This window comes from Nitrososphaera sp. (assembly GCF_013388945.1).
Taxonomy (GTDB): Archaea; Thermoproteota; Nitrososphaeria; order Nitrososphaerales; family Nitrososphaeraceae; genus Nitrososphaera.
Genome location: NZ_JACAEH010000002.1, coordinates 1 through 56,440, shown reverse-complemented (window position 1 = coordinate 56,440; position 56,440 = coordinate 1). Strand labels below are relative to the sequence as shown.

The 56,440-nt window shown below is 53.3% G+C and carries 61 protein-coding genes, 1 tRNA gene and 1 pseudogene (1 of these 63 cut by a window edge); 33 read left to right on the top strand and 30 right to left on the bottom strand.

All coding sequences use genetic code 11. The features are described 5' to 3' along the window. The 4 genes in view from pdxS to HXY31_RS00745 are tightly spaced (at most 49 nt apart) and all read left to right on the top strand, a layout consistent with a single transcriptional unit that may run on beyond the window. A protein-coding gene (gene pdxS, locus HXY31_RS00760) for a pyridoxal 5'-phosphate synthase lyase subunit PdxS (protein WP_292638487.1) crosses the window boundary here: on the top strand, nt 1-784 show its 3' portion. The gene continues 182 nt to the left of window position 1, outside the view; 784 of the gene's 966 nt are visible here — the last part of the coding sequence; its start codon lies beyond the left edge, outside the window; the stop codon is at nt 782-784. Continuing rightward, nucleotides 781-1,413 carry a pyridoxal 5'-phosphate synthase glutaminase subunit PdxT gene (pdxT, locus tag HXY31_RS00755; RefSeq protein ID WP_292638485.1) on the top strand — a complete coding sequence of 211 codons (633 nt, stop codon included), beginning with the start codon at nt 781-783 and terminating at the stop codon, nt 1,411-1,413. Before pdxS ends, pdxT begins: the two co-directional genes overlap by 4 nt. Nucleotides 1,414-1,462: 49 nt before the next feature. Further along, entirely contained in the window at nt 1,463-2,767 is a 1,305-nt protein-coding gene (locus tag HXY31_RS00750) for a sodium-dependent transporter (protein ID WP_292638482.1), read from the top strand. A gap of 36 nt (nt 2,768-2,803) precedes the next feature. Further along, nucleotides 2,804-3,226, top strand: a complete 423-nt coding sequence (locus HXY31_RS00745; RefSeq protein ID WP_292638479.1) for a hypothetical protein — start codon at nt 2,804-2,806, stop codon at nt 3,224-3,226. Nucleotides 3,227-3,263: 37 nt separating this feature from the next. On the opposite strand, the gene HXY31_RS00740 is transcribed toward HXY31_RS00745, so the two are convergent. The 8 genes from HXY31_RS00740 to HXY31_RS12305 all read right to left on the bottom strand — a co-directional run bounded on the left by HXY31_RS00740 (nt 3,264) and on the right by HXY31_RS12305 (nt 10,318). Next, nucleotides 3,264-4,037 carry an FprA family A-type flavoprotein gene (locus tag HXY31_RS00740; protein WP_292638476.1) on the bottom strand — a complete coding sequence of 258 codons (774 nt, stop codon included), beginning with the start codon at nt 4,035-4,037 and terminating at the stop codon, nt 3,264-3,266. A gap of 200 nt (nt 4,038-4,237) precedes the next feature. Then, nucleotides 4,238-4,750 carry an HNH endonuclease signature motif containing protein gene (locus HXY31_RS00735; protein WP_292638473.1) on the bottom strand — a complete coding sequence of 171 codons (513 nt, stop codon included), beginning with the start codon at nt 4,748-4,750 and terminating at the stop codon, nt 4,238-4,240. A gap of 409 nt (nt 4,751-5,159) precedes the next feature. Next, nucleotides 5,160-6,338 (bottom strand): HEPN domain-containing protein, encoded by a 1,179-nt coding sequence (locus HXY31_RS00730; RefSeq protein ID WP_292638470.1) that lies wholly within the window; start codon nt 6,336-6,338, stop codon nt 5,160-5,162. 91 nt (nt 6,339-6,429) lie between these two features. Then, nucleotides 6,430-7,467, bottom strand: coding sequence for a hypothetical protein (locus HXY31_RS00725; RefSeq protein ID WP_292638468.1), 1,038 nt, complete (start codon nt 7,465-7,467; stop codon nt 6,430-6,432). A gap of 71 nt (nt 7,468-7,538) precedes the next feature. Continuing rightward, on the bottom strand, nt 7,539-9,029 hold the full coding sequence (locus HXY31_RS00720) for a ThiF family adenylyltransferase (protein WP_292638466.1): 1,491 nt from the start codon (nt 9,027-9,029) through the stop codon (nt 7,539-7,541). A gap of 41 nt (nt 9,030-9,070) precedes the next feature. Continuing rightward, the gene (locus HXY31_RS00715; RefSeq protein ID WP_292638464.1) at nt 9,071-9,577 is read right to left on the bottom strand and encodes a hypothetical protein; all 507 of its coding nucleotides are present in this window, start codon (nt 9,575-9,577) and stop codon (nt 9,071-9,073) included. Continuing rightward, entirely contained in the window at nt 9,555-10,004 is a 450-nt protein-coding gene (locus HXY31_RS00710; protein ID WP_292638462.1) for a hypothetical protein, read from the bottom strand. Before HXY31_RS00710 ends, HXY31_RS00715 begins: the two co-directional genes overlap by 23 nt. Nucleotides 10,005-10,030: 26 nt before the next feature. Then, nucleotides 10,031-10,318, bottom strand: a complete 288-nt coding sequence (locus HXY31_RS12305) for a DUF2604 domain-containing protein (protein WP_366933051.1) — start codon at nt 10,316-10,318, stop codon at nt 10,031-10,033. 139 nt (nt 10,319-10,457) lie between these two features. On the opposite strand from HXY31_RS12305, the gene HXY31_RS00705 reads away from it, so the two are divergent. The 3 genes and pseudogenes from HXY31_RS00705 (at nt 10,458) to HXY31_RS00700 (ending at nt 11,855) form a co-directional block, all read left to right on the top strand. Then, nucleotides 10,458-10,814, top strand: coding sequence for a hypothetical protein (locus HXY31_RS00705; protein ID WP_292638459.1), 357 nt, complete (start codon nt 10,458-10,460; stop codon nt 10,812-10,814). 70 nt (nt 10,815-10,884) lie between these two features. Further along, nucleotides 10,885-10,983, top strand: a pseudogene (locus HXY31_RS12300) (GIY-YIG nuclease family protein); the annotation flags it as partial. A gap of 203 nt (nt 10,984-11,186) precedes the next feature. Continuing rightward, complete coding sequence (locus HXY31_RS00700; protein WP_292638456.1) at nt 11,187-11,855, top strand: hypothetical protein; 669 nt, start codon at nt 11,187-11,189, stop codon at nt 11,853-11,855. A gap of 6 nt (nt 11,856-11,861) precedes the next feature. On the opposite strand, the gene HXY31_RS00695 is transcribed toward HXY31_RS00700, so the two are convergent. Both HXY31_RS00695 and HXY31_RS00690 read right to left on the bottom strand, forming a co-directional pair. After that, the gene (locus tag HXY31_RS00695) at nt 11,862-12,764 is read right to left on the bottom strand and encodes a hypothetical protein (RefSeq protein ID WP_292638453.1); all 903 of its coding nucleotides are present in this window, start codon (nt 12,762-12,764) and stop codon (nt 11,862-11,864) included. A 75-nt stretch (nt 12,765-12,839) separates the two neighbouring features. Beyond that, on the bottom strand, nt 12,840-12,980 hold the full coding sequence (locus tag HXY31_RS00690) for a ribbon-helix-helix domain-containing protein (RefSeq protein ID WP_292638450.1): 141 nt from the start codon (nt 12,978-12,980) through the stop codon (nt 12,840-12,842). A 78-nt stretch (nt 12,981-13,058) separates the two neighbouring features. On the opposite strand from HXY31_RS00690, the gene HXY31_RS00685 reads away from it, so the two are divergent. Next, on the top strand, nt 13,059-14,153 hold the full coding sequence (locus HXY31_RS00685; RefSeq protein WP_292638448.1) for a hypothetical protein: 1,095 nt from the start codon (nt 13,059-13,061) through the stop codon (nt 14,151-14,153). A gap of 18 nt (nt 14,154-14,171) precedes the next feature. On the opposite strand, the gene HXY31_RS00680 is transcribed toward HXY31_RS00685, so the two are convergent. After that, complete coding sequence (locus tag HXY31_RS00680; protein ID WP_292638445.1) at nt 14,172-14,558, bottom strand: dual specificity protein phosphatase; 387 nt, start codon at nt 14,556-14,558, stop codon at nt 14,172-14,174. A gap of 101 nt (nt 14,559-14,659) precedes the next feature. Continuing rightward, entirely contained in the window at nt 14,660-15,469 is an 810-nt protein-coding gene (locus HXY31_RS00675; RefSeq protein ID WP_292638444.1) for a hypothetical protein, read from the bottom strand. Nucleotides 15,470-15,591: 122 nt separating this feature from the next. Here HXY31_RS00675 and HXY31_RS00670 point away from each other — a divergent pair, with 122 nt between their 5' ends. Beyond that, a complete protein-coding gene (locus tag HXY31_RS00670) occupies nt 15,592-15,945 on the top strand; it encodes a hypothetical protein (protein WP_292638442.1) in 354 nt (117 codons plus the stop codon). Continuing rightward, nucleotides 15,942-16,907, top strand: coding sequence for a hypothetical protein (locus HXY31_RS00665; protein WP_292638440.1), 966 nt, complete (start codon nt 15,942-15,944; stop codon nt 16,905-16,907). The genes HXY31_RS00670 and HXY31_RS00665 overlap by 4 nt, the downstream gene beginning before the upstream one ends. Nucleotides 16,908-17,693: 786 nt before the next feature. Here HXY31_RS00665 and HXY31_RS00660 read toward each other — a convergent pair. Together HXY31_RS00660 and HXY31_RS00655 are read right to left on the bottom strand one after the other, a co-directional pair. Then, entirely contained in the window at nt 17,694-18,431 is a 738-nt protein-coding gene (locus HXY31_RS00660; protein ID WP_292638438.1) for a hypothetical protein, read from the bottom strand. A gap of 56 nt (nt 18,432-18,487) precedes the next feature. After that, a complete protein-coding gene (locus HXY31_RS00655; RefSeq protein WP_292638435.1) occupies nt 18,488-19,723 on the bottom strand; it encodes a hypothetical protein in 1,236 nt (411 codons plus the stop codon). A gap of 407 nt (nt 19,724-20,130) precedes the next feature. Here HXY31_RS00655 and HXY31_RS00650 point away from each other — a divergent pair, with 407 nt between their 5' ends. Next, nucleotides 20,131-20,655 carry a hypothetical protein gene (locus tag HXY31_RS00650; protein WP_292638433.1) on the top strand — a complete coding sequence of 175 codons (525 nt, stop codon included), beginning with the start codon at nt 20,131-20,133 and terminating at the stop codon, nt 20,653-20,655. A 98-nt stretch (nt 20,656-20,753) separates the two neighbouring features. Here the strand turns inward: HXY31_RS00650 and HXY31_RS00645 are convergent, their stop codons facing one another. The 4 genes from HXY31_RS00645 to HXY31_RS00630 form a co-directional block, all read right to left on the bottom strand. After that, nucleotides 20,754-21,104, bottom strand: a complete 351-nt coding sequence (locus HXY31_RS00645) for a hypothetical protein (RefSeq protein ID WP_292638430.1) — start codon at nt 21,102-21,104, stop codon at nt 20,754-20,756. Between the two features lie 86 nt (nt 21,105-21,190). Next, nucleotides 21,191-22,183 carry a tyrosine-type recombinase/integrase gene (locus tag HXY31_RS00640; RefSeq protein ID WP_292638428.1) on the bottom strand — a complete coding sequence of 331 codons (993 nt, stop codon included), beginning with the start codon at nt 22,181-22,183 and terminating at the stop codon, nt 21,191-21,193. Beyond that, nucleotides 22,180-22,704, bottom strand: a complete 525-nt coding sequence (locus tag HXY31_RS00635; RefSeq protein WP_292638425.1) for a hypothetical protein — start codon at nt 22,702-22,704, stop codon at nt 22,180-22,182. Before HXY31_RS00635 ends, HXY31_RS00640 begins: the two co-directional genes overlap by 4 nt. A 48-nt stretch (nt 22,705-22,752) precedes the next feature. Next, a tRNA-Leu gene (locus HXY31_RS00630) sits at nt 22,753-22,856 on the bottom strand. 58 nt (nt 22,857-22,914) lie between these two features. On the opposite strand from HXY31_RS00630, the gene glmM reads away from it, so the two are divergent. The 6 genes from glmM (at nt 22,915) to infB (ending at nt 27,429) form a co-directional block, all read left to right on the top strand. Next, nucleotides 22,915-24,273: a phosphoglucosamine mutase gene (gene glmM, locus HXY31_RS00625; protein WP_292638422.1), complete on the top strand. Its 1,359-nt coding sequence runs from the start codon at nt 22,915-22,917 to the stop codon at nt 24,271-24,273. Between the two features lie 63 nt (nt 24,274-24,336). Then, nucleotides 24,337-24,717 carry a 50S ribosomal protein L7Ae gene (gene rpl7ae / locus HXY31_RS00620; protein WP_292638418.1) on the top strand — a complete coding sequence of 127 codons (381 nt, stop codon included), beginning with the start codon at nt 24,337-24,339 and terminating at the stop codon, nt 24,715-24,717. A gap of 15 nt (nt 24,718-24,732) precedes the next feature. Further along, entirely contained in the window at nt 24,733-24,948 is a 216-nt protein-coding gene (locus HXY31_RS00615) for a 30S ribosomal protein S28e (RefSeq protein WP_292638416.1), read from the top strand. Between the two features lie 5 nt (nt 24,949-24,953). Next, a complete protein-coding gene (locus HXY31_RS00610; RefSeq protein WP_292638414.1) occupies nt 24,954-25,166 on the top strand; it encodes a 50S ribosomal protein L24e in 213 nt (70 codons plus the stop codon). Between the two features lie 7 nt (nt 25,167-25,173). Further along, nucleotides 25,174-25,578: a nucleoside-diphosphate kinase gene (ndk, locus tag HXY31_RS00605; RefSeq protein ID WP_292638412.1), complete on the top strand. Its 405-nt coding sequence runs from the start codon at nt 25,174-25,176 to the stop codon at nt 25,576-25,578. A gap of 60 nt (nt 25,579-25,638) precedes the next feature. Beyond that, nucleotides 25,639-27,429 carry a translation initiation factor IF-2 gene (gene infB / locus HXY31_RS00600; RefSeq protein WP_292638410.1) on the top strand — a complete coding sequence of 597 codons (1,791 nt, stop codon included), beginning with the start codon at nt 25,639-25,641 and terminating at the stop codon, nt 27,427-27,429. On the opposite strand, the gene trxA is transcribed toward infB, so the two are convergent. Genes trxA through HXY31_RS00585 form a run of 3 tightly spaced genes read right to left on the bottom strand, consistent with a single transcriptional unit; the run spans nt 27,430 to nt 33,015 of the window. After that, nucleotides 27,430-27,771 carry a thioredoxin gene (gene trxA, locus HXY31_RS00595; RefSeq protein ID WP_292638407.1) on the bottom strand — a complete coding sequence of 114 codons (342 nt, stop codon included), beginning with the start codon at nt 27,769-27,771 and terminating at the stop codon, nt 27,430-27,432. 43 nt (nt 27,772-27,814) lie between these two features. Next, entirely contained in the window at nt 27,815-32,473 is a 4,659-nt protein-coding gene (locus tag HXY31_RS00590; protein WP_292638405.1) for a S8 family serine peptidase, read from the bottom strand. A gap of 59 nt (nt 32,474-32,532) precedes the next feature. Beyond that, on the bottom strand, nt 32,533-33,015 hold the full coding sequence (locus HXY31_RS00585; protein WP_292638403.1) for a 50S ribosomal protein L11: 483 nt from the start codon (nt 33,013-33,015) through the stop codon (nt 32,533-32,535). Between the two features lie 81 nt (nt 33,016-33,096). Here HXY31_RS00585 and HXY31_RS00580 point away from each other — a divergent pair, with 81 nt between their 5' ends. Genes HXY31_RS00580 through thsB form a run of 5 tightly spaced genes read left to right on the top strand, consistent with a single transcriptional unit; the run spans nt 33,097 to nt 37,150 of the window. After that, entirely contained in the window at nt 33,097-33,906 is an 810-nt protein-coding gene (locus HXY31_RS00580) for a transcriptional regulator (RefSeq protein ID WP_292638401.1), read from the top strand. 49 nt (nt 33,907-33,955) lie between these two features. Continuing rightward, entirely contained in the window at nt 33,956-34,186 is a 231-nt protein-coding gene (locus HXY31_RS00575; RefSeq protein ID WP_292638399.1) for an Lrp/AsnC ligand binding domain-containing protein, read from the top strand. Nucleotides 34,187-34,228: 42 nt separating this feature from the next. Continuing rightward, nucleotides 34,229-34,390 carry a hypothetical protein gene (locus HXY31_RS00570; RefSeq protein ID WP_292638397.1) on the top strand — a complete coding sequence of 54 codons (162 nt, stop codon included), beginning with the start codon at nt 34,229-34,231 and terminating at the stop codon, nt 34,388-34,390. A 44-nt stretch (nt 34,391-34,434) separates the two neighbouring features. Then, the gene (locus HXY31_RS00565) at nt 34,435-35,442 is read left to right on the top strand and encodes a rhomboid family intramembrane serine protease (protein ID WP_292638395.1); all 1,008 of its coding nucleotides are present in this window, start codon (nt 34,435-34,437) and stop codon (nt 35,440-35,442) included. Between the two features lie 52 nt (nt 35,443-35,494). Beyond that, nucleotides 35,495-37,150, top strand: a complete 1,656-nt coding sequence (gene thsB / locus HXY31_RS00560; protein WP_292638392.1) for a thermosome subunit beta — start codon at nt 35,495-35,497, stop codon at nt 37,148-37,150. A gap of 12 nt (nt 37,151-37,162) precedes the next feature. Here the strand turns inward: thsB and HXY31_RS00555 are convergent, their stop codons facing one another. Further along, nucleotides 37,163-37,369, bottom strand: a complete 207-nt coding sequence (locus tag HXY31_RS00555) for a hypothetical protein (protein ID WP_292638390.1) — start codon at nt 37,367-37,369, stop codon at nt 37,163-37,165. Nucleotides 37,370-37,409: 40 nt separating this feature from the next. Here HXY31_RS00555 and HXY31_RS00550 point away from each other — a divergent pair, with 40 nt between their 5' ends. Continuing rightward, complete coding sequence (locus HXY31_RS00550; protein ID WP_292638388.1) at nt 37,410-37,742, top strand: hypothetical protein; 333 nt, start codon at nt 37,410-37,412, stop codon at nt 37,740-37,742. Here HXY31_RS00550 and HXY31_RS00545 read toward each other — a convergent pair. After that, nucleotides 37,726-38,331 carry a hypothetical protein gene (locus tag HXY31_RS00545; RefSeq protein ID WP_292638386.1) on the bottom strand — a complete coding sequence of 202 codons (606 nt, stop codon included), beginning with the start codon at nt 38,329-38,331 and terminating at the stop codon, nt 37,726-37,728. The genes HXY31_RS00550 and HXY31_RS00545 overlap by 17 nt on opposite strands. Before the next feature lie 32 nt (nt 38,332-38,363). Between HXY31_RS00545 and HXY31_RS00540 the strand changes: the two genes are divergently transcribed. After that, nucleotides 38,364-39,512, top strand: a complete 1,149-nt coding sequence (locus HXY31_RS00540) for an aminotransferase class V-fold PLP-dependent enzyme (RefSeq protein ID WP_292638384.1) — start codon at nt 38,364-38,366, stop codon at nt 39,510-39,512. Here HXY31_RS00540 and HXY31_RS00535 read toward each other — a convergent pair. Further along, nucleotides 39,509-39,760 (bottom strand): Lrp/AsnC ligand binding domain-containing protein, encoded by a 252-nt coding sequence (locus HXY31_RS00535; RefSeq protein ID WP_292638382.1) that lies wholly within the window; start codon nt 39,758-39,760, stop codon nt 39,509-39,511. The genes HXY31_RS00540 and HXY31_RS00535 overlap by 4 nt on opposite strands. A 73-nt stretch (nt 39,761-39,833) precedes the next feature. Here HXY31_RS00535 and HXY31_RS00530 point away from each other — a divergent pair, with 73 nt between their 5' ends. Next, complete coding sequence (locus HXY31_RS00530) at nt 39,834-40,463, top strand: cyclase family protein (RefSeq protein WP_292638380.1); 630 nt, start codon at nt 39,834-39,836, stop codon at nt 40,461-40,463. Here the strand turns inward: HXY31_RS00530 and HXY31_RS00525 are convergent. Continuing rightward, nucleotides 40,460-41,425, bottom strand: a complete 966-nt coding sequence (locus HXY31_RS00525) for a radical SAM protein (protein WP_292638378.1) — start codon at nt 41,423-41,425, stop codon at nt 40,460-40,462. The genes HXY31_RS00530 and HXY31_RS00525 overlap by 4 nt on opposite strands. Nucleotides 41,426-41,716: 291 nt before the next feature. Between HXY31_RS00525 and HXY31_RS00520 the strand changes: the two genes are divergently transcribed. Then, a complete protein-coding gene (locus tag HXY31_RS00520) occupies nt 41,717-42,484 on the top strand; it encodes an ABC transporter permease (RefSeq protein WP_292638375.1) in 768 nt (255 codons plus the stop codon). On the opposite strand, the gene HXY31_RS00515 is transcribed toward HXY31_RS00520, so the two are convergent. After that, on the bottom strand, nt 42,481-43,419 hold the full coding sequence (locus tag HXY31_RS00515; RefSeq protein ID WP_292638373.1) for an ABC transporter ATP-binding protein: 939 nt from the start codon (nt 43,417-43,419) through the stop codon (nt 42,481-42,483). The genes HXY31_RS00520 and HXY31_RS00515 overlap by 4 nt on opposite strands. Nucleotides 43,420-43,509: 90 nt before the next feature. On the opposite strand from HXY31_RS00515, the gene HXY31_RS00510 reads away from it, so the two are divergent. Together HXY31_RS00510 and HXY31_RS00505 are read left to right on the top strand one after the other, a co-directional pair. Continuing rightward, on the top strand, nt 43,510-44,211 hold the full coding sequence (locus tag HXY31_RS00510; RefSeq protein WP_292638369.1) for a hemerythrin domain-containing protein: 702 nt from the start codon (nt 43,510-43,512) through the stop codon (nt 44,209-44,211). A gap of 74 nt (nt 44,212-44,285) precedes the next feature. Continuing rightward, the gene (locus HXY31_RS00505; RefSeq protein ID WP_292638367.1) at nt 44,286-45,731 is read left to right on the top strand and encodes a hypothetical protein; all 1,446 of its coding nucleotides are present in this window, start codon (nt 44,286-44,288) and stop codon (nt 45,729-45,731) included. A 35-nt stretch (nt 45,732-45,766) separates the two neighbouring features. On the opposite strand, the gene HXY31_RS00500 is transcribed toward HXY31_RS00505, so the two are convergent. Further along, a complete protein-coding gene (locus HXY31_RS00500; protein WP_292638365.1) occupies nt 45,767-48,319 on the bottom strand; it encodes a hypothetical protein in 2,553 nt (850 codons plus the stop codon). A gap of 180 nt (nt 48,320-48,499) precedes the next feature. Then, nucleotides 48,500-48,703, bottom strand: coding sequence for a C2H2-type zinc finger protein (locus tag HXY31_RS00495; RefSeq protein ID WP_292638363.1), 204 nt, complete (start codon nt 48,701-48,703; stop codon nt 48,500-48,502). Between the two features lie 101 nt (nt 48,704-48,804). On the opposite strand from HXY31_RS00495, the gene ilvC reads away from it, so the two are divergent. Beyond that, on the top strand, nt 48,805-49,806 hold the full coding sequence (gene ilvC, locus HXY31_RS00490; protein ID WP_292638361.1) for a ketol-acid reductoisomerase: 1,002 nt from the start codon (nt 48,805-48,807) through the stop codon (nt 49,804-49,806). Here the strand turns inward: ilvC and HXY31_RS00485 are convergent. Further along, the gene (locus HXY31_RS00485) at nt 49,803-50,222 is read right to left on the bottom strand and encodes a cobalamin B12-binding domain-containing protein (protein WP_292638359.1); all 420 of its coding nucleotides are present in this window, start codon (nt 50,220-50,222) and stop codon (nt 49,803-49,805) included. The genes ilvC and HXY31_RS00485 overlap by 4 nt on opposite strands. A 105-nt stretch (nt 50,223-50,327) precedes the next feature. On the opposite strand from HXY31_RS00485, the gene HXY31_RS00480 reads away from it, so the two are divergent. Genes HXY31_RS00480 through HXY31_RS00470 form a run of 3 tightly spaced genes read left to right on the top strand, consistent with a single transcriptional unit; the run spans nt 50,328 to nt 53,022 of the window. Beyond that, nucleotides 50,328-50,477, top strand: coding sequence for a hypothetical protein (locus HXY31_RS00480; RefSeq protein WP_292638356.1), 150 nt, complete (start codon nt 50,328-50,330; stop codon nt 50,475-50,477). 36 nt (nt 50,478-50,513) lie between these two features. Then, entirely contained in the window at nt 50,514-51,437 is a 924-nt protein-coding gene (gene meaB / locus HXY31_RS00475; protein ID WP_292638353.1) for a methylmalonyl Co-A mutase-associated GTPase MeaB, read from the top strand. A 10-nt stretch (nt 51,438-51,447) separates the two neighbouring features. Beyond that, entirely contained in the window at nt 51,448-53,022 is a 1,575-nt protein-coding gene (locus tag HXY31_RS00470) for a methylmalonyl-CoA mutase (RefSeq protein WP_292638350.1), read from the top strand. 129 nt (nt 53,023-53,151) lie between these two features. Here HXY31_RS00470 and HXY31_RS00465 read toward each other — a convergent pair whose 3' ends face one another. Next, nucleotides 53,152-55,824: a CFI-box-CTERM domain-containing protein gene (locus tag HXY31_RS00465; protein WP_292638347.1), complete on the bottom strand. Its 2,673-nt coding sequence runs from the start codon at nt 55,822-55,824 to the stop codon at nt 53,152-53,154. A gap of 204 nt (nt 55,825-56,028) precedes the next feature. Between HXY31_RS00465 and mce the strand changes: the two genes are divergently transcribed. Continuing rightward, on the top strand, nt 56,029-56,436 hold the full coding sequence (mce, locus tag HXY31_RS00460; protein ID WP_292638345.1) for a methylmalonyl-CoA epimerase: 408 nt from the start codon (nt 56,029-56,031) through the stop codon (nt 56,434-56,436). The last annotated feature ends 4 nt before the right edge of the window (nt 56,437-56,440 follow it).

Genomic DNA, 56,440 nt, shown 5'->3' with positions numbered 1-56,440 from the left:
CGCAGTCATGGTCCTTGACAAGCTCCCCTATGACGTAAGGAAGGCAGGAGGCGTGGCAAGGACCGCAAGCATCAAGGTCATCGAAGAGATAATGGACGCAGTCACCATCCCGATAATGGCAAAGTGCAGGATAGGCCACACAGACGAGGCGCGCGTCCTGGAAATAACAGGCGCGGACATGATAGACGAAAGCGAGGTGCTGACGCCGGCAGACGAGGAGCGCCACATCTGGAAGTGGGATTTCACGACCCCGTTTGTCAACGGCGCCAAGAACCTAGGCGAGGCGCTCAGGAGGATAGAGGAGGGCGCGGCAATGATACGCACAAAGGGCGAGCCGGGGACCGGCAACGTCGCAGAGGCAGTCACGCACATCCGCATGGTCAACAACGAGATAAGGAGGATAAAGTCGCACTACCAGGACGGCGATAAACAAGAACTGATGAAGGCTGCGCGCGAGTACAAGGTCTCGTTTGCAATAGTGGAAGAGACGGCGCGCCTTGGCAGGCTTCCTGTCGTCAATTTCGCTGCAGGCGGCATTACGACCCCGGCTGACGCGGCGTTTCTGATGAACCTTGGCTGCGACGGCGTCTTTGTCGGCTCGGGCATATTCAAGTCAGACGATCCCGCGCAGCGTGCGCGCGCAGTGGTGCTTGCGACCACGTTCTACGACGACGCCAAGATAGTGAGGGAGGCGCAAAAGATGGTCGACGAGAAAAAGGCGCTCCTCGGGCTTGACACCAAGAACCTGGAGCTCAGGATGCAGGAAAGGGGTCAGTCGGCTTGACAAAAAAGCAGCTGACGATAGGAGTCCTTGGCTTTCAGGGCGACATTGAAGAAAACGTCGCCGCGACAAGGCAGGCGATGGAGGAGATGAGCGTAAACGGAAGCGTTGAGCTCGTGCGCTACCCGGAGGAAATGGAGAGGGTCGACGGGCTGATACTCCCGGGCGGCGAGAGCACGGTCCAGAGCGCGCTTGCCGCAATCCAGCGCTCGCTTCCTGTCATGAAAAAGCGCATAGCAGACGGGATGCCTGTGCTTGGAACATGCGCGGGCATGATAATGCTTTCAAAGAGGGCTTATGACCGCGTGGTGGGAGAGACGAGGCAAAAGACGATAGGCAACCTCGACATCGTGATAGAGCGCAACGCGTTTGGCAGGCAGAACGACTCGTTTGAGGCGGACCTGAAGATAGACGCGCTTGGCAAGAGCCCGTTCAAAGGCGTCTTTATCAGGGCGCCGGCGGTGAGCGAGGCCGGCAAGGACGTCGAGGTGATAGCAAGGCATGCAGGCAGGATAGTGGCTGTCAGGCAGAAGAACATAATCGGCACGGCCTTCCACCCTGAGCTTGCCGGCGACGCGCGCATGCACAGGCAGTTTTTGAAGATGGTCCTCGACTACAGGCGCGCCAAGTAGATTGCACTGCAGGCGCGCAGCTTAATAGCATTCGATACATAGCGCTGCCGTGCAGGTCACCGGGCGTGAAAAGTGGGGCTCGTATGGCGGGTTTTTGTTTGCAGCCATAGGCTCTGCGGTGGGCGTCGGCAACATCTGGCGCTTTCCCTACGTCGCAGGCGAGAACGGGGGAGGGGCGTTTCTCGGGATATACCTCGTAGTCGTCTTTACGTTCGGGCTCTCGTTCATGGTGCTCGAGTTTACGCTTGGCCGGTACTACCAGACGTCGGTGATTGTCGCCCTGCAAAAGATAAGGAAGCGCTTTGCGTGGGCAGGCGCTGCCATGGTCGCAGTCACGTTTGGCGTGCTGAGCTACTACATGGCGATACTTGGGTGGATACTGTCGTATTTTGCCATGTATGCGACAGGCATGGCGGTATCTTTTGAGGAATACTCGCAGTCATGGTATCCACTGCTGTCGTTTGCAGTCATCGCAGCAGTCAACTATCTGATAGTAAGGACCGGCGTGCGCAGCGGCATAGAAAAGGTGAGCAAGTACGGCATACTGCTCTTTGTGGGCATAATGGTGCCCCTCACTGCCATTGGATTGACGCTTCCCGGCGCTGGCGAGGGAGTCACGTTTTATCTCACGCCCGACGCGACGGTTTTTTCTGACCCGCAGGTCTGGGCGGCGGCGTTTGGACAGGCGTTCTTTTCGCTTTCGATAGGCATGGGCGTGCTTTTGACCTACGGAAGCTACCTGGGCCAGAAGCGCCCGGTGGTCTCGTCGTCTCTTGTGATCATCGGGGCAGACCTGGCAGTCTCCTTTGTCGCCGGCCTGATGATCTTTTCCTTTGTTTTTTCAAATGACGCAAACCCGGCCGAAGGGACGACGCTTGTATTCAAGGTGCTGCCGCAGGTGTTCTCCACGATAGAGCTTGGCGCCGTCATTGCGCCGCTGTTCTTTGTCCTGCTCCTGCTTGCAGGCATAACGTCGTCCATCTCGATGTTCCAGCTTCCGGTCTCGGCGCTTGAAGACTCGCTCGGGTTTAGCAGGCGAAAAGCTGCAAGCATTATCGGAATCGCGGCGTTTGTCGCAGGACTGCCGTCGGCCCTAAGCTACAGCACGGTGGACCTGCGCGTAAATGGCGCGGCCGTGCTTGACGTCGTCAACGACGCGCTGGGCGACTATGGCCTGCCGATTGTTGGCGCCGTGTTTGCCATAGTCGCGACCTGGTTTTTAGACAAGAAGATCCTGACAGAGCAGGTGAACCTCTACAGCCGCGTCAAGGTTCCTGCAGGCCTGATCTCAGTTGCAAGGGTCGCCGTGCCCCTGCTCATCGTGGTCACCCTTCTCACGCAGCTTGTAGGCTGAGCAACGTTTTTCTCTGATGTGCACGAAAAGCGGGCATTGAGCGGATGGGACGACCAGTACGGCGCAGGCTACAGGGGAAGAAAGAGGCGCAACTGGGCAAGGATAGCCAAGTTTGCCATAATAGGAGGTTTCGTGGTGCTGGCAGCGGTAATGACGGCGTTCTTTATCCCGCGCGCTGGCCTCTACTTAGAGATAATCCAGAGGAGCGAGGTCATAGGCACCATGCAGACAGTCAGGGTCAGCATCACAAACAACAGCCTCGAGACAATGCGCGATGTGGCTGTCCAGTTTGACGGCGGCAGGGCCATCGAGCTTGGCGACCTTGGGCCGTTTCAGGGCAGGCTCTTGACGCCTGACGAGGAGGACCTTGACTTTACGACAGTCACTGCCACTGCAAACGAAGGCGCAGTCACCGTCACAAAGCACAGGGATGTGTCGGCAGTGGCAGAAGGGCATTGATTCGCCCGGCGCGGTTTAAGGTCCGGTGCCAGTACGATTAGCCCGCTTCCAGCTTTTGTCCAAGCAGGACGCCGGAATAAGCAAATTCGTTTTTCATCAGTGCATCGACGTACTTTGGAAATACGCCTTTTTCTATGCACGGGCCGTGCATGGGAAACACCATTTCGGGTCCCAACTTTGCAAGCCGCTTTGCAGTCTGGCGCACCGGATTTTCACTTGCAAAAATCCCTGCGCCTCTGTAAAGCTTGATCATGCTTTCTGACAGGTCGTCGGACGCCACCGGCCTGTTCTCGCCTGGCTGGATAAAGAGGTCCGAGGGAAAGAGCGACTTGGTGGTGTCCTCGAAAACCATCATGCTGTCCCAGTGATGGACGTGCGGCGTCATCAGGAATCTCAGCGTCCTCCTCCCTGTTTTCAGAGTCTCGTTGTCCCAGAATGAAATGTGGTCGACAGGCACGCCATTCCACCCGACGAGGTTTAGCTTGGAACTGAGGTCGCTGCACAGCAGCTTCACCCCGGGAGACTTTAAAAAGTCCATGCCGCCCCACTCGTCGCTTTCAAAGTGCAGGAATGCAACGTACGACAGCTTGTCCAGGGGCATCACTTCCTTGACTTTTTCTTCGATGCGCTCGTACATTCCTATGGGGCCGGTGTGTATGAGGGTTGGCTTTTCGTCGTCTATGAGAAACTGGTTGAATGTGATCCCAAATTCCTTCACAAAGCCCGATATTCTGTATATGCCGTCCTTTATTTCCGAAATGCTGACAGGCGTGTCCTTTGCAACCCTGTACTCCTTGCGGACCTCTGGCATGGGACATGTAGATATGGAGTCTGCCATAAGTGTTCGCGTGGAACATGGTAAAAAAGTGCGAAGGATTTGAACCCGCTCTGTATTTGTGGCAATGAGAAAGGGTTTAGTCTTTCCTCTTTACTCCATGGGACCTCATCATATCTTCATCTCGAATAAGGTGCAGGGGTTTAGGTTCTTTTCTAGAACGAATGTCGATACCTTCATGGGGTAGCTTTCTTGAAGACGACCCCCAAATCAAACACATCCAGGGTCTCGTCTGCATTAAGGTCCTGCGAATCAAGAGTACCAGACTTTTCATGAGCCTCGTAGGCAAGCTTCAGGTATTTTCCTAGCACCAACCTTGGTACCTCGTACCTTCTTTCCTTGCCGTACCATTCAAACGGATCTCTATCACCCTTCGACAAGTTACATTTCTTGCAGCTGAGAACCATGTTGTCTATGGTATCGGGTCCACCGCGCGATTTGGGGATGATATGTTCCCATTGAAGGTCCTGATTAAATCCACAGTAGGAACAAATGTTAGAAGCTTCTTTGACCAGCTTTTGGTTTTCTCGCAGGATTGTGGAAGGAGGAAGTTTCTTGGTTTTTAAATTATTGTAGGTATGCATTATGAAGCCGTAATTCTTCCTATCGCCTACGGCACTGCCCGCTATCAGTTTAGCGTACTCCCAGTATATCAGGTCCCTTATGGTTCTGACATTCCTTGGAGGCATTCGAGAATTAACGATCGCAATTTAGTAATAAACAGGGCGTATGCACTGTAACGCGAGGCAAGATGTCGAACTCGTAACGCCTCGTTACATGTGGGATTTGCGCTTGCTTTTACCGGTAATAACGAGCGGGGGTCAAATTTCTGTCAACAGTACATGAGATAGTTGAAAAAGTGCGGGGGGTGGGATTTACGCTTGTTTTTACCGGTAACTCGAGGGGGTTCGAATCCCGACGGGCCCGCCATAACCTTAGTTCTAGTAAGAGGGTTCCAATTGTGATTAGACGGCCTAAGCTTTAAGCTTTAAGCTTTACGCATGTGAAGACAGCAAACCTAGTCGTTACATACGTTGTGGTGGTAGCGGGTCAAGAAACCACTATTACGTAAAGTTGCACAAATAGCAAAACCAGTATCTACAGAATTATATCGCCCACTCCTGAATATTTTACCATATCTACGTAGTCTGCTATGGATAATTGCGCATTCTTGCACTTTGAAACTCGTGTATATCCTCTTTTTCTCATTTCAATTAGGCGAAGAAGAACATTTAGCATGACATTCTCAATCGAGCTATAATCTGCACTTGTTATAGGTTCATCTTTTGCATCCTGATGCACGAATCTGGATCTCATATTATACAAGTCTGCAACCTCTTTTGCAGTGCTCTCCCGTTTTGCTTTTGGTTCTAGCAAAAATGCTGCTCTCTCAGCAAGCTTCCATCCCAAATAGTCTTTGTCACCACTAGAAAGCAACATTGCTTCCATGGCTGAGCACAAAATGACAAATTTTACCTCCGGATACGAAACAGAAGTAGCGACTGCAAATAAATGGACAGCATTTTTTATTTTTTGCTCCAACTCCGTCGGGCTTTGAGCAATCATAATATCGTTCAGTGTGCAAATGAAAGAGTCACTACCTGAGGAATATAGTACACTTGCCTTTTCTTCGAGCAATTCCATAATCGGAAGACGATGAAAGACCTCTGAACTCTTGTCTACCACGAAGCAAAAGTCATTGATCTTAAATGATGTGCCATGGACGATTCTCAAGAGATCTAGTGCTTGTTCGCATTGCATTCTTGCCTTAGTCGTTGCACCACCCTGACCATTTGCTTTCAAATTGCAGCTTAGGAAAAGGGATTCTTTGTGCAACACTATGAAGTGCTCTTTACTCATACCACTTCCTTGAAGTGTGTATTCTGAATCCCAATCCTTCAGGAATATTTCTTGAACCTTTTGAGGAAGCTTTTCAAACGCCAGTGCGACACAATTTCCAATCTTGTAACCATCGGGATATCTCTTCGCCCTGTAGATGGGAAAGTAAAAGTCATAGTCTGCTGTCTTGAATAGACTATCCTTCAGGAACTTTTCTACCTCCGCAACAGAAGCTTTAACGGCGATGTTTTCCCGTTTGAATATATAATAAGCATCGACCAAGTCAGGTCGCAAAATAAGGTCAGAATATTTCTTAGAACGTTCTACAAGAGTAGTTATTTCCTTAATACTTTCAAACCCTTGCCTGTCATCAGGTTCAGAGATGGCTGTGTGAAAGAGCTTAACGATGCGTTCTTCCTCAGAGTTTTTTCCACTCAATGACCTTGTCTAAGTATCTGACTAGATGAACTTTATTGAAGAAAGCTTACTATTGAGAACATTAACTTCCTTAGAAGTTGTAAACTCGCAGTCACAGCAGCTTGAGATCGCCTAGGCTGCCGTAAGGAATTCCCAAGTCGGAATAAAGGTAGTCAGATAGTTGAGATTGAACCTTGGATTCTATCCAGTATGCATAGAACAGACTCACGATTGCGATCGGGATTCCGATAAGTATGGCATATACCAAGCTGAAGGAAAATAGCATGTATGCAGCTGCCTCATCATCATCTCCCTCGATAAGTAGGACAAAGTAGATTCCCTCTGAGATTATCTTTAGTATTGCCTTGAGCCGGTTGACTTCGCTTTCCCTACTTCCAAATGTTACTGCATGTTGCAGCAAATATCCTTCCAAGTCTTCATAATCCACGTCCAGATCGCGGATATCAGGCTTAAGCTTCCTGCTGGCGTTTTCCAACAACTCTTCAATGAAACAATAATCCCTAAAGTTCTCACCTCCGCTCAGCCCGGCGGCATTAGGAAAGACAATCCAGAAATCGTAATCGGTAACGCATATCCAAAGAGCATAGCTAAAAAATTCCGCTTCACTGTACTTTTCATGGTGGTGAAATCTGTAAACAAGCAGCTTCCTCGGTTGCTGTCGCTTTTCGAGACCTGCAATGACTGTAACAAACTCTGCAACCGTTGGTCTTGTACTTCCTGGAAGACCGTACACCCGTACATCCATGTCGTGGAAAATGACATCAATAGGTTCTGCCTCGAGCCATCGCCCGAATTGTCTGATCCTGGTGAGGCTCCACCTTTGCAGAAATCCCTTCTTGAATTTCGATCTGGTTAGTTCCGCCTGCAAATGCTTTGAGCGGAAGAGCTTAGGAGTTTCTATCTCTAGTGAAACTGTCACACTGTCTCCAATAATATCTGAATCATCACTGTTGCTTCTAACACTAAAGTTAATGGAACAATCTTGGGATTGGGCGTATGATATGTAGTCTAGACCTACATGCTTTGTCTCCAGTCTTCTTACTTCATGCAGGAGACTCTCTAAGCCGAATTGCTTGCATATCAACTTGTAAGCCTTTATGAATTCTTCGAAAAACTGATCCGTATTCAAGGAACAATTAGAGCAATTTTCTATATGATAAACATGTTGACGTGGTAGTTATTCAATCTGCACCTTCGATTCTATTTCTTCCACTTTATACGATACGCTTCGACATATACGGGGTCGTTACAGAAACACGACGTATTTTTTCTCTTCCTCATCAAGCAGTTGGAACTAGGAATAGAAAATGACTCAAATTCTGCGACTGATTCTACCAGTCTTGCGCCTTCAGGTAACGGCAAGCGAGACAGGATTATCTGGGAGGCCAGTATGGTACCTGCCATCACTGGCGCGTGTGGTGCAGGAGTAGTTTCATGCTTTTCAGGCATTCTTATGCTGAATACACCGCATTCTCCGTGCAGGACCTCTTTCAGGCGCATGCCTACAAGTCCACGCAACCCATCGACGACAAGATTATGAGTTTTTGCGATTCTTTCCACATCCTCTGGCTTGCATACATCTCCTTTTGCAATCCTGTCTTGCAGTTCCGCTTCTGGAATCCCGGTCCGAATCGCATTCATCGCAAGCTGTGAGGAAGGGGCTTTCTCCTTTGGAAAATATGAGCACGCAGCACATTCGAGATCGGTATCGAGAACGTGTCGGCCTACTCCGTACCTCACACTTCCCTCGGAGACATCGGTCCATACATTCCATAGCAGTCTTGGGATGGCTGCTTGAATGTTGATTCTAGTCCTCTCGTTATCGACTGACGCGACTATCTCAGAACCTAGGGGCGAATACTCGAAAGCAGACATGGCGTCTTCATACTTCATAGGTAATACGGTCACAGACAGCAAGTTATTGTTCTCACTAAGAACTCCCTGTGCAACGTTCACTTTCATCTGGCCTCTCTTTTCCTCGTACCCGAGGATGTAGCGCTGTTCATTCGAGGGCTCTAACTTGTCCTGATCCACCAGTGTTATGTGGCCAGAAAGATACGTTGAATTCGCAAGTGCCACTATCAAAGCTTGTCCGATTGCTCCGCAGCCCACGATAGTGAGATCTTCTAAATGCATAATGGAGGGTATCTTAGGTTCGATGACTGGGTGGTTCTTTGTCGTTCCGTGTGTGACTAGGTCGTACTCCAGTGTGTCGACCAACTCTGATTTCACATTCAGAGAAGACAAAAGCATCTTGAAGACTTCGCCTACCGCAAGAGTTCCTGCATACATTGCCGCAATACGATTAACGTTGGCTGCGGAATCCCAGCCACAGGGCTTTTTTGTAGACAGGCAAATGCTCCAGCCTGCAGAGCCGACGTAAATTACGCGGTTCTGAGCAACAACTGGATCCTTTCCAAAAACTAGAGTAACGTGTGGTTTCCAGCCGCTATCATCGTTGCCTAGATTGATTTTCGCGGTATGAGACGGTGGGAAGTTACCTAGTATGCCCGTGTCGCCCTTGTAACGAACCATTTTTAGAAATCGGGGGAGCAGGTTCAGTGCAATGAAGCAGGACATGACCATATTCGGGTCATTTTTTGAACCGTCCTGAAACACCACATCTACTCTAAAAGAGTCTGCGATTCTCCTCAAGTCTCCCACTTTTTCAATGCTGGATACGGCTGACATCACTTCGATGTTCTTAGCCGATGCAGGATCAATATTGAATCCTAGATTATTCTGAATAATCTCCTCTTCGCCTCCTTGTCGTCAGAGGTTTCTTTCCATCTGCGCCCGTCATACTGGTATAGCGCCCATATTCCGGGGTCGTCCTCCTTAACGAAGCCATAGTCTGGTATGACTATGCTAAGCGCTCCGGGAAGGACTAGAAGTGCAGAGCCATCATTGTCAACTGAGCTGTGAAATGCCTCTCCGGGGTGTGTATGAATCTGGGCGAGCGCGGCTAGTCCAGATTGGTTCAACTTTACGTTCAGACGATGGATTTCTTCTTCAGGCACAACATACTCGATAGGCGAGTTGTACTGTTGTGGAAACCATACATCGCTTACTTTCAAGACACCCTCACCTGTGTCTCCAACCCACAAAGCATGCGATTCATTACCCTGTTTACCGTGCATTCTCAAAAAATTAAACGTCTTGGAGAGAATCGATCGTGTTATTTCGATAGTCTGAATACTCAAAATGCTCGACTCCCTAAATCTTCTGGCGATCGACAAGATTGCAAGCTTGATTTACAATCCAAGTCAGCTGCCCCATATCTGTTCCCCTTATCAATTCCCACCTGTCCATCGGATAGTAAAAATCATGGTACTCGTAAAAACCAGGGCTGCAGAACCAAAGCCCAGTCTGCGGAGTGCCCGCAAGATGCCCTTTGGCTGACTCGGAACCTTCAACTACCGCCGGCACGTTCTCCGGCAGCAGCCGCTTTCTCAAATCCATCGTTAGCAGCGTTGCACTCGGAGGCGCGAAATCATAGTTACGCAGGTCCAGATACAGTGTAAGACAAGGATTTCGGCTCTTAGCTGATATGATATCTATGAGAATTATTGGGTACTCTGCTTGCCTTATTCTCCATATCTCTTTGTATGTGTCTTCGACAGATTGAAGCTCACCAAGGGCTCCTGCATACTTGACCCTAGCCACTAAAGGGTCAAGGAGTCGTCTCACTTTCATCCGCCGCGGCCAGCACCCTTGCTCAGAAACAGCTTGACTGTGGATGTTATGCCCTGGCTCTCAAAGCTTTGCTGCAAGTCAAGTAGATGGCCGTCTTCAGTTCGTAACTGCCAGCCATCTGCAGACCCTTGGTTCCCCGAATCATGTAGTGCCTGTTGCACTGCACCCCGTATTGCTTGGTTTGCGTTCACAGTTACAGGAAACTCTCGGCCTTGGATCACAAAAATTACCTGAAAGCGCGGCGTGTTTCCTCTCGTGTCCTGGTTTGATGATTGACTGCTCATCGACCCTACCGGCAAGCTTGATAGAGAGGGTAGGATAAAAAGGCCGCGGCGAGGGCATGGTTAGTAACGGTTACCTATGGTTTCTAACGGTCGCGGCGTGCACAAAGTTATTAAGCGAGCTTTTTTCTTAAGAAAATAGTTGCCAAAGCGAGGTCAAAAAACCGTCACTATGAGCGGCGAGTCATTACGACAGCTTGAGCAAAAGCATGAAACTGAAAAGCAGAAACGCGCAATCTCGTTTGCAGCCTTCATCTCTGAATCTGCCTTGATGGAGCTCGAACGTAGGGACATGTTGACCGCTGCGCAGTTTATCTCCGTCGTTGGTTTCAATGAGGATATTCTCACTCTAAAGGATGAACGCAAGGGGGGCAGATTCTTTGAAGTTCAGATAAGGAACAAAAAGCTCAGATGCATAACCGACAAGAATAGTTCTGATTGCGCGCATGTTGGATTTGCACTAGCCTTGCCGGAGGTAAGAAAGGTGCTCTCACGGTGATGATTTGTTGAAGAGATTCCGAGCAGGCTACTCTCGCGACTCGCTGGGCCATATACCAGACAATCCCGGAGTGTACAGGATAGTAGACTGCGACGGCTCCACGCGGTACGTGGGTCGAACCAATGACCTCCGACGCAGAACTCGAGAACATCTGCATGAAGGCGATGCGCTTGGAGCGTGCTTCATCAGTGGATATACTATGAGCAACCTAGATACCTATGATGTTGAGAAGAAGATGATATCAAGGCACTGCCCGCCGGGTAACACCCGTGGTAAGAAGGGCTGTGATGACGACTTCCTGTCGTGGCTTCTTGGCTGATGGACCGGCGACACAAGATATTATAGACTCGGAGACAGTTGTCGACATGGTAATTGGACATCATCGGAAGGAGACCTGATGATATCGGGCCGGCGACTGCACTTAATCCGCAGGAAAGAAACACTCTGATAGAGCTTGCCAAGATAACAAAAAATGATACCTTTTATGACTTTGGGTCAGGCCACGGTTATCTTGTATTTGATGTAGTACGCAAAACAAGAGCAAAGAAGGCAGTGGGAATCGAGATGGACTTTGCCAGATTCAGTCGTTCCGTAAATGAAGCAAGGAGAAAGTTGACAAGGAAACAGCTTGACCGGACTGAGCTTTACTGTGCCGATTACTTCAGCTATGACGTGTCAGATGCCACAGTGATATACGAAGGTCACGAGAGGACTGCTCACGAAGTGGCTGAATTTGAGAGACTGCTTGATAACGGAAAGAAGGTCAGAGTAGTCACTGTAGACCTGCCACTTGTTGGATACCGGCCTGTCAGGATCGCAAATCACGAGAGTACGAGGTTCTTTGTGATGCGGACCCCTTTCAGCAGATACAGGGTCGGGAATCCTGATACTTGGGCATCATACGCCCTGGGCAAGGAAGGAGCCAAGATACGCGATGTTTTCGAGTATTATGATGCCCTGCTGAACAAACGAGGATTTACCAGAAGGGAACGGCAGAATGCAGTCAGGAAGCTGAAATCCGTGGTAAGATCGTGTTTCTAAGCAGAGTTATCTGCGGACAATCGAGCAGAATGACTTTGACGCCAGTCCAGTTCTTACCGATAACAAGAGACCAACCAACCCTCCGGCCGACACCATGAGAGGGATAGCCCACTGGGTCTTGATGGCCATGTCAGTGAATTGCTCGACTCCTGCCACCTGACCATACAGACCATAGCCAACTACGAACGCGGAAAAAGGTGCATAGGTCAAAAGCCAGCCGGCTCCAGCAAAGAGCTTGGCTACTTCCCACCGCTCTATGGCGTACGCGCCTGCCACGTTAAGCAGGAAAAGCGGCACTATCCAGCTGACGTGCGGGTTGAATGCAAGCGTCGCAATTGATATGATGCCGGTGTAGATTGCAGTCACGATCACCGGCCGGATACCGTTGGCCTTTGCCTGCCCCATGACCAGAAGCGATAGCAGAGGAAAGGCTACTATGCCCAAACCGAGGGTGAACAGGGCCGGCGGATTAAAGTCAAATGCCTCGGTCTTGCTGGCAGGAAGAGAGAACATGAACAGCGCAAAGGCAAACGACAGCCACACGGCTGAAAGTGCAAAGGTCTTTGCTCTTGCCGTAGAGGCCATGCGGAAAACGGCGACTGCCTGTCCGGCGGTGGCTCCCATCAGCGCCACGTGCACAGGAGACAAGAGGCCGTCAAACCCGAAGGTTTCATGCCACTGCATGTCCGCATAGCCTGCGGCCAGAATGACTGCTGAAAGGATTGCAAAGCGCTTTACCTTGTGGACTACAGCCATGACAAGCCCGAAGGCCAGAGCACCTGCCGCTCCTGAATAGATGAGCATGTGGGCGGGCTGGAAGAACGTATCAACTTCATTGAGAGAATGGTAGGAAATATCCCAATATGCCCCGGCGGATTCAACAAGTAGCGCCACTGCCACCGCAGACAAGAGTCTTGCCTTCGTGAGCATGGTCCGTACATGGGTCATATAGGTACTAGGTGAATATTAGGATATGTAACAATTTTACGGGGCTTCTCTTATCCGCAGAATCCTTTCCCGGCAGGCTTCGATGACAAACTCAGCCCTGCTCCTGTAGCCCAGCTTTTTCTTCTTGATGAGCCTTTCAATCTCTTCCACAAGCTCCTGCGGTATCTTGACGTTCACATACTGTTTTGGACCTTCCTGATTATCCGACAAGGGCTGAAGACAAGCGTCAGAAAACCAAGAAAGTTTATTAGATAATTGGATAACGTATGGTCTATCCATTATCCATACAGGAATATACCTCACTCGCATGCGATATGGAAATACGAGGCAAAGTGCCTGCTGAACACCTCTGCGCTTGGCCTGCAGCCGGAAGCAGTCGACATCAGGGGGGACTACGACAGAATCTACCTGAAGTTTAAACAGGATCATTTGGCGCTTCTCTTTGGACTGTGTGTAAGTAGGAGTGCGTTTCCAGAAAGGGACGGGCGAGTCACGACGCCGCTGCATTACGGTATCAGGTTCTGGACGGGCGCTTACTCTCTGAAGGAGTATGAACCGACGCTTTCTGGACGCAAGGCAGTGATGCTGCTTCCACAGCATGACTATGACAGTTTTAGCGCCGGCAAGAAATCGGAAGAGGAAAAGCTCGCAATGTACATGAAAAATGCCGCTGGTGACGCAAAAGGAGACGGCTATGACCCTTCAGAAATAATCATCTGCTGTACGGGCGGAGAAGAACTGTACGGCATTCTGGCCGGCTTTGTCCTTGCAGAGCGGGGTTACATCATATTTCCCGAATACGACTTTGGCGTAACCAACAACTTCCTTCCCATAAGAGGTGTGCCTGATTTGGTGGCAGTCAAGCTTGGCGACTTTCAGAACCGGCTTATGCGAGAAGGTCTGATACGATACGGAGGGTGGTTGCACGAAATCGAATTGTCGGCTTTCTTGGGCGGACTTCATGGAGGCACAACCGATAAGAGGGCAACCTTCGACGAGCTATCCGTATACGTAGAAGTTGAAGATACCGCCCCAGAAGGCTCGGGAGGATACGATCAGCTTGAGAGGTACGCGCCGAGCGGATATTTTGACGCAGGCATGCTTGTCTGTCCAAGAAGAGAGTATGATCTTACACCAAGGCCGGGCGATGAAAGCCTCGTGTACGGTCAGCGCCGGAGAGACGATTTTCTCCTGATGACATGGGACGCACAGGGCATGATGCACGGCAGATACGCCGCATCGAAAACCTTTGAGCTAGGTAAAAAGGCCGAGCTGCTCAGTCTGTGCAGGCGGATGATAGCAGGCAGCATCAGAAAGGTCAGGAATGTTTCGGACATGGAATCGTGGTAGGTTCTCACCGATTCCTTGCTAAGGCAGCCCGACATCAAACAGCTCTTTTAGCCTTCTGATGTGTGACGGCTCTATCTGCGCCACTGGCACATTTTCTCTAACCAGATTGTACGCATCGTAAAAGTCCATGCTGTAGCGCTTCATAAGGACGCCTATGGCTATGGCAGGGCTCCTGCTCTGGCCCGCTCCGCAGCATACCACAATCCTGCCGTGTTTTTCAAGGCATGAAATGGCGTAGTCTATCTTTTGCCTGTAGACATCAACTGGTTGGCTTTCGTCTAGCATGTCCCTCACGTCGACTATCCAAAAGTCTGTCTCGCCCAAGAAACCTTCCTGCAGGCCCTTGGCTGGATACGTGGTCTCTCCAAGACCGTGGGTGGCAAGGGTATCAGTGACCTTGAACATAGGGAAATTCAGATTAGGTGTTACTCCTTCATTAAGCTAAGGATTGATTGTATCAAATTGAAAAACGAGAATGCCTAACTTATGGCCAAGGTGGGAGGACGTTACAAGTTCAGAAAATCCTTCTGTCGTAATTTTGATTCCTGCCAAATCCTGCGTACGGCAGTCGTATACTGTGCCACGTTCTGGGCATCATCGCTTCCTTCCCATCGAAGTCTCTTTTCTTTGAGCTCATCCCTCAGACCTCCCGGGAGACCCACAATCCAAGAGCTGAAGGCACGAGGAAACTTTTTCTTCAACGCCGAGAGAGTCGATTCTCTCATGCTCCTTGCCATTTCGAAAGTTAGATTGCCCTTCTTCCACATCTTGAATACTTCGGGATAGCTTTCCGATAGCTCCCTCTCAAGGTCTAGCTGCTCCCTCACAATCTCTTCCCAATCTGCAGGATTAGGATCTCCAAAGCTTATGCTGCTCACTCCCATGCCGAACTGCTCAGTTGGAACGTATCTACGTCTTTCAACGAGGTTGAATAGCTGCTGTGCTGTTTTCTCTGTGAGGAACAGCTTTTCAGCCATATTCATGAAATACGATATCGTCTCGGTAACTGTAAGTGCTTGGATACCATCTTTTGTTATCTGAAAAGTATCGTCATGCCCTGGAGCACTGTTGACTCGCACCGCAAACTTTCTCTTCAAAAGACCGGGATACTTTTTGTTGCCGTTCAGGGCACGGCGGTATTCCCCTTCTCTTGACTTCCTGTTCTTCCTCCTTTCAGCAGAATCTGGATACATATGCTCATAGGAATCCACCATTTCTGCGACAGAAAGAGGCCTTTCCTTCCAAAGAAGCGTCCTCAATACGGCGATGCCAGTGAAGTCTCTTAGCGTGTACCTTGAAATCGAGTCCAGATCCATTGCTCGCTAACTCGGGATAGAAGCAGGCTCTGCATTATTGTTTTCTGTCATCTGGCTGGCTAATGGGTGCGCGCAAAACTTTGCCATGAGCATATGCGATTGGCACGGCGCTAGGTTGTCTGATGATGACTGACTCGATCCAGCCAGAAACGACGGATTCAGACAGTTTCAATTCAAGCCGCGAAATAGAGCCGTGGACTGAGGTCACCGGCAGGGTAGAAAAAGTTGAGGAGCAGTCTATCACGCTAGTTGCTTCTTTCATTGTCCGCACTTCTAAAGAACAGATTTTGAAATGGAAGAGTGCGCTTGTCAAAGGCTCGCATGTTGGAGTGCTGATTCTGGAAGACGGAACTATCAGAGTCAGACGACGTGGCGAGCGGAAAATAACGACAAGGCGCTACACAGATACCAATTCCAGTCCCACAGTATCGGCGTCCAAGCGCAGAAGGCAGGCTGGGGAGGGCATCGTCCATTGAAAAGCAAGAGACCCAGAGCACGAGGAAGAGAGGACGGCCATCATTCGGCTGCCGTTAAAGACATACTGTCAAAATTACCAAAGCTAGACGAGCACAAAAAACAGTCAGTCGCAGGCATATCTAAAACTGCAGGAGTGCTCCTCTTAAGGCTCAGAGTTCTGGACACGCTGCGCCACTATTCGTCGATAACAGTAAGGATGTTATTTTACAGGCTGGTGTCTCTGTACAGGTATCCCAATGACCGGAAATTCTATAAACGGCTTGGGTACTCGCTCAAGAAACTTCGAAGACTTTTTCCAGACATTGAAGAAAAGTTTGACGATCCTACAAGGCAGGTAAGGATGCCAGAGATGCCGGACGCAAAAATAGAGCTGTGGGTTGAAAAGTCAAGCCTGGAGCATTTCTTGGAAAAGCTTGCAGCCAAGTACCATGTTCCAATACTTGCGCAAAGGGGCTTTGGCTCGCTGACAATGTTCAGAAAGGCACTCCAAAGAGCCAGAAAAAGGGGAGTAAGAAAGGTGCTCCTTCTTGGAGACCACGACCCGTCAGGATTGAGGATAGACGAGGTGACACGCCATGAAATGGAGTCTCTTGGCCTTGAAATTGAGAGGATTGCGCTTACCATGCAGCAGGTAAAGAGATACAGGCTGCCTGCCATCAGGACAAAAAGAAAAGACAGCAGATCCAAAGGGTATGTAGAAAAGTTCGGCAACCGGGCATGGGAGGTAGAGTCGCTCCCACCAAGGACGCTACTCCGAATAGTCGAGAAAAAGCTCAAAGAGAACGTACCTGCAGGTTTCCTCCAAGAGCTCAGAGAGACAGAACAGGCGGAAAGGATCAGCCGGCCTGTAGAGCAAAAGCTGGCCAGACTGTTAAGAAAAAGGTCAATGCAGCTAAAGCGTCAAGGGCTCAGCGACAAAGAGATACGAAAAAAGCTTGCAGAAGAGTTTCTCAAAGACTAGAGTGATTTTTGCAATCATGACTATCACAGACTGATCATTTTTTGCCAATGGCCAAAGGGAGCAGTTCTTGGTTTTAATCTGGTCTGCCTGCCCTTGAAAGTGCCCTGTATTTGAGTACATGAATTTCCAGCGACAGTGCATGAGGTTCGTCTGAAGGGGCAGTTGCATGACCAGGAGGACGTGCAATCTCCCCTGGGGATATCCTATATCGCTCTCGACACCTTCGCCGTCAGATGCGCCAGCTCGGGCATTCAAGAGACTGCATGAAACTATTTGTCAAAAAAGCAACAATCTACCTACAAGGCCTTCCTTAGCCGGTGAATGGCTAATTGGCTAAGATGAAGGTGTTTTAGCGCGGTTTTGTTCGGTTCAGTGGCCTCCATAGTCGGTTAGCCGTCCGCCGACGCCTTCTTGACGCTCCCGATTGTAGATTCTATAGACAGACATCGTACTAACACCAGAATACGAGCTGCTTCACTAGAAGGAAACCACGAAATCGGTCTAGACCGATTTCGATTAAAATCAGGTTTTTGCCAAGTATTAATTATCTTTTGATTTCGTTGCATAGCAAGAGGTAGTCAGACCGAGAGTAATAGTATAGGCAACTATATTCTTGAATATTGCAAATAGGGACCTTCTTGGCTAACTGACTTCATTATCTCATATGTGAGCGGGTTCCTTTGGGCCAACGCCTTTTTGCTCGCCGTCGAACAAAAGTAGCAGAGCAGGCTACACTATCTGATTTCTAAATTCAATATGCAGGCAAAACCAAAAGCATAATCTCTTCTACCTGTTCCAGACCCTATCGAGAAATTCGATTGCTGCTTCAGTTGCGCAATATGGCTTTCCTTTTGGATTAAGAATAAGCTCAAGACTACTTGGACACATAACATCTTCAGGCGCGACGCCGGCACCGACTTGATGAGAAGGACGAATAGTGCCATCGGGTTTTGTTGACACGTTTTCTACCACTGTCTCTGGCGTGCACTCATCAGGAATTTCGTCGCCATGATATGGAGACTTATTAAGTATGGCTGTCATCGCTAGGCTCATCTCTATGCTGCTGGTGACCGGAACTGAGAAAACAAAGAAGCAATCAGTTGTATTCCTAGTATACTCTATAGTTCCATCGCCCTTGGGAAAGAAATCAAAGTTATCGATGCCAGAAGGAGTATCAGAAGGGAAGTTGGTATAGGGAAAGTTCCGCGGAACCATGACCTCAAAAACCGCGTCGTCGGCGGTGCTGCTCACTTTGATATCAAACGATTGGCCTAATACAATAGGATCCGATCCTCGTACAATCTTGAATTCATCTACCGTTCCATTAATAACTCTGTACTGGAACTTGAAAATCTCGTCCTCTTTTGGCGGGTCTGCGTTATAGAATCTTCCTACCACATGTTTTGTTTGCCAGCCTTCTTGATCGTCGCTGCTGACAGATGCATTTGCAATTAATGCTGTAGATCCAAACAAGACAAAAGTCAGCATGAAAAACGCCTGAAAATGTAACAATGTAACCATCATCTCCAGAATCTGATTAGTAATAAAAAAAAGTTGTGGAGTGCCACTTCATCACCATTTTACGAAAGGGCAGGGTTGGCTCCTATTTTTGAATAGATGATGTCTTGTGGATAGTAGTACACGTAGCAGGTAGTCGGAGAAGCGAGGTGCATCATTCCAAATATGTCTGCACCGCTACCGCCTGATTCATGGAATATCGTTGATCCACTATCTCCGCCCGCCCAACCACAGACATACGCCTTAATGTTGTTTCTGTCAGGATAATTGACGGATACCTCACCCAAGTCACTACCGCCAGAAGCTCCAGCTTTGATTATGAAGGTGCCCTCTGTCTGCTGCGAGTCGGGTCTCTTGCTAACTGCATCATAATACGTTGAACAAGACGTTGTCCCCGCGCAGATGTCATCAGTCACGGTGATGCCGGGATTCGCTTTTACGAAGGCCGCGTCAAGCACGTTTGGATCGTCTACCACTACAACGCCTACCGTTTTCGTGCTATCGTTATGGGGTTGCACGATGTTTGCCAGGACACCAGTAGATGTATGTCCCGCGATCACAAACCCGACGTAACCATTTCTCACTGCCTTGTATCCCATTGTGTTTAAATCAGGCGCCAAGCTTTGGTCAGCAACCGAAATTCCAGCTACGAGAGGTCTGCATTCACTCTGTCTGCCGCTAACACATGAAGTCTCTTGGAGTGTTCCATACTCTATGGTTACCGGGAATCCATCCACTTCAGTTTCCTCTGGAAGATTACTCTTGTCGACAGCTAGTTTTTCAGGATTGACTAAAATCTCCAAGGTCCTAGTTAGGAGAAGTGGCGAGACATCTTCAACAGGGTTTTCGCCTATGTAGCTCGTCGAAGACTGATTGACGTACTTGTTGTATAGCAAGTTTGATGCGGCAAATAATCTACTTCTGAGATCAGGATCCATCACGTATAGTTTTTTGTTCAGCTCTTCCAGAGCTTGTATTTGCGCGCTAAGCTGTTCGATTTTTGCCAAACTTTCCTGGATTTTTGCGTCCAATGCTAACCTGTCTGCTTCGCTAACTGCATCCTTTTTCTGATCTTCATATTGTGTTATCTTCTCCGCTTCATCCGTTTTCTGGAGCCATGCTTCACGCGCTTCACTTAGGTATTTTTTGTTCAGCGCAACTCTTGTCGCACTGTCCATTTCTTCGGTGTTTTGAGCTGATACGTTCATGGCTGGCAACATCATGCCAGTCAGTAACACTAACGAAAAGACGGCTGCAGCAGAGATCGCCCAAACTTTGCCTTTTCCAAGACCAACCATAGTATCGTTTTATGGCAACAAGTATTAATTAGAGCTGATATTGGTTTCTATAGCTATTTTATATCTATTCGTGGCGTTTTTACGTAAATTGCATGAACAAATATAGTGGGATATCAGCATAATTTTGTTCCTCACTCCGGTTTCCTTTCAATTTCAAAAGACCTATGAATTCAAAAGGCTTCAATGATGTAAGTTCATGACATTATTACTTCGTTGTATCGTGATCTTTTGCCAACTTTTCCTTTGCGATATCACTAATGGCCACCTACATATCCAACAGTGCATGTCTCATTTCAGAAACAGCAAATCGCGTATTTGGTGCAACTTCTGATATTACTCTTGTTAAATAATCAACAAATGATACCGTGCCGTTAATGCCCAACAGGTCAAGGCGCGGACGGAAACAGATGACCATATCTTGGGAAGAGATAAGTGAGAAGTTGGAAAAGCTGCTTGAAACTGGCTCTGCGATCGGTGAGGCGGCCACAAAGGTCAGCGAAAAGTATCCTTCAGTAGATTACGCCACAGCATGGTGGATTGCCGGGGCATTTGAGAGCAACAATACCTGCAAGAACGAGATTATGCGAAAGGGTGCAGACAGCCTCTACGAGAACATGGTCATTGCATGCAAAAAGAAACTACAGCAAATGGGGTACCAAGTATGCACGGAACCAAGCGAGATATCCAGAATGCTTGCCATGCTGGGAGGAAGAGGAAAGCCGGACATTCTGGCAGTAAGGCAGATTCCACCAGACAAGGACGACATACTCTTTATTGAAATCGCACGACGGGAGGACAAAGGCTTCATCGCCCATCAAAATTATGGAGCAGGGAGCAAGTGCAAAAGGATACTCCTGCTCCCAATAGACACTTCAGCCGTAGAGCTGTGGGGCCTACAAAATCTTGTTGATGGCGGATATCATCGTTCCTAGCTGTATGCGATGTGGACCATATGCACGGTAGGTTAGAAACCAATCCGAAAGTATGCTGCCAAATCGTATGGACAGTTGTAGCGAAGATCGATCAGGGCTTAAGACTTCTTTCTACAGAGAGTATTCACCAGCCACCGAAGGGCTTCTCTTTTTTCCTCCTCAGGTGTGCTGGCCCTTTTCGGACCACCATCATTAATTTTGATGGATTTCGAGCCTCTTTTTTCTGACGGCAACGCAAGGAACGAGCCTTGACGAATTTGCTGCACGTACTCGTGCTCTCTAAATCTTTGAACTAGCCCATCCAATGGCCTGCCTGTTGCATTGTGGAGTTCTCCATCCAAGAAATTGTCAATGCTCATTACAACCACCTGTGCGACTTCGTTGGTGTGCCTCGTAAGCATATCCAGAGGATCTTCGGGCTTCCGTTGGGATTCGGCGTTGTTATTCATGCACAACAGTATTGCATGTACAATATATTTAACATTTTGTCCACAGTAGCAAACTTCTTGCACATTTCTTTATTTTATAGTGTGGATTATTCGAGGCCCAGCTGAGGTATGAAAGCTAGGTATGCCTTCCTCAGCTCTTCCCTATCGATGTGGTCATAGATGTCGATAGCGTCCTTGCGCTTGTCTCCCCTCAGCGCCTTGATGAACTCTCTGGGCATCCCATTTCTGCGAAGCCAAGTGGTGAACCAGTGCCGGCAGTTGTGTGCGCTGAAATGGTCTTCAATCCTATCTGACTTGGGCTCATGTAGACCCACTGCGTGTGCATACTTTGTTACAAGGTTGTAGATGCCGTTTCGGCCAAGGCGCTCGCCGTATTCGTTGACAAAAAGCGCCTTTGTCTTTGGATAAAGCTTCTTGCGCTGAGCATCCCACCTCTTCAAAACGCGGGCTGTCTCGCCGTCAACGAACACGGTCCTGCCGCTTCTCTTTTTGAACTTCTTTCTTGTCAACGTAATGCTCTGCTCAACCCAGTTGACGTTTCCTGTCCCGCCATTGTCGTCCTCTATGTCGATTGACGCTAATTCGCTTCTCCTAAGGCCGGTCTTTGCCAGGGTCAGCACAACAGCCTGGTCGCGCACGCTCAGAATAGAGTTGACAAGCATGGCCATCTGCTCTACAGTAGCAAGCTTTCTAGCAGACTCGTCAAAGTTATCTCCTCCATCATCGTCGTCCTTGTACCGCTTCAAGTAGCGCTTTCTGACAGGCAAGACAGGGTTGGCGTAGGTGTAGCCTTCAAAGCATAAAAACTCATAGAAGGTCGATAAAGCCGTAAAGTTGTTCTCGATGGTCTTTTGGTCGATGTCCTGCCCTCTGCGATACTGGATAAAGTCCTTGAGGACAAACTTGTCGACTTCATAGACAGACTTGTCTTTCTCAGCCACAAACTTGAAGAAAAGTTTGAGAGGGGACTTGTACCGGCCTATCGTCTCGTCTGTTAGGTGGCGGACCTTGCAGTCCTCTACGAACTCTTGCATCAGTTTGGCGATATCAACGGCGGGCTTGAGCTCAACGGCGGTCAACCTACCCATCTCCAGCCCCTAGGGGTAGGTTCTACAAGTTCGTAGGCTTGAAACAGATGAAGTTGGCGGTTGATAGCCTTGACGATATCTGTGTCTTTGGGGTCGACATCAAGCAGCTTTAGTATCTTGTCGCTGTCTACCGTGCCTTCTTTCTTTAGCACATGGATGAGGTCCTTGTCAAACTCCCTGACCCCTTCAAACTTGTCTTGCTGGAAGGGCTTTGCCCTGTACTTTTTCAGCTCTTTTTCCTGGTTCTCTGAGAGCATTTCGTACATCCGAATTTGCTTTCTCAGCTTGGCAATCTCCTCGTCTTTCTCCTTCAGCTGCTTTAGAAGTTCTGCGCGGGACTCGTATGCTTTCTTTTGCTCTTGCTTTAGCGAGTTTTCTACGTGCTCTATTACGAAACGCGAAATCGGGAGCTTGGACTTTTCGGCAAGCCCTTTCCATTCTTTGGCCATCTCTAAAGTAGGCAGGTAGACGTAGATCGACCGGTCGGTCAGTTGTTTGCTCTTGACCACCATCACAATGGTCTAGGAACCCGAGCTTATAAAGCGTTACTAGTAAAAGGGTGCGGGGGGTGGGATTTGAACCCACGAATCCCTAAGGAACAGGGTTGTAGTGGCGGTTGCCATTTCTAAGCCCTGCGCCGTTGACCGGGCTTGGCGACCCCCGCATCAACAGCACCGGTGTGTAGCCAAATTTATCTATTGTTACATTCTAAAAGCTGTGAAATGCAGAGGCAGAGGCTTTTTGGAACAAACGGAGTCCGCGGCGTCTATGGAAAGGACCTCACAAACGATCTTGTTATCGACCTCACGTACGCGATTGCCACCTACTATGGAAGCGGGCCAATCGCTGTCGGCTACGACGGGCGCAGGTCCAGCCCGGCGATATCGCGGCTTGTGTGCTCGGCGCTCAACTCTGCCGGCCTTGACGTCGGCGATGCCGGCCTTGTGCCGACCCCGTGCCTTCAGTTTGCCGCAAAAAGTGGCAGATACAATGGAGGCATAATGATAACTGCGTCGCACAACCCGCCCGAGTACAACGGCATCAAGCCCGCGGCCGCCGACGGCGTCGAGATCTCAAGGGAAGACGAGCTCAAAGTGGAAGAAATCTACTACGAAAGGCGCTTTGCCACGACGTCTGGGCACGGCAGGGAGTTTGCTGACGAAAACGTCATCCCCTCTTATGCAGAGAAGGTGCTCTCGCTTGTCGACGCAGAGAAGATACGCTCAAAGCGACTGACAGTGGCGATGGACGTTGGCAACGGCGCGCAGGCGGTGTGCGCGCCCATGATAGCGCAAAGGCTCGGCTGCAAGGTCATAGTCGTCAACGGCAACATCGACAGTGACTTTCCCAGCCGCGGCTCCGAGCCGACGCCGGACAACCTCGGCGTCCTTTCTGAAGTGGTGCGGTCTGGCAAGGCGGACTTTGGCGTCGCGTTTGACGGCGACGGCGACAGGAGCATATTCTGCGACGATAGTGGCACGATATACTGGGGCGACGTGACAGGAGCGCTCCTAGCAAAAAACCTTCTTGCGCAAAAACACCATGGGGCAGAGATAGTCTGCCCTGTCAACACCTCTATCGTGCTTGAAAAGGTGGCAGAGCAGGCAGGCCTGAATGTTGTCTACACAAAGGTCGGCAGTGTGGAAGTGTCAAGGGAGATGGTGGAAAGAAACGCGCCATTAGGGCTTGAAGAAAACGGCGGGTTCATGTACGGCCCGATAAACGAGGTCAGGGACGGCGCCATGACGACTGCGCTGGTGCTTGACATGCTCGCTGGTGCCCGCAAGACTTTTTCCGGCCTTGTCGAAGAGCTTCCAAGGACGTTTAAAATAAAGACCAAGTTCTCGCTCGGCTCCCGCGACGCGGTGAGCAAGGTCATCAAAGCTTGCATCGACCACGGCAGCCCCAAGAGGATAGAGACGATGGACGGGGCAAAGATATGGATAGACGACGAGACCTGGTTGATGGTCAGGCCGTCGGGCACCGAGCCACTGATTCGCATGTATGCAGAATCAACGGACAAGTTGCTCCTTGACTCCAAGGTGGAAGAGTACAGCAGGATAGTGAAGGCTAGCATTTGAAACGTTTTTAATACGCTTCCTAATCACTAGAAATCCAATCGGATGATCCCATAGGGTGAGAAAATGAGCAAACCATATTTCGTCAAGTTTGAAGTTTCAAAGGACCTCGCGAACGCGGCCTACGAGGCAGTCCGCGTGGCAAAGCAGAGCGGCAAGGTGCGCAAGGGCACGAACGAGACCACAAAGGCCATCGAGCGCGGAATCTCCAAGCTCGTGGTAATAGCAGAGGACGTCGAGCCGCCGGAAGTAGTAGCACACCTCCCGATACTGTGCGAGGAAAGGAACGCTCCTTACATATTTGTCCCAAGCAAGCAGCAGCTGGGCATGTCGCTTGGAATCGACGTAGGCTCGGCCGCCGCGACCATCGTTGAAGCAGGTGAGGCCCAGCACATCGTTGAGCAGGTCGTTACCTCCATCGCAGGCCTGAAGGGCAAAAAGGAATAATGGGGCTGATTCTGGATGAGCAAGGCAGCTGAAGAGAAGGTCGTCCCCGCCGAAGTCATTCAGATAGTGGGCAGGACAGGCATAGCCGGCGAGGTCATCCAGGTAAGGGTAAAGGTTCTCGAGGGCAAGGACAGGGGCCGCATCTTGACGCGAAACGTCAAGGGCGCGGTCAGGATGAAGGACGTCCTGATGCTGAGAGAGACGGAGCGGGAGGCCCGCAAGATAAGGTGATCTAGATGAGCAAGACAGCATCATCTCTCCGAAACTGCTTTTTCTGCGGCAGGCACATTACAGTCGGCCACGGCATCATGCTTGTCAGAAACGACGGCCAGGTGCAGTGGACGTGCTCGAGCAAGTGCAAGAAGAACCTGCGCGTGCTTTCCCGAGACCCGAGAAAGCTGAAATGGACTGCCAAGTACGCCAAGGGCGGCCTGCGCACAAAGAAGTGACAGCGCAATGGCAGTAGAGCAGACACTTATCGTTGTCAAGCCAGACGGGTTCAGGCGCGGCCTAACCGGCAAGGTGCTTGCGCGCTTTGAGGAAAAGGGCTTTGCGATAAAGAACCTCAGGTACTACAACTTCACAAAGGAAAAGGCGCAGGAGTTCTACTCTGTCCACAAGGACAAGCCGTTCTTTGGCGAGCTCGTGTCGTTCATAACTTCCGGGCCGGTCGTAGCGTGCATACTTGAAGGCAACAATGCCGTCGCAACCACGAGGATAATGATAGGCTCGACAAAGTCGTTTGAGGCGGCCCCCGGGACTATAAGGGGCGACTTTGGGCTTGGCTTTACGGACAACATCATCCACGCGTCGGACTCGCCTGAGAGCTTTGCCAAGGAAAGCAAGGTCATTTTCGGCTAATTCTGCAAGCCAGAACAAAGACAAATAAACGAGTCGCGGGTCATTTCCGACTGGCAATCCTTGGAGCTTCGGCAGCCTGTAGTAGTAGTTTTGGGCCATGTGGACTCGGGTAAGACATCCCTACTGGACAAGATACGCGGGACTGCAGTCCAGGCCCGCGAGGTGGGCGGCATCACGCAGCATATCGGTGCGAGCTTTTTCCCAATTGAGACCATAAAGGAAGTCACCGGGCCTCTGTATGCCAAGCTTGCCAAGGCAGAGACGCCCATCCCCGGCCTGCTTGTCATAGACACGCCGGGCCACGAGGTGTTTGCAAACCTGCGCGCAAGGGGCGGCTCGGCGGCAGACATTGCAATCGTCGTCGCAGACGTGAACAAGGGAGTGGAGGCGCAGACCCTTGAGAGCATAGAGATACTGAAGAAGAGGAAGGTGCCGTTTGTGGTCGCGCTCAACAAGGTCGACATGGTGACCGGCTGGCGGCCGCACTCGCGCTTTATCACCGAAGAGGCAAAGAAGCAGGATGCAACCGTCCAGACCATGCTTGACGAAAAGCTCTACACCGTGGTGGGCTCGCTTTCGCGCCTTGGCTTTCCGTCGGAGGCTTTCTGGCGCGTCAAGGACTTTACAAAAGAAATAGCAATCGTGCCTGTCAGCGCCAGGACCGGCGTCGGGATACCCGAGCTCCTTGCGGTGCTTGTCGGCCTTACCCAGCAGTACATGGCAAAGAGGCTTGAAAGGCACGCAGAAGGCGCAAGGGGGATAGTGCTAGAGATAAACGAGGAGCCGGGCCTTGGACCTTCTGCAAACGTGATACTGCTTGACGGGACGCTGAGGCAGGGCGACAGCGTTGTGGTGGCAAAGAGGGATAGTGCTGTCGTGACAAGGATAAAGGCGCTGCTCCTGCCAAAGCCGCTTGATGAGATGCGCGACCCGCGGGACAAGTTCAAGCCGGTGAGCCAGGTCGTCGCAGCCGCGGGACTAAAGATAACGTCGCCGGACCTTGAAGGGGTTCTTGCCGGAAGCCCGCTTTACGTGGCGGGCAAGGACGACAAGGCAGAAGTCGAGCGCCTGAAATCGCTTGTGGAAGGCGAGGTGAAAAACGCCATCATAAGCAACATGGAAGCCACCGGCGTCATGCTAAAGTGCGACACGATAGGCTCGCTTGAGGCCATCATCGACCTCTTGAAGAAAGACGGCGTGCCCATAAGGACGGCAGACATTGGCAACATAACCCGGCGCGACGTCGTCGAAGCGGCGGCGGTAAAAGAGTCTGACAGGTACCGCGGCGTTGTCCTGGGCTTCAACGTAAAGGTGCTCGACGACGCCGAGTCAGAGTCGCAGGACAGGGGCGTCAAGATATTCAACGAGCGCATAATCTACAACCTGGTCAGGAGCTACGTCGACTGGGTCGCGTACCAGAAGGAGCACGAAGAGTCGATACTGTTCAACGAGCTCCCGCCGGTGTGCAAGTTCCAGTTCATGAAGGGCTTTGTGTTCCGCCGGAATGACCCTGCAGTGTTTGGCGCCGAGATCCAGGTCGGCAGGCTCAGGCAGAAGGTGCAGGTGATAAACGAAGAAGGCAAGAAGGTCGGCACCGTCCACCAGATACAGGACAGCGGAAAAGCCATGGAAGAGGCAAAGACAGGCATGCAGGTCGCAGTCTCGCTCAAAGAGCCCACCATCGGCAGGCAGATAAACGAGGGCGACGTGTTTTACACCGACCTCAACAGCAGGCAGGCAAAAGAGTTGACGCAGAGGTTCATCCACCGCTTAAACGACGCCGAAAAGGAGATCCTGAACTTCGTTATCGGGCTAAAGAGGAAGGAGGACCCGGCCTTCGGGTACCTCTGATCACTGGTATTTCTGCAGCAGCCCTTCGAGGCCCTTCTCGCCGACTGCGCCTACAGCCCTGTCAACCGCCTTGCCGTTCATGAAGATGATGAACGTCGGGATCGCGTAGACATCGTAGCGCATGGCGACGCTCTGGTTGTCGTCCACGTTGAGCCTTCCAAAGGTCACCTTGTCCCCGTACTTCTTGGCCAGCTTGTCAAATATAGGCAGCATGAACTGGCACGGGCCGCACCAGGTGGCCCAAAAGTCCACGAGGGTGGGCTTGGCGCCGTTTACCACCTCATCAAAGTTCTTTTCTGCAAGCTCTACAAGGTTCGGGTTCGAGGCGTGTTTCTCACTCATGCAATTGGAAATTTAACCAACTCGCTATTTAAGATTTCTTGGATTAGCGCCTGCGTTTCAGTACAAACCATGCAACGGCTATGCCGGCCGCGACGCCGCCTGCGACGCCAATGGCAGCGGTCGCCTGTATCACGGGCACAACGTTTGCGACTTCAAGTGTCGACGCGGCCACCGAAACGTTGCCTGCCGCGTCCGTGACTGTAAGCTTGACCTCGTGCTTTCCATCTGGTAGAAAAGTCGTGTCAAGTGTGTATTCTCCAAGGCCGGTCACGTTTGCGACGGTGTTGCCCACCTCCAGAATGGCGCTTGCGACGTGCGCGTCTGACACTGAAAGTATGACAGGGATTGCGCCCCTCTGCCCTCCTCCATTCACAGATACTTTTGCGTCTGGAGGCGTGTTGTCTACCACCAGCTGAACCGTGCGGGTTGCCCTGTTTCCGGGCAGGTCGTCTGACCTCAGGACAAACTCGTACTCACCGTCCTCAAACCCTGTAGAGTCAAACTGCACCGACGAGGACGCCGGGTGCCTTGCAGGCCGGGAATCAGGCAGGGTCACAAGGACGACGTCCTTGACCCCGTTTGCGTCAGTCACGTCCCACAGGATCGTCGCGTTGCCCCCGACCACCATTGTGTCGCCGACCTTTGTTTCAGTGCCGCTTTGCAGGCGCACGGTGATGTCTGAAGAAGGCGGCGTGGTGTCGACTATGAACTCGTGTAATAGCGCCGACGAGTGGCCCACCGTGTCTGCAGACTCGATCCTTATGCTGTGCCGCCCGTCGGCAAGGCCCGTAGTGTTTGCGTTTATCACAAACGCCTTTTGCGTGGCAGATCTGGTGCCGACGTTCACGGGATCCGCGCCGTCGATAGAGTACGAAAGCCCGGCGGGGTTCTGGTCGTCTATCTGCACCGGAATCTTTAGCCTCCCGGTCGAAAACATAGGCGGGTCCGCGTTTATCGCAGGCGGCCTGTCGTCTGGCAGGATGGTAGAGAACTTTGCCTCCACCTCCAGCGGCTCGTACAGGCTTTCTCCGTGGAACAGCGTGTTGTGCAAAAGCACCGAGTATGTGCCCGTCCCGTTCACGGGCACCGAGAGCACCGTCGCATTGTCGCCGGCGTTCTGGCTGAAGTAAAAGAACCCGCCCTCGCTTACAGGCGAGGTGCCAAGCCAGTCGTTGCTCGGCCAGCTCGCAAACTCCTGGAACACTCCCGACGGCACGCTTGACGCCACCGTCCTGCCGTCAGGCGCAAACGCCATCGCGTTTACGCTTGTCGAGTTGTGCGGCCACGACACCTTCAGGTTTATCGAAGTTATCGTGGGGTCCTGCACCGTAAAATAGTAGGAGCGCCAGTCGCCCGCAGAATAGCGCGATGTCATGTCCGAAAGCCCGCCGACGTAGCCGTTTGGCCGAAGGCCCAGGTCCTGCTCGCCCCGCCCCTTTTCCGGCACGATGACAACCGGCACGTCTTTTGGAACAGGCTTTGTGGTCACGACGTAGCTGACAGGCATGAGCACCCTATGCTTTGAGACGGGGTTTGTGAGCAGTATCTCGCCGTAATAGTTGCCAGTCATCGTATCGTCGCCCGTAAAGATGGTGGCGCCAAGCTTTGCCGTGCCCCTTGCAGGCACTGTCAGCACCGTCTGGTCGCCTGATCCGTCAAACTGGATGGACAGGTTTGGCTGGCGCTTGTAAAACTCGACTGTGAGCGTGTAGTCCATCGAAGTCGAATTGACAAGCCTGTCGCCGCGCCAGAATGAGAATATGGTCGGGACAGGGTAGACCCCGAGGACAGGGGTGCCCTTGAACTTGGAGGCAGGGTCGCCCACCCTGAGCTCCTGTGTCGTCCCCCACGAGCCGCCCCGCGCCACCATGTTTATCTCGCCAAAAGCCACCTTGTCGTCCTTGTCAGAGTCCCGCCAGTCGTAGCTGTAAAGAGAGGCGATGCGGAGGTGATCCCCGAACGCCTCGGTAGAGTTCAAAAAGCTGCTAAATGGAAAGTTCACCCTGGCAACCATCAGGTCTGATTCAGGGATTTCTCCGCCGATTATAGAGGTCAGGTTGTGGTAGTTTGGCGCAAAGCCATGCTGCTTCAGCGCGTGCGTCGGGTCAACTTCAAAGAGTCTGGTGGTGTTTTTGACCTCGTATCTTGCGACCAGCCTTTCTATCTTGCTTGCGGCCTGCACTTCCATCTTTTTGCCGGTCGGGTTTTCCACGGTTATCTGGGTTGACGCCGACTGCCCCTGCACTATCTGCCCTGCAAACCACCGTGATTCTGGAAGGTTTTCGCCGGCAGCTTCAAGCGCCGCGTCCTGTACGTAGCCCGGATCTATGATGCCAAGCGTGCTTTCATAGGATTTGATGGCAGGCGCAAGCGCGGCCATTATGTTTTTCGACGTGCTGTCAGTGTAGGCCAGGAACTTGCCGCCTGACGCCCGGGCAAGCTGGACAGCCGCAAGCGCGTCCACCCTGCCTGCGCCCTGCACAAACGGGTCGTTGCCAAGGTCCTTGGCAGAGGACATCAGGATGTTCTTGACCCTGAACGGGTCTGCGGCCTTGCCCCTCTCTTTGAGGTCGGACATCACAAGAGCCGCCGCGCCGGCCGTCATTGGCGCCGCCATGCTGGTCCCGCCAAAAAGGGCAAACGCGCCGTCGTTGTTTGGATCGTCGCGCTTTGACTCGAAAATCTTTACGGTGACAGCAGAAGGCGTGAACCCGTACGAGCCTACCGCCACCAGCTCGGGCTTGGGGTCCCCAAAGACTCCTGGCCCCCTGCTTGAAAATTCTGCGATTTCATCGTACGACGCCGCAGACGAGCCAAAGCGCGTGACGCCGGCAAACGCGCTGTACTGCAGGTGCACGTTGTTGCTCGTCGCCCCTACTGCAAGGTTGAAGGGAGCGACGTTTGGAGTCCCGACGCTGCCGTACCCAAGCCCGTTGTTGCCGGCGCTGTTTATCATCATTGTCCCCGGATAGTCCGGCGCAAGGAGCCCTGGAACCACCAGAAGCGACGAGAACACGCTCAGGACGTCGTAGCCGGGCCCGTACCTCAAAAGCGGAAAGTTCGAGATGCCCCAGCTGTTGCTGATAATGTCGGCCTTGTGCTCGCCGGTATACTTCCATTTTCCTTCTACCTGATCAAATCCCGAGGCATAAAGCCAGCCAAAGACCGCGTCGCCGGCCCAGAGTGCCTTTACGGGCAGTATCTTGGCGTCAGGCGCCATCCCGGCAAGCGCGTACGTGGTCGAGTTGCTGTAAAGCCCGTACTGCGCCCTGCCCTTTGACGCCACCGTTGCCGCGGTGCTCGTGCCGTGCCCTGAAAAGTCGTACATCAGCCCGAAATAGTCGCCTGCAGGGTCGAGAGGCTCAAGAAGCCGGGCCATCGACACCCCGCCGTAGCCCTGCCTGTCCACAAGCTGTATGCTGGTCCTGTTGTCAGTCACGCGCCAGATGTCAAGCACCCGGGCGCCGGCGGTGCCTGCTGAAAAGTCCGGCGAGCCATCGCTGTTGTAGTCGTATACGAGATGCTCGTTTCCGTCACCCAGCTTGAACGGTTTTTCATCCGTAAAGTCAAAGGTGATGTCTCTTGGTATCAGGTAGTTCGTCTGGGGGTAGGCCCCTGCAATGGTGATGGTGAACGTGTACCAGGCGTAGGACATGTCAGGGACTATGGTGTCATAGACTCCCGGCTCTTGCGAGTCCACCAGGAGCACGGGCATCAGCACCAGAGTTATCACCCCGAACTGGAAGCTTATCTGGTACGCGGCGCCAAAGCGGTACATGCCGCTCTTGGACCGGATGTAGTCGTCAGGGCTGTTGCCAATCTTCCAGTCGACGTTTGCCACGCCTTCAAGCACAGGGGAGCCAAGGAGAGGATAGAGCGAGTTGTAGATTGGTATCGTGCCCTGGCTTGTCTTCAGGTAGACGCCGGACTTGCTGACATAGACAGAAGACGTGACGTTTTCAGGCAGCTGTCCGGTGTAGTTCATTATCCTGCCGGTGCGCGAGTCAATGTTTGCAATGTACTTGGCTTTTGTCAGCACGATGCCCTGCCCGTCTGCGTCAAGCATTACGGGTATGCCCTTTGCGTCCCTTGCGATTGCGTGCTGCATGTCCTCGTTTGAAAAGTCGGTTCCCGTGTCGACTATTGCCACAGTCGTGCCGTTGCCAGTCACGCCATAGTCTGCCGCAGCCCTGTCGGCGCCGATTATAGAAGAGCCCGAGAACCTGCCGGGGTCGACAGGCCCGGTGTAGTTGTCAAGTATGTCGCTTATCGTAGAGTCAAATGTGAGCCGGGGATCGGGCGAGTATGTGAATCCTGTCCCAGGCGGCAGTGGGTTCTGCGAATACGCCACGCCAAGGAACGAGTCTGCGCCCTTTCCGAGCCCCACCACGCGTGCGCTTGCCGCAAGCGGCAGCAGGTCGCCGTTGCCAAACACAAGGCTCCTGCCAATGTTGCCGTTGTAGGCAAGCCCGCCGAGGTCGATGGCCCCAAAGTCGGTCCGTATGGTGCTCCTTGGAACAGTGTAGCCAAAGATGTCAACCGTGTCAGCCGCCGGCAGCTGCGTGGGTGGAAGCGAGGTTAGCGGCCTTGACTCGGCCGCGCCTGACGATATGGCGGCAGGGCTGACTGGAAGCGAATACGCCGGAGCTGCAAGTGACGCCACCAGCACCGCGGCGAGAACGACCGGCAGTATACGAATCAAATATTACGAGATACCGGAGGGCCTTTCTAGGTTATTATGATTTCGACCTGAGAAAAAAATCACTTGAACAGGTCGTCGTGCTTGCCTGCTTTCAGGTCGGCGTACGCTTCCTTTGCCGGCTTGCCCTCGACCTTGACTCCCATGCTCACGCACGAGCCGATTACTTCCTTTGTGGCTCCCTTGACATCCTTGGCGTACGAGCCGTCAAGCTTCATCTTGGCTATCTTGGCTGCCGCAGCCATCGAAAGGTCGCCTGTGTAGTCCTTGCCCGGGGTGCCTGATCCCTTGGGGATGCCTGCTTCCTTGGCGACAAGCGCTGCTGTTGGCGGGATGCCGACTTCAACTGTGAACTTTTTGGTCTCGCTGTCGACCTCTACCTTCACGGGCACCTTCATGCCGGGGAAATCCTTGGTCTTCTCGTTAATGGTATTGACCACCTGGAGCACGTTCACGCCCATGGGGCCCAGAGCAGGACCGAGAGGGGGGCCTGCGTTTGCCTCGCCACCCGTGACGAGCGCGGATATAGACTTCTTGTCGCCCATTACGCCCTGCGTGTGGGTACATCCAAATTATAATCGTTGCTTTCCTTCAGATTTTTAAAGATGTGGCTTGTAGAGTTGGTCATGTCAGAGCAGCCTGCAGAAGGCGTCGGGTCGTTGTTCTTCGAGCTTGCAGGCGACTTGCGCCTCTCGATGCTTGCCAGACTTGGCGAAAAAGACTACCGCCTGTCGCAGCTTGCGTCAGAGCTTGACGCGACCATGCAGGAGGCGCACAGGAACATGACCAGGCTGATAGAGTCAGGCCTTGTCGCAAAGGGCAGGGAGGGCGAGCTCGTGCTGACGTCGTACGGCAGGACTGTCGTGTCGCTCATTCCAAGCTACGACTTTCTTTACAAAAATAGAGAATTCTTTGCCGACCACAGCCTCGGCGACCTGCCAGTGAAATTTGTGCAGAGGCTTGGAGCGTTCCGCGGCTGCGAGACCGTGCACGGCGTGATGGCTATCTTGCAGCGCTGGAAGGCGCTCTACAGCGAGTCTGGCGAGTTCATAAAAGAGATAATGGCGCAGGTGCCGCTTGACCTCATAGAGACCATATCTGGCAGGGTGGAAAAGGGAGTGAAATTCTCGTACATATTTTCGGCAAACGCCGTCGTGCCAAAGGGCAGGACGCAGCTGTTACAAAAAGTCGGTTGGCGCAACCTGATAAGCAAGGGCATGGTGGAGCGCAGGATGCTTGCCGACGTCAAGGTGATGGCTATTTTCAACGAAAAGCAGGGCTGCGTCATGTTCCCCAACCTGAAGGGCGAGCCGGACCTCAACGTCATGTTTTACGGCGAGATTCCAGAGTTTTTGGAGTGGTGCTCTGACTTTTTCGACTACCAGTGGAAGATAGCCGGCCCGTTTGACGAGGGCAGGCTCAAGCACGAAGTATAGCCGGAGAAAAGTACACCAAGTTTTTATACGCCGGAGGACATTATCGGCCATGCCCAAAGCCTTCGTTTTGATGAACGCCGAGCTAGGAAGCGAGGATGCGCTTGTTGGCGAGCTGAAAAAGATGGACGGCGTAAAAGAAGTGTACCAGGTGTACGGCGTCTACGACATTGTTGCCATGGTGGAGGCCGACACGATGGAGAAGGTGAAGGAGGCAGTCACGTGGAAGCTGCGCAAGCTGAACGGCGTCAAGTCGACGCTGACCATGATAGTCATGGAATGATGAGCGCAACTTTAATGTGAGAGCGGGTTTCAACTATTTCCGTTGGGACTTTTCGGCAAGAAAAAGGGCGACGACGGCTCGTTCAAGTGCCAGTACTGCAACATGAAGTTTGACAGCGACGAGCGCAGGAAGCGTCACGAGAAAAAGGCCCACAGCGAGAGGGGCGGCGACATGCCCAACATGAACCCCTTTGGATTTGGCTAAAGACTTATTTCCAGTCGGATTTCAGTAGAACTGAAAGCTGGCGGATGTTTCCAATACATGACGACACGGAGCGCATGCACGGCAGGCCATACCTGAACTATACGCTCATCGCAATCAACGTGGCCGTGTTTGTCTGGGAAGCAGTAGCCACGGGCTTTTTCACCGACGAGCGCGCAGTCGCGGAACTTTTCTTCACCTATGGCACGGTGCCTGAAGCACTCTTTGCGAACTGGCCTGCAAGCGGCTTTAACATAGTGACTTCGATGTTCATGCACGCCGGCATCGCCCACATAATCGGCAACATGGTCTTTTTGTGGGTTTTTGGCGACAACATCGAGGACAAGTTTGGGCGGGTCAAGTACATCCTCATCTACCTCGGCTGGGGCGCCGCGGCGGCCCTTGCGCACAGCTTTTACGCGATGTCTACCGGCGACAGCGCGGTGCCGGCAGTCGGGGCGTCGGGTGCGATTTCAGGGATTCTTGGCGCGTACCTGGTGATGTTCCCCCGCGCAAAGGTGTTCACGATAATCGCCGCGTTCTTCATCTACACGGTGCGAATACCGGTCATCGCGTACATTCCGTTCTGGTTCATACTCCAGCTTGTCTTTGCGCTCATCGGCCAGTCAGGCGGCGTCGCGTACATGGCTCACATAGGCGGGTTTGTCGCCGGCGCGGCCACGGGCCTTGTGGCCAGGACATTCATGATGCCGGCACTGGCAAAGCTTGCAGGCACAGGCAAAAAGTACACGCCGCCTGCAAGGAGGGTGCGCCCCAAGATAGAGGACGTGGTGAGCGAGGCGCCGCCCGAAGTCATCGAGGGTCCCGGCTATTACGAGATAATCGCCGAGGTGAGGGGCGTGCGCGACGCGTCAGAGATATCTGCCGAGTACGACCCTGCCACCAACTCTGTGAGGATAGAGGCAAGGGGCTCGAGGCGCTACGAGATGTCCGCCACGCTCCCGCAGGGCGCGGTGAGCCCCAGGGTGGAATACATACAGTACCTCAACGGGATTGCCAGGATAAGGCTGTCCAAAGAAACAGGGCAAGTTTAAAATATCCCAAAATCACCAAATTATTTCACCGCTTTTAGGAGGAATATGAGAAATGTCTATACAGCAAGGAAGCGCCGGCGGAATGCCGGTCCTGATACTGAAGGAAGGCGCGTCGCAGACCAAAGGCCGCGACGCCCAGAAGAATAACATTACAGCTGCAAAGCTGATAGCAGAGATAGTGAGGACGTCGCTTGGACCCAGGGGCATGGACAAGAAGCTCGTGGACACGCTTGGCGACGTGACGATTACAAACGACGGCGCCACCATCCTGAAGGAAATAGACGTGCAGCACCCTGCCGCCAAGATGATGGTGGAAATCAGCAAGGCCACAGACAACGAAGTGGGCGACGGCACCACGTCGGTGGTCGTTCTGGCAGGCGCGCTGATAGAGAAGGCGGAGGAGCTGATAAACAAGGACGTCCACCCCACAATCATTGTGGATGGCTACCGCAAGAGCGCGGCCAAGACCATCGAGATCCTGAACAGCATCGCGCAAAAGATAGAGGGCAACGAAAAGGGCGAGCTCTCGAGGGTGGCCATGACCTCGATGCAGACAAAGATAGTCTCGAGGGAGGCAGAGGACCTTGCCAAGATAGTGGTAAACGCCGCGCTCGCAGTCGCCGACAAGACAGACGCAGGCTACAGGATGGACGTCGACGACATCAAGGTGGAAAAGAAGGCTGGAGGCTCTATCCGCGACACCAAGCTCATCAAGGGCATCGTGCTTGACAAGGAAGTAGTGCACGGCGGCATGCCAAAGAAGATAGAGAAGGCCAAGATAGCGCTCATCAACGCGGCACTCGAAATCGAAAAGACCGAATTTGACGCCAAGATAAACATCAGCTCGCCTGACCAGATGAAGATGTTCCTGGAAGAAGAGAACAAGATGTTGAAGTCGATGGTCGACAAAATAGTCGACGCGGGTGCCAATGTGGTTGTGTGCCAGAAGGGCATCGACGACATCGCCCAGCACTACCTTGCAAAGGCAGGCATACTTGCCGTGCGCAGAGTAAAGGAGAGCGACATGGGCAAGATGGCAAGGGCGACCGGCGCAAGGATAGTTAACAACCTCGACGACCTGAGCGCAAAGGACCTAGGCGCTGCAGAGCTTGTCGAGGAACGCAAGGTCGAGACAGACAAGTGGGTGTTCGTCGAAGGGTGCAAGCACCCCAAGTCAGTCACGATACTCATCCGCGGAGGCTCGCAGAGGGTGGTCGACGAGGCCGACAGGTCGGTCCACGACGCGCTCATGGTATCAAAGGACGTGCTTGAAAAGCCGGCCATAGTCGCAGGCGGCGGCGCGCCAGAGGCCTATGCGGCAAGCAAGCTCAGGGAGTGGGCAAACACGCTTTCAGGCCGCGAGCAGCTTGCAGCTGAAAAGTTTGCAGAGGCGCTTGAAGTCATACCGCTTGCGCTTGCAGAGAACGCAGGCATGGACCCGATAGACACGATAACGGAACTGCGCTCAAGGCAGAGCAAGGGAGCCAAGTGGACCGGGGTCGACGCCCGCAACGCCAAGGTGGCCGACATGTCCAAGCTGGACGTGGTGGAGCCCCTTGCAGTCAAGGAGCAGATAATCAAGTCTGCAACCGAGGCCGCGTCGATGATCCTGAGGATAGACGACGTCATCGCCTCGAGCAAGTCTGGAGGCGGCGGCCCACCGATGCCACCCGGAGGTATGGGTGGCATGGGCGGAATGGACATGTGAGTGTCCTGCCCACTACTTTTTCAATTCCACCTTTATCACTTCTCTGACCCACTGCCCCGTTTCCTTCATTTCGTGAAGTCTTTCCAAGAACTCTTGCCAGGTGATACTGCCGTAGGCGCGCACCCATGCCTCGTGGTGTGCCTTCAGGCTCGAAAAGGCCTGTTCATGGTACTTGCAGTAGCGGTCTTGTACTTGCCTGCCGCAGGCGGGGCACTCCATTGCAAGGTTTATTTATAGACGGATGGGTTTAAGCCTTGCAATGGCGATGCTCTCCGGCAGGTCAAAGGTCGTGTTCATAGTCGCAGGCGCGTACCTCATCACATTCTTCGTCCTTTCCTCAGGCGTGGTCAACGCGTCCATAGAGGGCGCAGGCGCCAGGTCGTTCATAATACCCACCAGGGGAGTCCAGTCGATGGGCGAGACCGTGGCTATAACCATGATACTTTTCATCGGCTTTGCAGGCGCGTTCTTGCTCTACAGGGCCGGCAAGGTGTTTGCCACAAGGACGCAGAACGCGTTTCTGGCTGGCGGCTTTGGCGTGATTGGCATCGCGATGATGCTCGGCTACATACTTGTCAACGTAAAGGTGTGACAGGGTAGGACGAGCCTGCCTTTATGGCGTCGTGCTCGAGCACCTTTACCACTATTTTGTCGTCTGCGTTTTCCACCTGCAGCCTGCAGGCGCTCTTTTTCTGCAAGAGCCGCCGGCTTGCAGGCGACTGCTTCCAGCCGCCCTCTTTGCGGAAGCGCAGCATGCTGGTCACAAGCACCGGGACGCCGTGGGTCACGCCCTGCCGGACAAGGAGCATCAAGAGCACCGAGAGCAGGTGGTTTATGCTTCCGCCGGCGCGCCTCTCGTGCCTGCGGTAATAGCCGTAATACACAGAGTAAAAGCTGTTTATCGAGTCAAGTATCACAACTGACGAGCGCGGCACCTGCGCCAGTGCTTCCTGGAACATTGGAAGGAAGCGGCCCTCCGACGGCAGGTAGACGTCCACACTTTTTGCGCCTATCATCCCGGCAGAAAGGTATGCCGAAAAGGCGGTGTCAAGGTCGATGTAAAGCGTCCTTGCAGACGACGCAAGCGACGCCGTGAAGCACAGCTTGGCATACGGGTCTGAAAACAGCAGGGTGTTGAGGCCCCTTGCGCTCAGCAGGCTCGCAGGGTTATATTGCTCCAACTGCAATCATGATGCGGAGGTTCAATATAACGATGACAAGCCCGGACGTCAGGCGCGACTTTCCGCTTTCAAAAAAGATAGTCTACATGAACAACGGCGCGGTGGCGCCCACGCCAATGTCAGTCATAAAAGCCGTGACAGACTATATGGTCAAGTGCGCGGACGAGGGGCCCGACTCGCAGAGCGTGTCAGAGTACACGACGTCTCTATTGAATGAACTCAGGACGCGCATTTCTCACCTCATAAACTGCAACCGGGACGAGGTGGTGTTGACCCAGAGCACGACTGACGGCATCAACCTTGTGGCAAACGGCCTTAGGTGGAACAGGGGCGACGCGATTGTTGTCAGGGGCGGGAGCCACGAGCACTATGCCAACTACTTCCAGTGGCTCAGGCTTGCAAACGAAAGAGGGGTGTCGCTTCGCGAGCTTGCAATCGACGCAAACGGCTTTTTTGAAATGTCAGACCTTGAAAAGCAGGCAAGGGGGAGCAGGCTGATAGCCATGAGCCATGCGCTATACAACACCGGCGCAATAATGCCGGTCAAAGAAGCAGGCAGGATAGCGGAGGAAAACGGCGCGCTTTTCTGCATCGACGCGGCGCAGTCTGCCGGCACTATAAGAATCGACGTGAAGGAGATAGGCTGCCACTTTATGGCCTTTCCCGGGTTCAAGTGGCTGTGCGGGCCTACAGGCATCGGCGCCTTTTACTGCAGAAAAGACGTCTCAGAACAGTTGAGGCCGCCTTCCATCGGCGGCGAGTCTGCGACGCTTTCAGGAGACACGCTTGCCTACAATGAAATGCCAAACAGGTTTCAGGCCGGCTTCCGCAACTACCCCGGCGCGGCAGGCCTTGAAGCAGCGCTGCGCTACATTTTGCGCCTTGGCATCGATAACATCCGGGGCGCAAACATCAAGGTGGCAAACGCGCTCAGGCAGGAAGTGTCAAAGATAAAAGGCGCGCGCATAATCGGGCCGGACGACGAAAACTTGCGCACATCCATAGTCACGTTCACCCTCCCAAAGGAAGCCGGGTTTGTGGTGAGAAAGCTTGCTGAAAGCAACATCGTGCTTGCAGAGCGCGATATTGGTGGCAGAAAAGCCGTAAGGGCGTCGCCGCACTTTTTCAATACAGAGGACGAGGCCGCAACCGTGGCGGCTGAGATAAAGCGCCTGCTCTAGACCTTCTTTTCGCCCTGACCCTCTATCACTATCATCGTCAGAGTCGAGCGCACCTTGTCTATCTTTCTGACGTGCCAGGTGATTGTCTCCCTCAGCTTGTCCATACTGTCTGAGCGTATCTTGGCGATGATGTCGTACACGCCGTAGACGCCGCTCACTTCTACGGCCTCTGGGAGTTTTTTCAGCTCGCGGATGATGTCGTCTTCAGAACCGAGGTCGCAGTTGATAAGGACGTACGCTGTTGGCATGGCTCTATATCGTCTTCTAAGTTATTAAACAAATCGTAGCCTGCTTATTAAGCAGAATTCCCGATCCTGTGCCATGAGAGTGCTGGACTTGACGATGAGAGTGTCGCCGGAGATCAAGGTTTTCCCGGGCTCGCCGCAGCCGTTCTTCATCCAGTGGTCGCGGCTTGACGTGCACGGCTACGACTCGGAAGTCATGACTATGAGCACCCACACTGGCACGCACATGGACGCGCCGTCGCATTTTGCCCGCGGCAAAAAGGCAATCGACGAAATACCGCCGTCAAGGCTCGTGTGCGACGCGCTGCTGGTAAGGCTGCCCAAGAAGGCAGGCCAGACCATCGGCGTTGCAGACATTGAAGGGGAGGATATACGCCGGGGCGACGCGGTCGTGCTTGCGACAGGCTGGGAAAAGCATTATTCACATAAAGACTACATGACTGAAAACCCCGGCCTCTCAAAGGCCGCTGCAAGATACCTTGCGAGAAAGAAGGTCAGCCTCGTCGGAATCGACGGGCCGAGCATCGACCAGGGCCGCGACGCCAGGTTTGGCGCGCACAACATTCTTTTGCCTGCAGGCGTGCTTGCGGTAGAAAACCTCTGCAATCTGCAAAAGATAAAGAAAAAGAAGTTCACACTTGTCGTCGCTCCGCTCAATCTTGCCGGCGCGACCGGCTCGCCTGTCAGGGCGCTTGCGCTCGTCTAGTTGCCGGCGATTCCCTGCGCGACAAGTATGGAATAGCACCCAAGGCCGCACTCTTCGCACAGCGGCTTTTGCGCCTTGGGGTCCGCGCTCCCTATGCAGCATGGCTGCTTTATCCTGCCCATGTGGTCAAACGACAGGATTGCCCAAGACGGGCAGTCGACGGGCGTCGTGCCGACGCCGCCCCAGTTGCCCTTCATGAGGGACACCTGCTTGACGCTGTTTATGACATAGTCGGGATACTTTTTCTTCATGGCGATTATCTTGTCCACCACCTCGCTCCTCTTGTCACCAAAGGGCATGAAGAGCGGGTCGCCCTTGGCAAAGGGCGTGTGGAACTGGAAGCCTATCTTGTTCACCTTGCCCCGCCACTCCTCTGCAAGCGCTTCGACTGTGTGGTAGTTCTGGGAGTTTATCGTCATGGTTATCCAGATGTCCTTGTACGCTGGCTTGCCGCGCCTTGGAGGGCCTGCTATGTAGTCCAGGATGTTCTTCTTTGTCTTGGCGTAGGAGCCCGGCCCGCGGATCCTGTCGTGCGTCTCCTCGGTGCCGTCCATTGAGACCCAGTAGAAGTAAAGGTTGTCGTACCTCTTTAGCGGGAACGTTCCGTTTGTGACGATGCAGACCCTGTGAGGCATCTCCTCGCAGAAGGTCTGGATGACGTCCGGGCGCATCGTCGGCTCGCCTCCGACAAGCGTCACGACGAAGAGGTGGTTCTTGTTTATCTTTTCTCTGATTATCTTGCGCCAGTCCTCTGCAGACATGTCCTCTCCCTCCTTGCGGTTGAGCCACCAGTAGCAGTGGGTGCAGTGCAGGTTGCAGACGTTGTTGACGTCGACAGAAGCGTACATCGGCTGCTTGCTCTTGAACAGCCTGTATGCAATCATCTTTTTGAAGATGCTAATGTAAAAGGGCATTTCTCTGGCAAGGTCTGTGATGCCCCGGCCGTAAATTACGTCTACCACATAGGTTTTCACACATCTGGCACAATTAAAGGTGATGGTCGGGCGTACTGACCAGTTTCCGCAAGTACCGTAACTTTAGCGGCGGATACTCGACTGCTTAAATAGTTTCCCAAGTAAACTATTGCAGAGGTGAAAAGGATGACACGAGACGAAAGCAGGGAGGCAGAGAAGTGCTGTGTCGACGGCTGCTGCAAGTCAGAACCGTGCGACTGCGGCTGCTGCTAGGCCCCCATCTTCCTATTTTTTGTGCTTGATGATTAATATACCAAAACCGCCCATTTTCCCGCGCGCTTGAACGCAGTCACCATGCTTCTGTACCGGAACCTTGTGGCGTCGATAGACAAGGTGTTTCTTATCTGGCAGATAGTGTTCCCCATAGTCTACATCTTTGTCGCCGGATACGCTTATTCGGCGCTGATAGGCGCTGGCGGCGTCCAGATAGGCGACGCGTCTGTGTCCTATCCTGCGTACCTTGCCGCCGGCATGATAGGCTTTAACATGATGAACTCCAGCACTGCTGCAGGCAGCATAATCTGGAACGACAAGAAAAACGGCATGTTCAAGCAGATACTTGTAATGCCCTTTGCAAGGATGGAGTACATCGCCGGCAACATCCTCACGATAATGCTCATGGGGCTTGCAAGCGCCGGCCTCATACTCCTGGCCGGCTCGCCCACGCTTGTCGGAAGCGCCCAGCCCACCGCGATTGGCTCGCTCTACGTCGTCTATGCGCTCATTATCGGCGCGATATTCTTTGGCTCGATTGCAGTGATAATATCGACTCGCCTCAAGAGCAGCGAGGGCTTTAACGTCATTGTCAACAGCGTGTTCCTTTTCTTTTCATTTGTGAGCTCGGCGTTCTACCCCGCGCAGGGAGTCCCGGGGCCGCTTGGCGCGGCGTTTTACGCAAACCCCCTTACATACATAGTCGACATTACCAGGGCAGGCATATTCAACCAGGTGACGTTCTTTACAAACGTCGAGGTCGGCGTGATAACCGCCGTCACCGCCGGCACCTTCATGCTTGCGACGTTTTCGCTTTTGCGGATGAAGATCTAGCGGCCGCCGTTTACAACCGTCAAAAACACTTCTTCAAGCGTGGGCGGGGTCACCGACACGCTCTCCATCTGGACCGAGTTTTTCGCGAGCGCCTCTATCATCTTTACCAGCATGTCCTGGGCGTCTGCAGAGCTTATCCTTATCGTATCCTCTGCGGGGATCTCGATGACAGAGCCGCCGGCAAGCGGCTTGATTATCGGGAGCACAGAGCGCGCCTTTTCCTCACGCAGCTTTATCTCGACTGCCTTTACCCCTCCGTACTTTTGCTTCAATCCCGCAGGAGTGTCTATAGCCATTATCCTGCCCCTGTTGATGATTGCCAGCTCGTTGCACAGGTACTCTACTTCTTCCATGATGTGCGTAGTAAAGAACACAGTCAGGCCGCTGTGCACGTGCTTTTTCACGTAGTCAAGAAGAGTCCTCCTTGCGGCAGGGTCAAGGCCGACTGTCGGCTCGTCCAGAAACAAGAGGTCCATGTCGTGCATGAACTCCCTGGCGACCTGCACCCGCCGGCGCTGCCCTATCGACAGCTCGTCGTTTTTCTTGCCCCGGAGCTCTTCAAGGTCAAACCTGTCAAATAGCTCCCGCGCCCTGTCGCGCCTGCGCTCGCCGGGCACCCCCCACATCATGCCGTACAGGTCAAGAGCCTTTTCTACAGTCAGGTTGCCCTCAAAGCTTGGCTCCTGCAGGACGACTCCTATGCGCTTTTTTATCTCCCTCGCGTGTCTCACGACGTCCTTGCCAAATATGCTGACGCTTCCAGACGTCGGGTGCACAAGCGTCGTGAGCACCTTGATTGTCGTGGTCTTGCCCGCGCCGTTTGGCCCCAAAAAGCCAAAGACCTTGCCATAGTCAACGTCAAACGACACGCCGTCGACTGCGGCCACCTGCCCGTAACTCAGGCGCAGGTCTGAAACGCTGATGCAGGACTCCACCCCTGTTACAGGGTCCAAGCCGGCTAATATTCCCTGAGCTCAAAAAACCGGAAAACCTTTTTTAGAAACTTGAAATCATCCGGAAACAAATTGCCGTCTTCCAAGTTCAAGCCGTACAACCACCCGCAGAGCCCGGCGCAGGTCTACCTTTTGATCCACGGCCAGATCCTCAGGGAGACAAACGAGTTTGAAAGGCTTGCAAAGAGGCTGAACAGGAAGGAAAAGAGCCAGATAGCATCCCTGTCAGACTATTTCGAGTTCATCAAAAAAGGTCTTACTTTCCATGAGCAGGGTGAAGAGGATTTCCTGTTTCCCGCGCTCGAGTCGAAATTCAAGCACCTCTCTTCGTCATACATCTTTGACCACGACCACCAGAGCATCACGGTGCTTGACAGCATCCCGAACATACTGAACGAGCTCCGCAAGAGCCCCGACAGCGAACTTCACGACAGGCTGAACCGCCACGCGATTGCCTTCAACACGCTGATGCACCTCCACGTCGTCAAGGAAAACGAGCTCCTACTCCCCATCCTGTACGAGCACTTTACGACTGAGGAGCAGGCCAGCATACTCAGGCAGATGTCAGAGCACGTCCCGCCCGAAGTCAGCGGGCCCTGGCTTTCAAAGACTTTTGCGGTGCTGAACATAAACGACCGGGAAAAACTGCTGCGCGCGCTCATGCAGGTCGCGCCGGCAAACAAGTTTGCAATCATCACCAAGATGCTGAGCGGAGTGGCGGCGCCCAGCGACTGGCAGGCGCTCATACTGCGAATTCCGGAGCTTCATTCCTAGGTTTTTTCGATCGTCGAGTCGTCGCTTCTCAAAATATATTAGCAAGCCCTCTCAATGAGAGTGGGGAACTGCATTTGTCGCTTAGCTTTATCGACATGGTCAACTCGCTTCTGAAGCAAAAGCCCGACCTTACGTCCGACCAGGTACGCGACATGGTCGAGGAGAAAAAGCGCAAGGTCGGAGCAGGCTACCTGACAGACCAGGGCGCGCTTTTCCTTGTAGCTGCAGATCTTGGCGTGTCGTTTGACAGCGCTCCAAAGACACAATCAGGCCTGAAGGACCTGTACGTCGGCGCCAAGGACATAACGGTGACAGGCAGGATAATGAACATCTACCCTGTCCACAACTTTACGAAAAAAGACAGCAACGAGCAGTCGTCCACCCGGACCATAGTCGTGTTTGACAAGGATGCAAAGGTGCGGGTAAAGCTCTGGGACAAGCAGGTAGTCGCCCCCGACGAGATGGGGCTCCAGGCCGGCGACCTTGTCAAAATAATCAAGGGCTACGTCAGGGCGGGCCTTGACGGCAAGCCCATCATAAACCTTGGAAGCTACAGCGCGCTCGAGGTGCTGCAGGACGAAAAGGACATCCCCGGCATCGACTCTGTGACGGTGACTGTAGACGACGTGAAAGAGACGCAGGACAGCGCAGTAATTTCAGGGCTTGTCAATACAAACCCCAGGATAAGCGAGTTTGTGAACCAGCGCGGCGAGCCTAGCAAGTCGCTCCAGATGCAGGTGTCAAACGAGGCAGGCACAAGGACGCTGCGTGCCGTGATATGGAACGTCGACGAGTCCAGGATACCCAAGGTCTTCAAGACGGGCACCAAGGTGCGCCTGATTGGCGTGCGCGTAAAGCAGGGCAACCCGCAGTATGGAAACGGCGACTTTGAGCTCCACGGCGACGAGGGCACGATTCTAGAGTTTTCCGGCTCGCAGCAGGACGTCGACGTGATGCCTCTGCGCATAATATCGGTGGGCGAGGAGACCGGCAGGGGAAGCTTTTTGTGCCTTGCTGTCGACAGGGCTGGCCGGCCTCTGACGCTGACAGTCGACAACTCGCTTGCGTCAGCAAAGACGCTGGAACCGGGCACGATGGTCGAATGCGTGCCTTCAAGGATATTTGGCAACGCAGTCACGCTTGCAAAGGAGGATTCCTATATCCGCGTAATCGACGACGACTCTTCTTTTCCAAGGCTCGAAAAATTCGAGAGCAAGATAAGGAACATCGTGGCGACAAACGAGCCGGTACCAGTCGTTGTAGAGGCCATAGTCTTGCAGGCGCCTGAGAGCAGCGACGTGAGCACAAAGTCCGGCGAGTCCGTGTCAGTCTCGTCGACGCTTCTTGGCGACGACACGGGCGAGATACGCCTGGTGGGCTGGCGCGCCCAGAGCCCGCAGGTGGGCAGGCTGAGCGTCGGCGACAGAATCAGGGTCATAGGCGCGACAGCCGGCCCGGGCAAGGAAGGCAAGGCAGAGCTTACCCTGCGCCCCTACTCGTCGATAGCACACCTTGGCTAGACGCTAGCGTGCAGCATCGCTTTTGAGCGTTTACGTCATTTGCGCCCTGCGACCGGGAGCGCCTGGTTTGCGTATCTCCTGCTTGCAACAAACGCCACGTACGCCGACGCCCCGGCCCCTGCATACATCGCAAGGCCGACTATCAGGTTCCAGTTAAAGCCGATTAGCATTGCCAGGAGCGCGGCCAGGACAGTGCCTACTATTGACGCCACGACGTTTATGCCCCACAGCAGCGTCGTCTTGTTTTCGCCGCCGTTGCCAAAAGACGCCATCCTGATGAGCGACGGGAACTGGAACCCCATGAGCAGGCCTGCCGGCGACAGGAGGGCAAACGTGAGCGCGGCCCTTGCAGGCAGTTCCATCACTATGCTCGAGTCGATTATGCCGGGCAGTGAAAAGAGGTAGAACAGTATCATGCCTGCAAGCACTGGCACTGACACGAACACGGCCTTGTGCGACCTCTCTCTGAAAAGCCTGCCGCTGACGTAGGCGCCTATGCCGCTTGAGAGCAGTATCGAGAACAGTATCACTGTAAGGGCCATGATGGGCGTCCCGAGCAAAAGCAGGAACTTTTGGATGAACGTTATTTCCAGTATCATGAATCCGAGGCCGATAAAGATGGCAAACATCACAAACGCCGCGTTGCGCGCCTTCGAGTCCCCGTTTTCTTTAGATCGGTCTTTCATCCTTCTGGCGTGGCGCACCAGAACTACAGACAGCGCCGCAGAGATCGCAAGGACTGTTGCAAGCAGGATTATCATCTGCTGCGGCACAAGGTCCCTTGCAAAGTAAAACGGCGAGTCGTCCGTCGTCACTGCCGGGTTTATGCCTATCACGGAAGAGACGTGCTGGTTGTAGTCGTCGATACTGCCTGTTGAGAACAGCATGTCATAAGGCGGGCTTGTCTGCTCGCTCCCGAGCATTATCGTCTCCGCCCTGCCGTCTTCGACCTTTTGCCTTATCAGGTCTATCTGCTCCTCCGTAAAGGGCGTGGCCTTGACCATCACGAGCACCGGATAGTAGGTCTCCGTGTCGTCAAGCCGGCCAAAGTACAGGCCGGGCCTGTCTTCGATCACCACGATGTGGCTTGCTATCTCCTCCCTGCTCTTGCCGGTCTCTTCTTGCAGCGCGTCTGCCACGACGGGCATGAGCCTCGGCAGCTCAAAGCTCCACCGGATCATGGCAAGCATGCTGTCGCCCCCGTCCAGATGATTGATGTAGTGCTGGAACGCCTCGGTGGTGTAGAGGTAGTTTTCTGAAAGCGCGTAGCCGCCGGCAAGCTGCGCGGCCCACGAGTCGACCAGCTTGATGGTTATCACGTCGTATTTCTCGCTCGTAGATCCTATGAAGCGCCTGCCGTCGTCGACGTGCAGCTCGACGTCGTCCCTGCCGTACACGCTACCCTCGCCGGCATACTGCTGCACTGTGGACACTATCGTCGGGTTTATCTCGACTGCAGTGACCCTGTCCGCGCCGCCTGCAAGGGCCATCATCACGTCCTGGCCGCCCCCGCTTCCAATCACAAGCGCCTTGTCGGTCTTTGCTATCTCGTACGGAGTGTAGTCCATGTACTGCCGCATCCATCCAAGCTCGCCCTTTTCGCCGCTCCATTCGTAGATTGGAGTCCCGGCGTCTGCGTCGATGATGATGTTTGCAAGCTCCCTCGTGTTCCTGACAGGGCTGTCGCCGGTAGTGTCGACGTTGTCAAACAGGACCTGCCTTGTCACGTCTATCCTTGAAAAAGAGTTCCACTGCGTCGACAGGTGCTCAAACCGCTGCGGGTTTTTCAGCTGCCAGTACAGGCCCTTGTTCGGGCCCGGGTCGACCTTCAAAAAGTCGTCGGCGCCAAGCGCGCCCGGCGACGCGATGGCAGCAGCCATTGCAGGGCTTCCCATAACGAGCATTGCCACCACGCCTGCAAAGATCCCTGCAGAGTATGCCTTTTGCCCGCGCGTCATAATCGCAGGGCCCGCTTTTCTGCTATTCCTTGAGAGCGCCAGCGCGCCTATTATCGAGGAGCCTGCGACGAGCAGGGCGGTAAAGAGGAGCACCGGCTCGGCTCCGAGCCCGCGCATCAGGGGGTCCAGGAGCAATGCAGCAGATGCGGCGCCTACAAGGTCGGCAAAATAGAGCTTGCTTATCTGCCTTGGCATGGCAAAGAATATCAGCGCCATTATCGACCCGACGAAAAAGAACGGCACAGACGACGCAAGGTAGAACAGGTATACAAACGACGGGTCGGGCGGGATCTGCGTGATGACGAAAATGAATACAGGCACGGAAACGGCGTACGCGACAGAGTACTGGATTATCTTTTTGGTGACTGCCGCCGGCTCCATCGGAGGCACGGAGAGCAGGCGCCCGAGCCTGCCCGCCCCCCGCTGCTCGCCGCGGTCTTTTTGGATGTGCACGAGAAGCGAGCCTATCCCGAGGCCGAAGAACGCGACAGAGATTGCCATGAACGCATAGTCGTACCAGAGGATTATGGAAAATACTCTAGTCAGCGCCAGCTCGAACAGGATGGTTGAAAGCGACGCAAAGAACAGGGCGGCCATCAGAAACGCAAAGAATCCTCTTCTTGCCGCCAAACTGTCCAGCACCTGCCGCATTCATCCCCTTTGCCCTTAGGCAGTCGGCGATGATTGTTTAATGAATCGGATTCCGGGTCTATAGAAAACTATTGAAACTCTTTTAGCGACAGGGCTTGCTAAAAATAGAGTCCGGCGCAAAGATGCCGGATTGCAGCTCCCTGCCCCGCGACGCGCCTGTCAGTGGAACTGCTTCATGTGCTCCTGCAGCTCGGCATTGCTCTCAAACTCTTCCATGCACTGGTCGCAGGGAAACAGCCCGCTGCCCGTGTCGTTTTCCTTTGCCGCCGTCCTGTGTGTCTTGGCGTGGTCTGCTAACTCGGCTTCAGACTTGAACTTGGCTCCACATGCGTCGCACTTGAACTTCTTCCCAAACCATCCCATAGGGGTGGGAAATACACCCTTACAATAAAAAGTTGATCCTGCGATTGCCGAAAAACAGGGCTTCGCATACAATAATATACTTGCGCACAAGATGTTGACCTATGCCCGCCAAGAGATGGCTTGACAGCGAGGTATCGCTTGATCCGATAAAGAACCAGACGATTGCAGTCATAGGATACGGTATCCAGGGGCGCGCCCAGGCGTCCAACATGAAGGACTCGGGCCTCAAGGTCATAGTCGGCCTGAGAAAGGGCGGCAAGACCTGGAAGCAGGCAGAGTCAGACGGCCACAAGGTCATGGAAGTGCCGGCCGCCTGCAAGGCCGCCGACATCATACACATACTCATCCCAGACATGGAGCAGGCAGAAACGTACAAGCGCGACATCGCGCCGCACGTGACTGCAGGAAAGGCGCTCAGCTTTTCGCACGGGGCCGCAATTCACTGGAAGTGGATAGTGCCTCCAAAGAACGTCGACGTGATAATGGTGGCGCCAAAGGGCCCGGGGCAGCGCGTCCGCGAGCTGTATCAGGAAGGCTTTGGCATCCCGTCGCTTGTAGCAGTGCAGCAGGACCCGACCGGCAAGGCGTGGGACCGCGTGCTTGGCATGGCAAAGGGCATAGGGAGCACGAGGCCGGGCGTCTTGCAGACCAACTTTAAAGAAGAGGTCGAGACAGACTGGTTCGGCGAGCAGGTCGACCTGTGCGGCGGGACGCACGCGCTTGTCATGAACGCCTTTGAGACGCTCGTCGAGGCCGGCTACCAGCCAGAAGTAGCGTATTTCGAGTGCCTCCATGAACTGAAGCTGATAACAGACCTGGTTCAGAGGTACGGCCTGACGGGGATGTACAACCGCGTGAGCGAGACTGCGCGCTATGGCGGCCTCACTAGGGGACCAAGGGTGGTCGACAAGGAGGCAAAGGCCAAGATGAAGGAAGTGCTCAAGGAGATCCAGTCAGGCGAGTTTGCTGACGAGTGGGTCAGCATCTACAAGAAGGAGGGCAAGAACTCGTTTGCACGCTACATGGACAAGATAGAGAACCACCAGATAGAGAAGGTCGGAAGGGACCTACGCAAGATGATGTGGCCCAAGCAGGAGCCCTAGCGGCCCTTCTTCACTTTTTCGTTGATGTGCTTTATTATCACCGACAGCGGCGTGCCGGGCCCAAAGTTGCCGGTCACGCCCTTGCTTTCAAGCTCCTTCCTGTCAGACTCGGGTATTATGCCCCCGCCCACTACAAGGATGTCGCCTGCTCCCTTTTCCTTCAGGAGCCTTGCCACCTTGGGAAACAGCGTGAGGTGGGCGCCGTTTAAGAGGCTCATCGCAACCACGTCCACGTCCTCGTCGACTGCCATGCTCGCCACCTGCTCGGGCGTGCAGAAGAGCCCCGAATAGATGACCTCCATGCCGGCGTCACGGAATGCGCGGCAAAGCACGAGCGCGCCCCTGTCGTGGCCGTCAAGGCCCAGTTTTGACACGAGCACCCTTATCGGCTTTTGCTGCTGCGCGGTTGCTGCCATAGGACGGGTATCTTGATTTCCTCTTAAAATGTTTATTCCGGCCGGAAGCGACGAATACCGTACGCGCTTTAGAATCGTTATATAAGAAAAGCGCGAATATTACACGTGGAAATAGACGTCGAAAAAGAGACCGTGAAAAAGCAGGTCGACATCTACAGGCAGCTGAGAGAGCAGCTGGTGGCCGACATGAAGCGCTACCGGAAAGACGGCAAGGTAGAGCTTGCGGACATCATCGCAAGGACAGTCGCTGCCTGACAGCTTTAATATTATATCCCCTCCTACAGCCTCACTGTGCTTCCCATAGTCGAGGGCCTCTTGAAGGGCGACAGGCGGTCACTTGCAAGGGCCATATCCATTGTCGATAACAGAGAGCCCGAATCAAGGCAGATAATAAGGGAGATATTCGAGAAAACAGGCGGCGCAAGGACCGTGGGCTTTACTGGCCCCGGCGGCGCAGGCAAGAGCTCGCTTCTGGGCAAGCTGATACCCGAGTGCCAGGCGCTCGGGTACAAGGTCGCGGTGCTCGCAGTAGACCCGACAAGCCCGATAACAGGGGGTGCAATCCTGGGCGACAGACTGCGCATGATAGCAAGCCTGGAGAGCGAGGGCGTCTTTATGAGGAGCATGGCGTCAAGGGGCGCAGTCGGCGGCGTGTCAAAATCGCTTCGAAACGCCATCAGGGTGCTTGACGCTGCAGGCTACGACCTCATCCTGGTCGAGAGCGTGGGCGCCGGACAGCTTGAGATAGAGATAACAAAAGTCGTGAACCTGACAGTAGTGGTGTTTACGCCCAACACGGGCGACAACGTGCAGGCGGTAAAAGCAGGATTGACTGAAGTCGGCGACATATACGTGGTCAACAAGGCAGACCTTGAAGGAGCGGGGCCGCTCTACAACATCATTGTTGATTTGATAGGCGACACCGAGCGCAAGCCCGCAGTCCTGAAGACGTCGGCAAAGACCGGCAAGGGCGTCAGGGAACTAGCCAAGACCATTGACAAGTTGCTAAAGGAAAGAAGCAGTAGTTATAAAGAACGGGAAAGGAAAATGCTTGAAGAGGAATTGAAGGACATGGTTTCAGACATCGTCGAGAGAAAGGTCGCTCTGATGCTTGCCGGTGACAAAAAGCACTCGGCAGTGCTTGACAAGCTTGCCACAAAAAAGATGGACCCCTATACGGCGGCAGAGCAGGTGGCTGAGAGCCTCTTCAAGTGAGGTGGACAGGATGGCAGACAAGATAGTAACCGATTCAAACATCCCCGTAAAGCGCGTCTACAAAAAATCTGATATCAAAGGCCGCAAGGACGAAGACCCGGGAAAATACCCGTATACGCGCGGCCTGTATCCTAACATGTACAGGGAGCGTCTGTGGACCATGCGCCAGTACAGCGGCTTTGGCAGCGCCGAGGAAACAAACAAGCGCTTCAAGTTCCTGCTCGACAAGGGCCAGACAGGATTGTCATTGGCGTTTGACCTGCCGACGCAGACTGGCCGCGATTCCGACCACCAGATGTCAGAGGGCGAGGTGGGCAGGACGGGCGTCGCCATCAGTTCCATAAAGGACATGATGACCTGCTTTGAGGGGATACCGCTTGACAAGGTAAGCTCGTCCATGACGATAAACTCGACGGCGTCGACCCTGCTTTCGTTGTACATCACGGTTGCCGAGTCGCAGGGCGTAAAACCTGACCAGCTGCGCGGGACGACCCAGAACGACATACTGAAGGAGTACATCGCCCGGAACACCTACATCTACCCGCCCAAGCCGTCCATGCGGCTGATAGGCGACATGATAGAGTACTGCTCAAAGAAGGTGCCCCAGTGGTACCCGATAAGCATATCAGGCTACCACATCCGCGAGGCAGGCTCAAACGCCGTGCAGGAGCTTGCGTTCACGTTTGCCGACGCAATCGAATACGTAGAGACTTGCACCTCCAGGGGCCTCAAGGTGGACGACTTTGCCCCCAGGCTCTCGTTCTTTTTCTGCTGTACGATGGAGTTCTTTGAAGAGATTGCCAAGTTCAGGGCGGCAAGGCGCATCTATGCAAAGATAATGAAGGAGAGGTTCAAGGCAAGGAGCCAGAAATCGATGCACCTGCGCTTCCACGTGCAAACCTCGGGCGAGTCGCTAACAGCGCAGCAGGTGGACAACAACATCGTCAGGGTCGCGACAGAGGCGCTGTCTGCGGTGCTCGGCGGATGCCAATCACTTCACACCAACTCGCGCGACGAGGCTCTGGCGCTCCCGACAGAGCAGTCCGCAAAGGTGGCGCTCAGGACCCAGCAGATATTGGGGAGCGAGACCGGCGTTGTAAAGACGGTAGACCCGCTTGCAGGCTCGTACTATGTCGAGTCGCTCACAGACGAGATAGAGGAGCAGGTCTGGAAGTACCTGAAGCGGATAGACAGGATGGGAGGCGCCATGGCCGCAATAGAGAAGGGATACTTCCAGGAAGAGATACGCAACAACTCGTACAGGCTAAAGAAGGAGATAGACGAGAACAAGCGCGTGATTGTCGGCGTCAACAAGTACCAGGACGCGCACGACGTCGAGCCGGCGCTCAACAAGATAGACCTGGAGATAGAGCAGAGGCAGGTGGCAAGGCTCAAGGAGTTCAAGTCAGGCCGCGACGTAATCCAGGTGGACAGGGCGCTCTCGGCGCTCCAGAGGGCGGCAGAAAAGGACGAGAACCTCATGCCCTACATCATCACCTGCGTCAAGTCTTACACCACGCTTGGCGAGATAAGCAACACGCTGGGTTCCGTCTTTGGCAAGTACGAGGCCAAGGTCTCGTTCTGATAATTATGTGAGAAATCGCTTCCCGTGTGCATCTCTTTTGGCTGTTGCTTTCGGGGCATCATACATTCCATCCATCGCTTTATGGATCCAGCGACAGCGTTGATGGAGATTGGCAAACGCACTATGCAGTTAATGGTTTTGTGAATTCAGATCCCGCCGCTTTCTTGCCAGATGTCCTATCAGCCTTGCCGAAAATAGCGCTGAAAAAGCAACAACTGCCAGCACGAGGAGTGAGGTGGTTGCCATCAAGACGGCCGGGCTGACTTGCAGCAATGAAACAACCGCAGCAACAGCAGCAACTCCTGCCAGGACGATCGCAAGGCGGTTGCCTGCTCTGCGGAATTTCTGCGCCGCGATGGCCGCCGGCCAGAAATACACCGCCCCTATCATAGAGCTTGCAACTATGCCTGCCGTCACTGCGCCGTACTCTCCCGGTATTGAAGTGTACGCTTTCTCCGATACCGTCAGGATTCCAAGCAGAGGATAAATTGCTATTTTGACTACCTGCTGCAGCCAGGGCTGCTCACGCTCAAAGTCGGCCACGTAAGGACTGAATGAATAGTACCACGAGTTAAAGACGCTCATGAAACTGGCACCGGCTGCCGTGGATAAAATGTGATTGTCCCTAAAGCCTCTCAGGAATTGTACCTGGGGCGTCAGTTCGGAGCCAAATGCGGCTGTTGCGATCAGACATTCGCTTGGAACATTCTGAATGCCAGCACTGCTCTGTTCGATTGTGAATGGAATTTCCTTGACCAGATCTCCATCAGTGTAGATATCGACCTTCCACAGGCCCGGCTTGAGCGCGGCAGGATTATCCTTTACATAAATGAAGTTATTGACCACGTAATAGGTCCAGCCTGTGTATTCCCGTCCGGGGGCTTCAATAGTCCGCGTTTGATTCATGTAAAGCGTGCCGTCTGGCTGGTACCACTTGAAGTCAACAGTGTGCTCAGGAGGGAGGACGTTCATGAATTTTATCCACGCATAGACAAGCCCGTCCTGGTCGTTGAATGTGGTTGTGTGTTCAATCGGCCTGTATGGCGAGGTATCCTCCCATGCATTGCCGATGGCATAGTCTGCTATCTGGAATTGCTGCGTGACAGGCTTTGCCCACCAGATGTTTGTCTTTCCAGGGCCAAACTTGGCTACACTTTGTTTCATCTGCTCGTCGCTCAATCCGGCGCTCGTGTTGGGAATGACTATCTGTTCATTTGAATATACAAACACGCCTGCCTTGCTTTTTACGTCCATCACCCAGACTGGCCCTTCCAGTACCGCTATTGAAGTTGCGCCGTCATCGGCCACCTCGATCGAGAACTCGGATGCCAGGGGCACTACAGTAACATTAGGCGTAATGACAATAGGACCGCCTGGCACTATTACCTCCGTGCCTTCTATTTTAGGTTCACCTGTGAAATACGCCTGTCCATTATAGAGGAGGTAAACAGACTGCCGGAAGCATTCTGCACTTGCAACTACGTTAACATAAGGAACTTCAACTCCAAGCACAGCACCTACGCACGCAAGTGCGGTCTCTGCGATCTGCGGGCCAAGTACTTTGTGTGCGTCAACCAGAGACGAGCCCAAGTCTTTCCAGAACTGTGAGTCGTCTATGGGGGGTTTCACGATGGGATCGAGCTCCGCGTCCGGCGGCAGGGTGATGCTAAGGCCGCCACTAGGAGTAGAATTAATGCCAGCTACTCCGACTGTCGTGGACCTGCCAATTTTTGTTTTGTGGCCGTCATCTGATGAGAGTCCGACGTTCCCGTTCTGGCCCGTCCTAACCGTGACTCCAGACCGGATCTCTTGACCTTCCTCGGCAGGTGAGACATAATCATTCTCGATTATATCTGCATCTCCCTGCACATTGTCAACCTTGCGTTTGTCTATCAATGACAGAAATGATTCCTCGCTTACAACAAGCGTTACCGTTGTAGACGTGGTACAGAGCTTGCCGCTGTCAGGGTCGACGATCTCCGCGTTGACTGTAAGCGGATATGTGCCCAGAGCTGCGTGCTGCGTGGTTACATGCAATAGAACGCTAAGTGGGCTTGCCTGTATGGTCGTCGGGTTAAATGTAAAGTCGGGTACAATAGTCGTGTCATCTGCACCCAGTACACCAAAATAGACCTGAACCGGCACGCTGCCGCTCCAAGCGACGGACATCCTGTAGCTGACACTATCAGAAGGTGTGGCTAATTCTCGTGGATCGGAGGCCGGCGGGAGTGTTGGAGTAATCACAAACTCCGGGCACTCCTCGGTCTGCCCTTCTGGGCAGCCATCATCGTCTTGGAAGCCGTCGAGGTCTTCCGGGACGTTAATACACTGATCCTGATCATCAGGTATCCCGTCTTCGTCAAGATCGTCGCCCAAGCTAAATCCCTCCAGAGTCACATAATTTACAAAGCTACCATTAGATACAGAACCCGAGGAATGCTCGCAGCGAACTGTAATGGCGTAAGTACCCGGTTCTGGCAGGCTGAAAAATATCTGACCAGAGTTGGCAATCCCGTCATCCACAGGCTCTGCATGCGAAGCAACCTCTTGACCATCGGCGAATACCCTGAAAGTTACACTGCCGGTCCCGTAGTCATCGCCAAGGACAATCACGGAAATGTTGCCGATGCTAAATATCGCCGGTTGATAGGCACGTTCGGGCTGTGGAGGATCGTTGATACAGTTTCCAAGCTCGGCACTGGCAGGCTTTATCAGCGCGCCTGTTGAGGCAACTAGCATCGCCATCAGAGATATTGACAGTGAAGCCCTGTAGCAAAAAGACCCGAAAGCCGCTGATTTCAACTAGCGTCTAGCTGACGACCGCAAGGTTATAGCGTTGCAGTCTGCAGTGCCATGCAAAGAATTGCGGGAGATCTCGCCGGGTCCTTTTTTAGGCAAAGTTTTCCTGCAGGTATCTCTAGGCGCGCCGCGTCCTTCTCGCTCACCGGCTTGCCATGCGCAAAATCGAAAGATGATTAATAAACTGGAGGAGGGCAAAGCTAGGCTGTGAGAGTAGACCACATCGCGATTGCGGTAAAAAGCGTCGAGGAGGCTTTAAAGAACTACCAGAAGATCCTGAAGGTCGACCACCTGGAGATAGAGGAGGTCCCAAATGAAAAAGTCAAAGTAGCGATGCTGATGCTCGAAGACACGAGGATAGAGCTCATGGAGCCGACTGCACCTGACAGCCCGATTTCCAAGTTCTTGCAGGACAGGGGCGAGGGCATACACCACATCGCGATAACTGCCGACAGCATTGTAGAAGACGTCGAGCGCGCAAAGGCGCAGGGCATGCGCAAGCTTGGAGACCTGCGCACGGGCTCGTACGGCCGGCGGATAACCTTCATACACCCCAAGTCCCTCAACGGCGTCCTCACGGAATTCTGCGAGGCCCCGCCCAAGCACGAGAGCTAGGTGC

Bases quoted from the DNA above. Each gene is read 5' to 3' on its own strand.
- HXY31_RS00740 (WP_292638476.1), bottom strand. From the start codon at position 4,037: ATGCCAGAGGTCCGCAAGGAGTACAGGGTTGCAAAGGACACGCCTGTC.
- HXY31_RS00735 (WP_292638473.1), bottom strand. From the start codon at position 4,750: ATGCCTCCAAGGAATGTCAGAACCATAAGGGACCTGATATACTGGGAG.
- HXY31_RS00720 (WP_292638466.1), bottom strand. From the start codon at position 9,029: ATGTCAGCCGTATCCAGCATTGAAAAAGTGGGAGACTTGAGGAGAATC.
- HXY31_RS12305 (WP_366933051.1), bottom strand. From the start codon at position 10,318: ATGAGCAGTCAATCATCAAACCAGGACACGAGAGGAAACACGCCGCGC.
- HXY31_RS00680 (WP_292638445.1), bottom strand. From the start codon at position 14,558: ATGTTCAAGGTCACTGATACCCTTGCCACCCACGGTCTTGGAGAGACC.
- HXY31_RS00675 (WP_292638444.1), bottom strand. From the start codon at position 15,469: ATGGATCTGGACTCGATTTCAAGGTACACGCTAAGAGACTTCACTGGC.
- HXY31_RS00670 (WP_292638442.1), top strand. From the start codon at position 15,592: ATGATGACTGACTCGATCCAGCCAGAAACGACGGATTCAGACAGTTTC.
- HXY31_RS00660 (WP_292638438.1), bottom strand. From the start codon at position 18,431: ATGATGGTTACATTGTTACATTTTCAGGCGTTTTTCATGCTGACTTTT.
- HXY31_RS00655 (WP_292638435.1), bottom strand. From the start codon at position 19,723: ATGGTTGGTCTTGGAAAAGGCAAAGTTTGGGCGATCTCTGCTGCAGCC.
- HXY31_RS00650 (WP_292638433.1), top strand. From the start codon at position 20,131: ATGACCATATCTTGGGAAGAGATAAGTGAGAAGTTGGAAAAGCTGCTT.
- HXY31_RS00645 (WP_292638430.1), bottom strand. From the start codon at position 21,104: ATGAATAACAACGCCGAATCCCAACGGAAGCCCGAAGATCCTCTGGAT.
- HXY31_RS00635 (WP_292638425.1), bottom strand. From the start codon at position 22,704: ATGGTGGTCAAGAGCAAACAACTGACCGACCGGTCGATCTACGTCTAC.
- glmM (WP_292638422.1), top strand. From the start codon at position 22,915: ATGCAGAGGCAGAGGCTTTTTGGAACAAACGGAGTCCGCGGCGTCTAT.
- rpl7ae (WP_292638418.1), top strand. From the start codon at position 24,337: ATGAGCAAACCATATTTCGTCAAGTTTGAAGTTTCAAAGGACCTCGCG.
- HXY31_RS00615 (WP_292638416.1), top strand. From the start codon at position 24,733: ATGAGCAAGGCAGCTGAAGAGAAGGTCGTCCCCGCCGAAGTCATTCAG.
- HXY31_RS00610 (WP_292638414.1), top strand. From the start codon at position 24,954: ATGAGCAAGACAGCATCATCTCTCCGAAACTGCTTTTTCTGCGGCAGG.
- ndk (WP_292638412.1), top strand. From the start codon at position 25,174: ATGGCAGTAGAGCAGACACTTATCGTTGTCAAGCCAGACGGGTTCAGG.
- trxA (WP_292638407.1), bottom strand. From the start codon at position 27,771: ATGAGTGAGAAACACGCCTCGAACCCGAACCTTGTAGAGCTTGCAGAA.
- HXY31_RS00585 (WP_292638403.1), bottom strand. From the start codon at position 33,015: ATGGGCGACAAGAAGTCTATATCCGCGCTCGTCACGGGTGGCGAGGCA.
- HXY31_RS00580 (WP_292638401.1), top strand. From the start codon at position 33,097: ATGTCAGAGCAGCCTGCAGAAGGCGTCGGGTCGTTGTTCTTCGAGCTT.
- HXY31_RS00575 (WP_292638399.1), top strand. From the start codon at position 33,956: ATGCCCAAAGCCTTCGTTTTGATGAACGCCGAGCTAGGAAGCGAGGAT.
- HXY31_RS00565 (WP_292638395.1), top strand. From the start codon at position 34,435: ATGTTTCCAATACATGACGACACGGAGCGCATGCACGGCAGGCCATAC.
- thsB (WP_292638392.1), top strand. From the start codon at position 35,495: ATGTCTATACAGCAAGGAAGCGCCGGCGGAATGCCGGTCCTGATACTG.
- HXY31_RS00555 (WP_292638390.1), bottom strand. From the start codon at position 37,369: ATGGAGTGCCCCGCCTGCGGCAGGCAAGTACAAGACCGCTACTGCAAG.
- HXY31_RS00550 (WP_292638388.1), top strand. From the start codon at position 37,410: ATGGCGATGCTCTCCGGCAGGTCAAAGGTCGTGTTCATAGTCGCAGGC.
- HXY31_RS00540 (WP_292638384.1), top strand. From the start codon at position 38,364: ATGACAAGCCCGGACGTCAGGCGCGACTTTCCGCTTTCAAAAAAGATA.
- HXY31_RS00535 (WP_292638382.1), bottom strand. From the start codon at position 39,760: ATGCCAACAGCGTACGTCCTTATCAACTGCGACCTCGGTTCTGAAGAC.
- HXY31_RS00530 (WP_292638380.1), top strand. From the start codon at position 39,834: ATGAGAGTGCTGGACTTGACGATGAGAGTGTCGCCGGAGATCAAGGTT.
- HXY31_RS00495 (WP_292638363.1), bottom strand. From the start codon at position 48,703: ATGGGATGGTTTGGGAAGAAGTTCAAGTGCGACGCATGTGGAGCCAAG.
- ilvC (WP_292638361.1), top strand. From the start codon at position 48,805: ATGCCCGCCAAGAGATGGCTTGACAGCGAGGTATCGCTTGATCCGATA.
- HXY31_RS00485 (WP_292638359.1), bottom strand. From the start codon at position 50,222: ATGGCAGCAACCGCGCAGCAGCAAAAGCCGATAAGGGTGCTCGTGTCA.
- HXY31_RS00470 (WP_292638350.1), top strand. From the start codon at position 51,448: ATGGCAGACAAGATAGTAACCGATTCAAACATCCCCGTAAAGCGCGTC.